Genomic DNA, 56177 nt, shown 5'->3' with positions numbered 1-56177 from the left:
GCGGCGGATCCCCGGAAAGGGGGAGGGGAGGCCGGTCGTACCCGCCGCCTCGGCGGTGGGTACGACCGGCCTCCCCTGGAACCCCTAGAAGCCCGCGGGCTCGGTGTAGACGCCCCACTCGTCGCGCAGGACGTTGCAGATCTCGCCGAGCGTGGCCTCGGCGCGCACCGCGTCCAGCATGGCGGGGATCATGTTCGACCCGTCCCGGGCGGCGTCCAGCATCGCCTTCAGCGCGGCCGTCACCTTGGCGTCGTCGCGGCGCTCCTTGCGGGCGGCGAGGACGCGGACCTGCTCGCGCTCCACCTCGTGGCTGACCCGGAGGATCTCCAGGTCGCCGGTGACGGAGCCGTGGTGGACGTTGACGCCGACGACCCGCTTGTCGCCCTTCTCCAGCGAGCGCTGGTACTGGAAGGCCGACTCGGCGATCTCGCCGGTGAACCAGCCGTCCTCGATGCCGCGCAGGATGCCGGAGGTGATGGGGCCGATGGGGTGCCGGCCGTCGGGGTGGGCGCGCAGGCCGCGCTCCCTGATCTGCTCGAAGATCTTCTCGGCGTCGGCCTCGATGCGGTCGGTGAGCTGCTCGACGTACCAGGAACCGCCCAGCGGGTCGGCCACGTTGGCGACGCCGGTCTCCTCCATCAGCACCTGCTGCGTGCGCAGCGCGATCTCGGCGGCCTGCTCGCTGGGGAGGGCGAGGGTCTCGTCGAGGGCGTTGGTGTGCAGGGAGTTGGTGCCGCCGAGGACGGCGGCGAGGGCCTCGACGGCGGTGCGTACGACGTTGTTGTACGGCTGCTGCGCGGTGAGGGAGACACCGGCCGTCTGGGTGTGGAAGCGCAGCCACATGGCCTTGTCCGACTTCGCCCCGTAGACCTCCTTCATCCAGCGGGCCCAGATGCGGCGGGCGGCGCGGAACTTGGCGATCTCCTCGAAGAAGTCGAGGTGCGCGTCGAAGAAGAAGGAGAGGCCGGAGGCGAAGTGGTCCACGTCGAGGCCGCGGGAGAGGCCGAGTTCCACGTAGCCGAAGCCGTCTGCGAGCGTGTAGGCGAGCTCCTGCGCGGCCGTCGCCCCGGCCTCGCGGATGTGGTAGCCGGAGACGGAGAGCGGCTTGTAGGCGGGGATGCCGTTGGCGCAGTACTCCATGAGGTCGCCGATGAGGCGCAGGTGCGGCTCGGGTTCGAAGAGCCACTCCTTCTGGGCGATGTACTCCTTGAAGATGTCCGTCTGGAGCGTGCCGTTGAGCACGGCCGGGTCGACCCCCTGGCGCTCGGCGGCGACCAGGTACATGCAGAAGGCGGGCACGGCGGGGCCGCTGATGGTCATCGAGGTGGTGACGTCGCCGAGCGGGATGTCCTTGAAGAGGACCTCCATGTCGGCGGCGGAGTCTATGGCGACGCCGCAGTGGCCCACTTCTCCGAGCGAGCGCGGGTCGTCGGAGTCGCGCCCCATCAGGGTCGGCATGTCGAAGGCGACGGAGAGCCCGCCGCCGCCGGCGGCCAGGATCATCTTGTAGCGCTCGTTGGTCTGCTCGGCGTTGCCGAAGCCGGCGAACTGGCGGATGGTCCAGGTCCGGCCGCGGTAGCCCGTGGCGTGCAGACCCCGGGTGAAGGGGTACTCCCCGGGCCAGCCGATGCGCTCGAACCCCTCGTACGAGTCGCCGGGGCGGGGCCCGTAGACGGGGTCGACGTCATCTCCGGAGAGCGTCGTGAAATCGGCCTCGCGCTTGCGGGCCTTGTCGTACCGGGCCTGCCAGCGACGGCGGCCCTCCTCGATGGCGTCAGCGTCCATACCCCTGAATTTACTAGGACGTCCTAGTAAATGTCGATGGGAAACCCCGGGGAGTATCCCCGGGGGTGTCCTGCTCCATCGGCGCCCCAGGCGGGCTCAGGCCGGGCCGAGGCCCGCCCCGAGGTCCGGCCGAGGCCCCGCGGCCCAGGTCCCGGCTCAGGCCTTCGCGGTCGCCAGACCGTCGCCGACCAGCGGCTCGACCTCGGCGCGGATGCCGCGCTCGACGAAGAAGGCGGCCAGCGGGATGGTCCCCGACACCAGCACCCACAGCAGCTTGCCGAAGGGCCACTTCGCCTTGGAGCCCAGGTCGAAGGCGAAGACGAGGTAGATCATGAAGAGCACGCCGTGGACCTGCGAGACCGCGAAGGTCAGGCCGGCCCCGGTGTCGAAGCCGTACTTCGCCACCATGCAGGCACAGAGGATCAGGAGCATGACCGCGGTCACGTAGGCCATGACGCGGTAGCGGGTCAGCACGCTTCGTTTCATGCCGTCGAGCGTAACCGTCCGTTTTGCGCGATCTTGACGCGGGCCCGGCTCCGGGTGCCTCAGCTCTCCTCGAAGTCCGCGGCGGCCACCCGCAGCGGGCGCAGCAGCGCGAAGATCTCCGCGCACTCCTCCGCGTCGTACACGCCGAGGCCGAAGTCGATCGCCATCAGGTCCTTGGTCGCCGCCTCGACGACCTCCCGGCCCTTGGCCGTGATCGACGCGAGCGTGCCGCGGCCGTCTTGCGGATTCGGGCGCTTGTCCACCAGGCCGGACCTCACCAGCCGGTCCACGGTGTTCGTCACCGAGGTCGGGTGGACCATCAGGCGCTCGCCGATCTTCGACATCGGCAGCTCGCCCGCCTGGGAGAAGGTCAGCAGCACGAGCGCCTCGTACCGGGCGAAGGTCAGCCCGTAGGGCTTCACCACCGCGTCCACCTCGGCGAGCAGGATCTGGTGCGCGCGCATGATGGAGGTGATCGCCGCCATGGACGGCACGGGCCCCCAGCGCTGCCGCCAGAGTTCGTCGGCGCGGGCGATGGGGTCGAAGGGAAGGCTGAGCGGCTTGGGCACCCACCAGACCCTACCGGGCGGTCATTTGACCGCGAGTCCCGTCTCATCCCTCGGCCGCCGGAGCCCGGCGAGGAGGGCCACGACGACCGCCGTGCCGAGCAGCCCGGCGCCGGCGACCACCACGGGCGCCGGGAAGAACTCGGCGGCGGCCCCGGCGAGGGCCATGCCGACGCCCTGGAAGGTCATCAGCCCGGTGCTGAGCAGGGTCATCGCCCGTCCGCGCAGCTCGTCGGGTACGGCGTCCGCGTACATCCGGTCGAGCCCGAGGGTGTAGGCGTGCGCCAGCCCTGCCACCAGCAGCACCACGAGGACCACCACCGGGCCGGGGCGGAGGGCGAACAGCAGCAGCGGGAGCAGGGCGGCCGCGGCCAGCGGCGCCGTGATCCGCGAACGCGTTCGGGCGGTGAGCGCCGACCCGGCCCAGAGTTCACCCGCGACGGCGCCGACGGGCAGCGCGCACATCAGCACCCCGAGGGTGACGGTCCCGGCCCCGATGTCCTCGGCGTACGGGGCGAGCAGCGCCTCCGGTACGACGGCGAAGGCGGGCGGCAGCCAGCACAGCAGGGTGAGCGTGCGCAGCCGGCGCTCCCCGAGGACGGCGCGCAGCCCGCCGAGCGGGGATTCCCGTACCCCGGCGGAACCGCCGGCGGCGCGGGCGGGCCGGGCCCGGGTGCCCAGGCGCAGCAGCAGCGCGGAGGCCAGGAACCCGGTGGCGGTCAGCGCGAGCGCGGTGCGCGGGGACGCGGCGGCCAGCAGCAGGCCGCCGAGGCCGAAGCCCACGAGCTGCGCGCTCTGCGCGACCATGCGCAGCAGCGAGCGGCCGAGTACGAAGGCCTCGCCGGTCCCGACGATGTCCGCCAGGGAGGCGCTGCGGGCACCCTGGAAGAGGGGCGCGACGAAGGCCATGGCGCAGCGGAGTACGAGGATCCCCGCGACGGGCGTCCCCGGCCAGACCATGGCCGCCGCGCAGCCGGCGCAGAGCAGGTCGCAGCCGACGAGCACCCGGCGGGCGGGGTACCGGTCGGCGAGCGGGGCGAGGAGGGTGCCGCCGAGGGCGTGGGGGAGGAAGCCGAGGGCGAAGGTGAGCGCACTCATGAGGGGCGAGCCGGTGGCGCGGTAGACGAGGACGGTGAGGGAGATCTCGGCGATGACGACGCCGAGGAGCGAGAGCAGGTGCGCGGCGAACACGGCACGGAACTCGCGGACGCGGAACACGGGCCGGTAGCCGGTGGCGGCCCCAACGGTGGCGGCCGGCGCGGTGACGGCCCCGGCGGCCGGTGCCGTGGCCGCCGGTGCCGTGGCCGCCGGGCGGGGCGGCGGGGCGGTTTCCCCGGCGGCGGGCGCCGGGACGGCCGGGGGTGCGCCCCGGCCGGCGGCGGGGACCGGGGCTTCGTTGTCGGTCGGCATGCTCCGCAGCCTCCCGGGACTACGCTGGCGGGCCGAGAGATTCGGTCCGGCCCGAATCCGAGGCCGGCCGGGAGGCAGCACCGCATGGCGTTCCACTTCCGCTTCGGACCGGCCGACCTGCTCCGGTGCCGATTCGCGATCTCCCCGCGCTGGGAGACGCAGGAGGCCGTGCGGGTCCTGCTGCGGCCGCAGCGGCAGGCGTACCACCTGCCCTGGCTGAGCGGGATCCGGTCCGCCGCGGCCGGTCTGGACCTGCGGCCGCTGTGGCTGCTGATGCCGCGCGCGGGGCACAACCCGGACCTGCTCAGCCCTCCCCCGGCCGGGCCGTCCGTCACCTTCGAGGAGGAGCTGGACCGGGTGCGGGCGGCGGCCGGTGACCCGGACGCCGCGCGCGAGGACCTGCGCAGGGCCCTGGTGTGCACCCCGGGGGCGGCGGAGAGCGACATCGGGCGCCGGATGCTGGCGGACCCGGCGCGGGCGGTGCGGGAGCTGGCCGATCTGTACGAGCGGGCCTGGGAGGTGCTGATCGCCCCGCACTGGCCCCGGCTGCGGGCCCTGCTGGAGGCCGATGTCCTGTTCCACTCGCGCCGGCTGGCGGCGGGCGGGCTCCAGGCCCTGTTCGACGGGCTCCACTCGGACCTGCGGTGGTCCGGGCAGGACCAGACCCTGGTCCTCGAGCGGCCGTCCCGCCACGACCGGGAGCTGGGCGGGCAGGGACTGCTGCTCATGCCCAGCGCCTTCGTCTGGCCGGAGGCGGTCGGCGGCTACGACCCCCCGTGGCAGCCGACGCTGGTGTATCCGGCCCGTGGCATCGGCGCGCTGTGGGCGGCGGCGGCCGGTCCGGCTCCGCGCGCCCTGGCGGGGCTGCTGGGGCGGACCCGGGCGGAGGTGCTCTGCGCCCTGCGGGAGCCCGCCTCGACCACGGCCCTCGCGCACCGGCTGGGCCTGGCCCCCTCGACGGTGTCGGCGCACCTGAAGGCCCTGCGGGCGGCGGGGCTGCTGCTGCCGTGCCGTCAGGGCCATCAGGTCCTGTACGAGCGCACCCCGCTGGGGATCGCCCTGATCTCGGGCGGCGCCCCCGCGGTCTGACCCCGGCCGGCCGGAGCGCGCGGAGCGCCCCTCGCCGGGCGGCGGGGCGCTGTTCGCGCAGGGTGTCGCGGCGGCGGTTCAGCCCCCGGCGAGGTGACGTTCCACCGTCTCGACCTTCGAGGTGATGCCGTCGGTGACGCCGGGCCGGATGTCGGCCTTGAGGATGAAGGAGACCCGGGGTGCCCGCGCCTCCACGGCGGCCACGGCGCGGCGCACCACGTTCATGACCTCGTCACAGTCGCCGCAAGGCGTTCACCCGCGAGTACACGGCCGTGGCCCAGGGCGGCCGGCCCAGGGGTGAGCCGGGCTTGGCAGGGCGTAATACGCGTCATACACTGCCTTGTGGCCAAGACCAGGATCAGCATCAGCCTTGAGCAGGAGCAGGCCGAACGCATCCGGTGGCATGCCGAGCGTGCCGGTCTGGACGTCTCGGCGTACCTCGTACACGCCGCGACGCGGCAGATGGCGGAGACCGAGACCATAGAGGCGCAGTTCGCGGACGTGGATGCCTTGATCGCGGCGGCTGAGGCCGAGGCCGCGGGCGCACCGCCGGAGGACGCGGGCAGCGGGGCACTGACGGAGCAGGAGCGGCGGGAGGTCGAAGCAGCCCTGGATCTCGTCTACGGGGCGGATCGATCCGGTGCGCGTACCGGAAAGGCCGCGTGAGCGTGGGAAGAGTCCCCGTCTACGACACCGGGATGCTCATCGCTCTTGCCGACCGCAAGGCCAAGGCCGTCCACCTGCACGAAGCCCTGAAGGAGACCCCGCATCGGGCCCTTGTCCTTGGGCCGGTGCTGGCTCAGGTGTGGCGTCCCCACCCGGCGCTGGTCCATGCGCTGGCCGCGGCACTCAGAGACTGTTCCGTGCCACAGGCGCGGACTTCGGCCCCGCCGATGCGTGAGACCAAGGCGGGCCGTCCGGAGTGCATCGCCTGCGCCACGGGCTTCGACCTCAAGGACTGGCGCCGAATCGGTACCGCCCTCGGGGAGGCCGGACTCCCCCCGAAGAAGCGGCCGGACGCGGTGGACGCCAGCGTGGCCCTGGCCGCCGCGAAGCACGGCAGCGCGGTGATCTTCACCAGCGACCCGGAGGACATCGCGGCGTATCTGTCGGTACTCAATCCGCCCGATGTCCACGTCCAGGTCGTGTGAGCGCCTCAGCCCCCGGCGAGGTGACGTTCCACCGTCTCGACCTTCGAGGTGATGCCGTCGGTGACGCCGGGCCGGACGTCGGCCTTGAGGATGAAGGAGACCCGGGGTGCCCGCGCCTCCACGGCGGCCACGGCGCGGCGCACCACGTCCATGACCTCGTCCCACTCGCCCTCGACGGTGGTGAACATGGCGTCGGTGCGGTTGGGCAGCCCCGATTCGCGCACGACGCGGACCGCTTCGGCCACGTACGAGCCGACCTCTTCACCGACCCCCAGCGGGGTCACCGAGAACGCGACGATCACGCGTCCGCCGCCTGGCGCGCGCGGGCCGCGATGACGCCGTCGGCCTCGTCGCGCTTGAGCAGCTTGTCGCCGTACAGGCCGCCGAAGGGCAGCAGGGCGAGCACGAAGAACAGGGCGACCTTCTTGACCGGCCACTTCGCCTTGTGCCAGACGTCCAGCAGGAAGATCGCGTAGATCACGAAGAGGATGCCGTGCAGGATGCCCAGCGGCATCATCAGGTAGTCGATGTCCGATACCCGGCTCAGCAGCGAGCCGAAGATCAGCAGAGCCGGGAACGACAGCGCCTCCGGGACGGAGATGAGGCGCAGCCGGTGCAGGGCGGAAGCGGTCTTGATGTCCACGTGGAACCTTCGGGGCCGGGTACCTGGGGTCGGTCCAGTGTCTCAGCCGCTCCGCGCGATCTTTCGGCGGGGCCCGGGATCGGCCGAAGCCCGGCGATTGTGGCGGATATCGTCCTCGGGGCCCTGTTCGCCCCCGCCCGGTGCCGATACCTTCGTCCCCGTGGCTCAGTTCAGACTCCAAGGCAGCAAGGTGCTCGCCGTCGACCTGACCGGTGACGCCGTGAAAGCGAAGAACGGCGCCATGGTCGCGTACGACGGTCAGATGGCCTTCAAGAAGATGACCGGCGGCGGCGAAGGCCTCCGCGGAATGGTGACCCGCCGGCTGACCGGCGAACAGATGACCGTGATGGAGGTGCAGGGGCACGGCACCTGCTACTTCGCCGACCGCGCGAGCGAGATCAACCTCGTCAGCCTGCGCGGCGAGAAGCTCTACGTCGAGTCCAGCAACCTGCTGTGCACCGACGCGGGGCTGCGCACCGGCACGACCTTCACCGGTCTGCGCGGCGCCAGCACGGGCAACGGCCTCTTCACGACGACCGTCGAGGGCTCCGGCCAGGCGGCGATCATGTCCGACGGACCGGCGGTGGTGCTGCGCGTCAGCGCCCAGTACCCGCTCTCGGTCGACCCGGGGGCGTACATCGCGCACACCGGCAACCTCCAGCAGTCCTTCCAGTCCGGGGTGAACTTCCGCACCCTGATCGGCGAGGGCTCCGGCGAGGCGTTCCAGATCCGCTTCGAGGGCGAGGGCCTGGTGTACGTCCAGCCCAGCGAGCGCAACACCGTCGGGGGTGACATCTGATGCCGTTCCGCGAGATCAACTCGAAGATGGTCGAGGCACAGGTGGTTCCCGGCCAGAAGATGTACAGCCAGCGCGGCGCGATGCTCGCCTACCGGGGCGAGGTCTCCTTCACGCCGAGCATCACCGGCGGCCAGGGCGGCGTCATGGGCATGATCGGGCGCCGGGTGGCGAACGAGCAGACCCCGCTGATGACGGTCGAGGGCAGCGGCACCGTGATGTTCGGCCACGGCGGCCACCACATCCAGGTGATCAACCTCTCCGGCGAGACCCTCTACGTCGAGGCCGACCGGCTGCTCGCCTTCGACGGCACGCTCCAGCAGGGCACCATGTTCATGGGCTCGCAGGGCGGCGTCATGGGGATGGTGCGCGGCCAGGTGACCGGCCAGGGCCTGTTCACCACCACCCTGAAGGGCCACGGCGCGGTCGCCGTGATGGCCCACGGCGGAGTCATCGAGCTCCCCATCACCCCGAACCGGCCGGTCCACGTCGACCCCCAGGCGTACGTGGCCCACCATGGGGACGTCAGGAACAAGCTCTCCACCGCGCTCGGCTGGCGGGACATGGTGGGGCGCGGCTCGGGCGAGGCGTTCCAGCTGGAGCTGTCCGGCCAGGGAGCCGTGTTCGTACAGGCCTCGGAGGAGAAGCTGTGAACTTTGGCCCCGTGAACCCGGGCCCCGGCGGCCCGACGGTGTTCGATCCGCACAGCCTGCCGTCCGACGACAACGTGAACGCGTACACCTTCTGCGTGGAGCTCAAGGGGAGCCAGTGGTTCCTGCAGAAGGGCAAGATGATCGCCTACTACGGGCGCATCGAGTTCAACGGCATCGGCAGCGGCCGCTTCGACCGGCTGCTGCGCACCAGCTTCCATTCGCCGCTGCACGCCAGTGACTGGGTGGTGGCCGAGGGCCAGGGCAAGATGCTGCTGGCCGACCGCGCCTTCGACGTGAACTCGTACGACCTGGACAACGGCAACCTGACCATCCGGTCGGGAAACCTGCTGGCGTACGAGCCCTCGCTGGCCCTCAAGCAGTCGATCGTCCCGGGTTTCCTGACGCTGATCGGAACCGGGAAGTTCGTGGCGGCGTCCAACGGTCCGGTGGTGTTCATGGAGCCGCCGCTGCGCGTGGACCCGCAGGCGCTGGTGGGCTGGGCCGACTGTCCCTCGCCCTGCCACCACTACGACCACGGCTACATGTCGGGCGTGATGGGCGGACTCCGCTCGCTGACCGGGATCGGCGGCACCTCGGGCGAGGAGCACCAGTTCGAGTTCGTCGGGGCGGGCACGGTGCTGCTGCAGTCGACGGAGCTGCTGATGGCGGAGCAGTCGGTCGGCGCGGTGGGTGCCGGGGCGGCCACGGGCAACGCCCAGGGCGTTCCTGGGGCCGGCCAGAGCCCGCTGGGGGTGCCGCGGATGCCGGGCCAGCTGGGTGATCTCCAGCGGCGGTTCGGGCTGTGATGCCCCTGGGGCCGCGCCACCCGAGCCGATCTTCCTATTTTTGTACGTAATTCAACTTCTTAGGTAGAGTTCTTTCATGGAGACGATGGAGACCGAGACTGCCACCCGCTGGCTCACCGACGCCGAACAGTGCGCCTGGCGCACCCACCTGGACGTCAGCAAACTGCTGATGCACCAGCTGGAAAAGGATCTCCAGCCCTTCGGACTCACCATCAACGACTACGAGATCCTCGTGAACCTCTCGGAGTCGGAAGGCCTGCGGATGCGCATGAGCGACCTGGCCACCGCCACGCTCCAGTCCAAGAGCCGGCTCTCCCACCAGATCACCCGCATGGAGACCGCGGGCCTGGTCCGCCGGGTGAACTGCGAGTCCGACCGCCGCGGCCTGTACGCGGTCCTCACGGACGAGGGCATGGAGACCATGCGCAAGGTCGCCCCGCACCACGTGGCGTCCGTACGGGAGCACTTCATCGACCTGCTGCCGCCGGAGGCCCTGCAGGCGCTGCGGGATTCGCTGCGCCCCGTCGCGGAGCACCTGCGCGGCAACCGCGGCAAGATCTGAGCGCCGCCCGCCCGGCGTGCCGCGCCGGGCGGGCGACCGCACAATGGACGGGAACGCTCACTGCCGGCCCGCCCGCCCGCAGGGCAACCGCAGGCGCCACGGCCGGCCTGAGGAGGTCACATGAAGCGCACCCTGTACGTTTCCGCGGCCGCGTCCGTCGTCCTGATGGTGGCGGGCCCGGCGAGCGCCGCGACGGCCGCCGTAGCCGCCGAGACGTCGCAAGCCGTCCCGGCGTCCGCCCTGGCCCGGGTGGACGCGACCGCCGAGAAGGCCGCCGAGGCTGCGCTGAAGGCGCATCCGGGCGTCGTCGAGTCGATCGACCGCGACGACGACGTCTGGCAGATCGACGTGATCGGCAAGGACGGCAGCCACACCGACGTCGAGGTGAACGTCGCCAGCGGCGCCGTCACCGACGAGGAGAGCACCGCCGCGAAGGACCGCGACGAGGAGGACCGGGCCAAGGACGGCGTTCTGCTCGCCGCGAAGGTCACCGCCCAGGAGGCCATGAAGACGGCCCTCGCGGCACATCCGGGCCAGGCCTGGTCCGTGAACTGGGACGACGACGATGACGACGGGCGCGCCCCCTACTGGGACGTCGAGGTCAAGACGTCCGGGGACATGACCCAGAACGTCCACGTCGACAGCATGACCGGGAAGGTCATCTCCGCCAAGCAGAACGGCGAGGACCACTGACCCGGCGGAACGGACGCACCGGACGGGGGCGCCGCGGCCCGCGGCGCCCCCGTCCCCGTCCCCGCCGTCGCGGGCCGGTCAGCCCTCGGTCAGGCTCTCCAGCAGCGCGTCCGCGGCCGCGTACGGGTCCAGCTCGCCGGCCGCCACCCGGGCCGCCAGCGCGTCCAGGTGCGCGTCACCGCGCAGGTCGGCCAGGCGCCCGCGCAGTGCGGTGATCGCGATGGTCTCCACCTCCCGCGCCGCCCGCGCCGCCCGGCGCTCGGCCAGCACCCCGCGCTCGTCCATCCACGCCCGGTGCTTCTCCAGCGCCTCGACCAGCTCGTCGATGCCCTGACCGCGCGCCGCGACCGTCTTGACGATCGGCGGCCGCCAGTCGCCGGGACCCCGGGTCTCCCCCAGGCCCAGCATGTGGTTCAGCTCCCGGGCGGTGGCGTCCGCGCCGTCCCGGTCGGCCTTGTTCACCACGTACACGTCGCCGATCTCCAGGATCCCCGCCTTCGCGGCCTGGATCCCGTCGCCCATGCCCGGAGCCAGCAGCACCACCGAGGTGTCGGCCTGCGAGGCGATCTCCACCTCGGACTGACCGACGCCGACCGTCTCGACCAGGATCACGTCGCAGCCGGCCGCGTCCAGCACCCGGATCGCCTGCGGCGCCGCCCAGGCGAGACCGCCCAGGTGGCCCCGCGTGGCCATGGAGCGGATGTAGACCCCCGGGTCGGAGGCGTGGTCCGACATCCGGACCCGGTCGCCGAGCAGCGCCCCGCCCGAGAAGGGCGAGGACGGGTCGACCGCGAGCACGCCGACCCGCTTGCCGGCGCCGCGGTAGGCCGAGACCAGGGCCGAGGTCGAGGTCGACTTGCCGACACCCGGGGAACCGGTCAGCCCGACCACGTACGCGCCGCCCGTCAGCGGTGCCAGGGCGGCCATCACCTCGCGCAGTTGCGGGGACGCCCCCTCGACCAGTGAGATCAGCCGGGCCACGGCCCGCGGCCGGCCCTCGCGGGCCTGTGCCACCAGCGTGGGGACGTCCACCGTCGCCATACGGGCACCTACGCCTTCGGAACGCGGATCACGAGGGCGTCGCCCTGGCCGCCGCCGCCGCAGAGGGCGGCCGCGCCGGTCCCGCCGCCGCGGCGCTTGAGCTCCAGCGCCAGGTGGAGCACCACGCGGGCACCGGACATGCCGATCGGGTGGCCCAGGGCAATGGCGCCGCCGTTGACGTTCACCTTTTCCGGGGTCACGCCGAGGTCCTTCATTGACTGCACGGCGACCGCCGCGAAGGCCTCGTTGATCTCGATGAGGTCCAGGTCGGAAACCTCCAGGCCGTCCTTCTTCAGGGCGTGCAGGATGGCGTTCGAGGGCTGCGACTGGAGGGAGTTGTCGGGGCCGGCCACGTTGCCGTGGGCGCCGATCTCGGCGAGCCACTCCAGGCCCAGCTCCTCGGCCTTCGCCTTGCTCATGACCACGACGGCGGCGGCGCCGTCGGAGATCTGCGAGGAGGTGCCGGCGGTGATGGTGCCGTCCTTGGCGAACGCCGGGCGCAGCTTGCCCAGGGACTCCGCCGTGGTCTCGGGGCGGATGCCCTCGTCGGCGGCGAAGACGACCGGCTCGCCCTTGCGCTGCGGGATCTCGACCGGGGTGATCTCGGCCTCGAAGACGCCGTTCTTCTGCGCGGCGGCGGCCCGCTGGTGGGACGCGGCGGCGAACTCGTCCTGCGGGGCGCGCTCGATGCCCAGGCGGGTGTTGTGCTTCTCGGTGGACTCGCCCATCGCGATGTTCTCGAAGGCGTCGGTGAGGCCGTCGTAGGCCATCGCGTCGAGCATCTCGATCGCACCGTACTTGTAGCCCTCACGGGACTTCGGCAGCAGGTGCGGGGCGTTGGTCATCGACTCCTGGCCGCCCGCGACCACGATGTCGAACTCCCCGGCGCGGATGAGCTGGTCGGCCAGCGCGATGGCGTCGAGGCCCGACAGGCACACCTTGTTGATGGTGAGCGCGGGCACGTTCATGGGGATGCCGGCCTTGACGGCGGCCTGGCGGGCGGGGATCTGGCCCGCGCCGGCCTGGAGCACCTGGCCCATGATCACGTACTGGACCTGGTCGCCGGAGATCCCGGCCCGCTCGATGGCGGACTTGATGGCGAAGCCGCCGAGGTCGGCGCCGGAGAAGGACTTCAGCGAGCCGAGCAGCCGCCCCATGGGCGTGCGGGCCCCGGCGACGATCACTGAGGTGGTGTTGTTCGTTCCGGACATGAGGCACAGCCCCTTGAGATGAGGAGTGAACGAGGGTTTACCCGAATGTACTGAGCGGTACCCGCCCCGTCACCGGGCAGTCGGTGTGATCGCTGGCACGTTGCGTGACACCCCGCCGGGGCGGTGCACTGGTCCCATGCTGACAAGAATCGACCACATCGGGATCGCCTGCTTCGACCTGGACAAGACCGTCGAGTTCTACCGTGCCACGTACGGGTTCGAGGTGTTCCACACCGAGGTCAACGAGGAGCAGGGCGTCCGCGAGGCCATGCTCAAGATCAACGAGACCTCCGACGGCGGGGCCTCCTACCTCCAGCTCCTGGAGCCCACCCGCGAGGACTCCACGGTGGCGAAGTGGCTGGCCAAGAACGGCGAGGGCGTGCACCACATCGCCTTCGGCACCGAGGACGTCGACGGCGACGCCCAGGCCATCCGCGGCAAGGGCGTCCGGGTCCTCTACGACGAGCCCCGCACCGGTTCCATGGGCTCCCGGATCACCTTCCTGCACCCCAAGGACTGCCACGGAGTCCTCACCGAACTGGTCACCTCCAACCCTGAGCACTGATGTCCCCATTCCCCGGCCGGTAGAGTGGCCATGGCTCGGCCGGGGTTCGGTGCGGAACGGGGTCGGGGCCTGCTAGCCCTGCCCCGACATCTGACACCATTTCCCCGGGGGCGTCGTTCAGCGGGCGAGCGATGCTCAATTGGGAGTGAGCTTGCGACCAGGGGACGGATGGGACCGCGCTGTGCGGGGCTACGAAAGCCAGGAGAGCCATCAGGCCGAAGCCGACCATCTCTCGCGCTTCGAAGCCGAGATGGAGCGGCTGAAGAAGGAGCGCGGGAAGGCCGTCCAGCACGCCGAGGACCTCGGCTACCAGGTCGAGGTGCTGCGCGCCAAGCTGCATGAGGTGCGCCGCGCGCTCGCTTCCCGCCCCGCCTACGACGGCGCGGACATGGGTTACCAGGCGGAGCAGCTGCTGCGCAATGCCCAGGTGCAGGCCGACCAGATGCGGTCCGACGCCGAGCGCGAACTGCGCGACGCCCGGGCGCAGACCCAGCGGATCCTCCAGGAGCACGCCGAGCACCAGGCACGCCTCCAGGCCGAGCTGCACGCCGAGGCCGTCAACCGGCGCCAGCGCCTGGACCAGGAGCTCAACGAGCGCCGCCAGACGGTGGAGGCGCACGTCAACGAGAACGTCGCCTGGGCCGAGCAGCTGCGCGCCCGCACGGAGGCCCAGGCCCGCCGGCTCCTGGAGGAGTCCCGCGCCGAGGCCGAGCAGGCGCTGAACGCCGCCCGCGCCGAGGCCGCCCGCACCGCCGAGGAGGCCCGCCGTCGGCTCGCCGCCGACGCGGAGGCCGCGCGCGCCGAGGCCGAGTCGGCGCTGCTGCGCGCCCGCAAGGAGGCCGAGCGGCTGCTGGCCGCCGCCTCCGCTCAGGCGCAGGAGGCCACCGAGCACGCGGAGCGGCTGCGCACCACCACCACCGCCGAGGCCGAGCAGACCCGGCAGCAGACCATGGACCTCGGCCGGGTGGCCGAGGCGCGGGTCCAGGAGGCCGACGGGGCGCTGCGCGCGGCCCGGGCCGAGGCGGAGAAGCTCCTCGCGGAGGCCAAGGAGAGCGCCGCCCGGCAGCTCGCCTCTGCGGAGTCGGTCAACGACCAGCGCACCCGTACCGCGAAGGAGCAGGTCGCCCGGCTGGTCGGCGAGGCCACGAAGCAGGCCGAGGCGCTCAAGGCCGAGGCCGAGCAGGCGCTGGCCGATGCCCGCGCCGAGGCGGAGCGGCTGCGCGCCGAGGCCGCCGAGCAGGCACGCACGGCCGCCGCCGAGGACACCGCGGCGCAGCTGGCGAAGGCGGCCCGCACCGCCGAGGACGTACTGAACAAGGCCTCGGAGGACGCCCGGGCGACGACCCGCGCCGCGTCCGAGGAGGCCGAGCGGATCCGCCGCGAGGCCGAGGCGGAGGCCGAGCGGCTGCGCGCCCAGGCCGCGGCCACGGCCGACGAGCTCAAGGGCGCCGCGAAGGACGACACCGAGGAGTACCGGGCCCGCACCGTCGAACTCCAGGAGGAGGCGCGGCGGCTGCGCGGCGAGGCCGAGCAGCTGCGCGCGGAGGCCGTCGCCGAGGGCGAGCGGATCCGCGGCGAGGCCCGCCGCGAGGCGGTGCAGCAGATCGAGGAGGCGGCCCGGACCGCCGAGGAGCTGCTGGGCAAGGCCAAGTCGGACGCCGACGAACTGCGCGGCGGGGCCACCGCCGAGAGCGAGCGGGTCCGCGCCGAGGCCGTGGAGCGGGCCACCACCCTGCGCCGGCAGGCGGAGGAGACCCTGGAGCGCACCCGTGCCGAGGCCGAACGGCTGCGCGCGGAGGCCGAGGAGCGGGCCGAGGCCCTGGCCGCCGAGACGGACGCCGCCCTGCGGGCGCGCCGCGAGGAGACCGAGCAGGCCCTGACGGCGAAGCGGGCCGAGGCCGAGGCCGAGCTGGCCCGGCTGCAGGCGGACGCCGAGGCCCGGCTGACGTCGGCGGAGCAGACGCTGCGCGAGTCCCGCCTGGCGGCGGAGAACATCCGCAAGGAGACCACCGAGGAGAACGACCGGCTGCGCGCCGAGGCGGCGGAGCGGATCCGCACCCTCCAGGCCCAGTCGGAGGCGGAGTCCGAGCAGCTGCGCGCCGAGGCCGCGCAGGACGCCGGCCGGGTCCGCGCGGAGGCCGAACTGGTCTCCGTACGGCTGCGCGCCGAGGCGGAGGCCGAGTCCGAGCGGGTCCGCACCGAGGCGCAGGAGACCGCGGACCGGCTGCGCGCCGAGGCGAAGGCGGCGGCCGAGCGGGTCGCCGCGGAGGCCGCCGAGGCCCTCGCCGCCGCCCAGGAGGAGGCCGCGCGGCGTCGCCGGGAGGCCGAGGAGACCCTGTCGGCGGCCCGGACGGACGCCGGCAACGAGCGGGCGCAGGCCCGCGAGCAGAACGAGGAGCTGCTGGCGCAGGCCCGCAAGCGCTCGGAGGAGGCGCAGGCCGAGGCGGCCCGCCTGACCGAGGAGGCGGAGCGCCGCGCGGCGGAGCTGGTCGCGGCGGCCGAGGCCACCGCCCAGCAGGTACGGGACTCCGTGGCCGGGATGCACGAGCAGGCCGAGGAGGAGATCGCCGGCCTGCGCAGCGCGGCCGAGCACGCGGCTGAGCGTACGCGCACCGAGGCGGAGCAGGAGGCGGACCGGGTCCGCGCCGACGCCCACGCGGAGCGCGAGCGCGCGGCCGAGGACGCCGCGCGGGTGCGCAGCGAGGCCCGCGTCGAGACGGACGCGGCGAAGGAGCTGGCGGCGCGGACCGTCGGCGACGCGATCGCGGAGGCCGAGCAGCTGCGGGCCGACACGGCCGAGTACGCGCAGCGGGTGCGCACCGAGGCGACGGACGCGCTGGCGGCGTCCGAGCGGGACGCGGCGCGGACCCGCGCGGACGCCCGCGACGACGCGAACCGGATCCGCGGCGAGGCGGCGGAGTCCCTGGAGGCCTCGCGCGCCGAGGGCTCCCGGATCGTGGCCGAGGCCGAGGCGGAGGCGGAGCGCCTCACCGAGGAGACCCTCGCGGCGAACGCGGCGACCGTCGCCGACGCCCGGGCGGAGGCGGAGCGGCTCACCGCCGAGGCCACCGAGGCGGCGGACGCCACCCGTGCCGAGGCGGCGGGCACCCTGGACGAGGCGCGCGCCGAGGCGAACCGGCTGCGCACCGAGGCCGCCGAGCAGGCGGACCGGCTCATCACCGAGGCGGCGTCCGAGGCGGACAAGCTCACCGAGCGGACCCGCGAGGACAACGAGCGCACGGTCGGCGAGGCGGCCGCGGAGGCGGAGCGCCTGACGGCCGAGGCGGCACGGGTCCTGGAGGAGGCCCGGGCGCGGGCGGAGGCCCTGAAGGCGCAGGCGGCCGACACCCTGGCGGCGGCGGAGCGGGACTCGGCGCGGATCCTGGTGGACTCCCGCGCGGAGGGCGACCGGCTCATCGAGGAGACCCGCGCGGCCAACGAGCGCACGGTCGGCGAGGCCGCGGCCGAGGCGGAGCGGCTCGTCGCGGAGGCCGCGCGGACCCTGGACGAGGCCCGCACCGAGGGCGGCCGGATCATCGGCGAGGCCACCGCGGAGGCGGAGCGCGTCACGGCCGCGGCGGCCGAGACCCTGGCGGCCGCCGAACGGGACGCCGAGCAGACCCTGGACGAGGCGCGCGCCGAGGGCAACCGGCTGCGCACCGAGGCAGCCGAGCAGGCGGACCGGCTCATCACCGAGGCGGCATCCGAGGCGGACAAGCTCACCGAGCGGACCCGCAAGGACAACGAGCGCACCGTCGGCGAGGCGGCCGCCGAGGCGGAGCGGCTGCGCGCGGAGGCGGCCGAGGCGCTGGCCTCGGCGCAGGAGCACGCGACGCGCACCCGGTCCGAGGCGGAGCGGGTCAAGGCCGAGGCGGCCACCGAGGCCGAGCGCACCCGCACGGAGGCCCGTACGGAGTCCGAGCGGCTGCTGGACGAGGCCCGCGAGGAGGCCAACAAGCGGCGCAGCGAGGCGGCGGAGCAGGTGGACCGGCTCATCACGGAGGCGGCGGCCGAGGCCGACCGGCTCACCGCGGACGCGGGCCGTCAGGCGCTGGCCGCCACGACGGCGGCCGAGGAGCAGGCCGACGCGATGGTCGACGCTGCCCGCAAGGAGGCCGAGCGCATCACGTCGGAGGCGACCGTCGAGGGCAACTCCGTGGTGGAGAAGGCCCGGACGGACGCCGACGAACTGCTGGTCGGGGCGCGTACGGACGCGGCTGCCATAAGGGAGCGGGCGGAGGAGCTGCGTGCCCGCGTCGAGTCCGAGGTGGAGGAGCTGCACGAGCGCGCCCGCCGGGAGTCGGCCGAGCAGATGAAGTCGGCCGGCGAGCGAGTGGACAAGCTGGTCCGGGCGGCGACCGAGCAGAGCGCCGCCGCCGAGGCCAAGGCCAAGGAACTGGTGTCGGACGCGAGCAGCGAGGCGAGCAAGGTCCGCATCGCGGCCGTGCGCAAGGCCGAGGCGCTGCTCAAGGAGGCCGAGACGAAGAAGGCGGAGGTGGCGCGGCAGGCGGAGAGCGCCCTCGCGGAGGCGAAGGCGGAGGCGGAGCGGCTGGTCGACGAGGGCCGTCGTGAGCTGGAGGTGCTGGTGCGCAGGCGCGAGGACATTCAGGCGGAGATCTCCCGTGTCCAGGACGTTCTTGAGGCGTTGGAATCTTTCGAGGCACCTTCGGGTGGCGGAAAGCCCGCTGTGGGTGGTCAGGGCGCGGGGGGCGTGAGGGCCGGCGCAACAGCGGGTTCCACTCGTTCGAGTGGTAAGGCGTCAGAGGGGTAGTCAGAAGACAGGATGTGTGCTTCTGAGGGAGGTTCAGGCGGACGAGTGACAAGCATTCCGCCGCCTTGCCACTCAAAAGGGGTGTCATTGTCCAGGGCAAACCCGGATTGACTCGATGACACGCCGCCCTGGCGCCTAGGATTCCCCTTAACACCTCACGTAGCACCTCATCGGTCTCATTCGACAGGAACCCCATGAGCGACACTTCCTCCCCCTTCGGCTTCGAGCTCGTGCGGCGTGGTTACGACCGCGGTCAGGTGGACGACCGCATCAGCAAGCTGGTCTCCGACCGCGACAGCGCCCTAGGACGTATCAACTCTCTGGAAAAGCGGATCGAGGAACTGCATCTCGAGACGCAGAACGCCCAGGCCCAGGTGAGCGACGCGGAGCCGTCGTACGCCGGCCTCGGCGCCCGGGTCGAGAAGATCCTGCGGCTGGCCGAGGAGGAGGCGAAGGACCTGCGCGAGGAGGCCCGTCGCGCGGCCGAGCAGCACCGTGAGCTGGCCGAGTCGGCGGCCCAGCAGGTGCGCAACGACGCCGAGTCGTTCGCTGCGGACCGCAAGTCGAAGGCGGAGGACGAGGGCGTCCGCATCGTCGAGAAGGCGAAGGGGGACGCCGCCACCCTGCGCGCCGAGGCCCAGAAGGACGCCGCCTCCAAGCGCGAGGAGGCCGACGCCCTCTTCGAGGAGACCCGCGCCAAGGCCGCCCAGGCCGCCGCGGACTTCGAGACCAACCTGGCCAAGCGTCGCGAGCAGTCGGAGCGCGACCTGGCCTCGCGTCAGCAGAAGGCCGAGAAGCGCCTGGCCGAGATCGAGCACCGCGCCGAGCAGCTGCGCCTGGAGGCCGAGAAGCTGCGTACGGACGCCGAGCGCCGGGCCCGCCAGACGGTGGAGACCGCGCAGCGCCAGGCCGAGGACATCGTGGCCGACGCCAACGCCAAGGCCGACCGCATCCGCAGCGAGTCCGAGCGCGAGCTGGCGGCGCTCACCAACCGCCGCGACTCCATCAACGCCCAGCTGACCAACGTCCGCGAGATGCTGGCGACGCTGACGGGCGCCGCCGTGGCGGCCGCCGGCTCCCCGATCGACGACGAGCCGGTGACCCGCGGCGTCCCGGCGCAGCAGAGCCGCTAGTACGCCCGCGCGTACGCCGCCGCCCGCCCGCAGGGAGCGGACCGGCACATCAGGGGCCGTACGTCACCTTTTCGAGGTGGCGTACGGCCCCTCGCCGTTCTAGCGTGGCGGCATGATCGAGCTAGAGGGCCTTACGAAACGATTCGGCGCGAAGACCGCCGTGGACAACCTCAGCTTCCAGGTCAGACCGGGGGTGGTGACCGGCTTCCTCGGCCCCAACGGGGCGGGGAAGTCCACGACCATGCGCATGATGCTCGACCTCGACCGCCCGACCGGCGGTTCGGTCCGGATCGACGGGAAGCACTACCGGGACCTGAAGGAGCCGCTGAAGCACATCGGAGCGCTGCTCGACGCGAAGGCCATGCACGGCGGCCGCAGCGCGTACAACAACCTCCTGTGCCTGGCCCAGTCGAACCGGATCCCGGAGCGACGGGTGGCCGAGGTGCTGGACCTGGTCGGTCTGACGGCCGTGGCCAGGAAGAAGTCGAAAGGATTTTCGCTGGGCATGGGCCAGCGGCTGGGAATCGCCGCGGCCCTGCTCGGTGATCCGGAGATCCTGATGTTCGACGAACCCGTCAACGGTCTTGATCCCGAGGGAATTCTCTGGATCCGCAATCTGATGAAGGGGCTGGCCTCGGAAGGAAGGACGATCTTCGTCTCCTCCCACTTGATGAGCGAAATGGCCCTGACGGCAGATCATTTGATCGTCATCGGCCAGGGAAAGCTCCTCGCCGACTTGTCGATGTCCGATTTCATCCAGCAGAACTCGCGCAGTTACGTCCGGCTGCGCTCTCCGCAGCAGGAACGGCTCAAGGACGTCCTGCACGAGGCGGGGATCAGCGCGGTCAGCGTCCCCGCCACCGGCACCCTGGAGATCGACGGCGTCCCGTCCGAGCGGCTCGGCGAACTGGCCGCCCAGCACCAGATCGTGCTGCACGAACTCAGCCCGCAACGGGCTTCACTCGAGGAAGCGTTCATGCGCATGACGGCGGACTCCGTCGAATACCACGCCCACGCGCCCGGCGCGCCCGTCCCCGGACCGGCGGGCCCCGCGTGGGCCGCCGGCTTCGAGGCCACCCGCAAGGGCGGTGAGTGACCGTGGCCTACTCCGCCGTCCTCCGGTCCGAGTGGACCAAGATCCGCACCGTCGCCTCCACGAGCTGGACCCTGGCCACCACGCTGCTGGTCACCGTCGCCGTCGGCGCCGGACTGTGCGCCGTGGTCAACGCGACCTTCGACGACATGCCCAAGTCCTCGCAGGTGACCTTCGACGCCACGCAGATGAGCTTCTCCGGCATGCTCCTGGGCCAGCTGGCGGTGCTGGTCTTCGGCGCGATGGTGGTCGGCAGCGAGTACGGGACCGGGATGATCCGCACCTCCCTCGCGGCCGTGCCCCGGCGCGGCACCCTGCTGCTGGGCAAGGTCACCGTGGCCACCGGGCTGGCCCTGGCCGTCGGCCTGGCCACCGGGTTCCTGTCCTTCTTCCTCGGGCAGGCCCTCCTCGGCGACCACAGCACCGCCCTGGGCGAGGAGAACGTCCTGCGCGCCGTGATCGGCGTCGGCCTGTACCTGGCGCTGCTCGCCGCGTTCGCGATCGGCGTGTCCATGATCCTGCGGAACTCGGCCGCCTCGATCTCGGTCCTGATCATGTTCGTCCTGATCCTGCCCATCGTCCTCAGCCTGGTCGACGCCACCCGCAAGGTCGCCGACTACCTGCCCAACCAGGCCGGTTCCGCGATCATGGAGACCGTGCCGTCCGCGGTGAGCGGCTCGGACGCCCCCTACGGTCCCTGGGGCGGGCTCGGGATCATGGCGCTGTGGGCGCTGGCCGCCGTGATCGGCGGCTACTTCACCCTCGCGAAGCGTGACGCCTGACGGACAAGGCGTGAGGGCCCGGTGACGGGAGGTGTCCGTCCCACGACGGACACCTCCCGTACTACGGGAGATCCCGGGCCGGATCTCAGGGACAGCTCAGGGACAGCTCAGGGATCCGGCCCGGCGGGAACCGCAGCAGCCCCGATATCCTCTTAAGGCGTACGCGGGCGAAAGCCGTCCCGGCTGGCAAGGGGCACAGGGATGATCGAGGCCGTCGGCCTGACCAAGCGCTTCGGCGCCAAGACCGCCGTCGACCAGTTGTCCTTCCAGGTCAAGCCGGGTCACGTCACCGGCTTCCTGGGACCCAACGGCTCCGGCAAGTCCACCACCATGCGCATGATCCTCGGGCTGGACCGGCCCACCTCGGGCCGCGTCACGATCAACGGCCTTCCCTTCCGGGAACTGCCGAACGCCCAGCGGCACGTCGGCGCCCTGCTCGACGCCAAGGCCGTGCACGGAGGCCGCAAGGCCCGCACGCACCTGCTGGCCATCGCCCAGCTCTCCGGCATCCCGGAGAAGCGGGTGGACGAGGTCCTGGGCGTCGTCGGGCTCAAGGACGCGGCCGGCCAGCGCACCAAGGGCTTCTCCCTCGGCATGGGCCAGCGCCTCGGCATCGCGGCCGCCCTGCTCGGCGACCCCCAGGTGCTGCTCTTCGACGAGCCGGTCAACGGCCTCGACCCCGAGGGCATCCGCTGGGTCCGCAACCTCATGCGGCAGCTGGCCGCCGAGGGCCGGACGGTCTTCGTCTCCTCGCACCTGATGAGCGAGATGGCGCTGACCGCCGACCACCTCATCGTGATCGGCCGGGGCCGGCTGCTGTCCGACATGAGCACGCAGGACTTCATCACGCACAACTCGGCCGGATTCGCCCGGGTCCGCGCCGCCGACGGCCCCGGGGCGAGCGGCACCGACGGCCGCACGGCCCTGGGCGCCGCGCTGACGCAGGCCGGCGGCCGGGTCCTCCAGGAGCCCGACGGGGCACTGCGGGTGACCGGGCTGGACCTTCCCCGCATCAGCGACCTCGCGCACGCGGCCGGCGTACGGCTGTGGGAGCTGTCCCCGCACCGGGCCTCGCTGGAGGAGGCCTACATGCGGATGACGCAGTCCTCCGTCGAGTACACCTCCACCGAGGACCCCCGCGCCGAGCTGTGGGAGCCCGAGCCGCTGACCGTCCCGGAGTGGGAGGAGGCGGAGGCCCCCGTCCCGGCCGAGACCGCGGCGGGCTTCTTCGCTCCCCCGCCGCCCGGATCCGGGCGCCCCTTCCTGATGCCGGACAGCGCGGCCGGTCTCGCCCGCGCCACTCCCCCGCCCCCCGCCGACGGCTCCCCCGCCGAGGCCCCGTCCCCCGGCCCCGCCTCCCCCGGCCTCGCGGGCGCGGGCAAGAACACCCCCGAGGACCCCCGATGACCACCACCCCCGCCGGCCCACCCGCGGCGAGCGCGGAGCAGCCGGGGACGTACAGCTCGCCCCTGCCCACGCCGCGGCCGCACCTGGGGCACGCCGTGTCCTCGGAGTGGACCAAGCTGACCTCGGTGCGCTCCACCCTGTGGACGCTCGGGTCCCTCGTGGCGCTGGTCGTCGGCGTCGGCATGGTCGCCGTGTTCCAGACCACGGCCGCCGACTACCAGTACCTCCCCTTCACCGGTCCCGCCCTCTTCGGGCTGATGGCCGGCCAGGTGTCCGTGATCGTGCTGGGGGTGCTGACGATCTCCTCCGAGTACGGCACGGGCCTGATTCGCACCACCCTCACCGCTGCCCCGGACCGGCTGCGGGTGCTCACCGCGAAGTACCTGGTCTTCGGCACGGTCGCGTTCGTCGTCACGCTGTGCTCGGTGCTGTTCGTCGGCCTGTGGGCCGCGATCCTGCACAACGGCCCCGGCGCCGGCTCCCACGGGCTGGCCGACTGGACGGGCGCGGTGGCCGGCTCCTTCTACGTGACCGTGCTGGGCGTCCTCGCGCTCGCGGTCGGGGCGCTCGTACGGCACTCCGCGGGCGGGATCGCGGTCATGCTCGGCGTGGTCACCATGCCCCCGGTGCTCGGGGCGATACTGACCGCCTGGCCGGTCACCACCGGCCTCGGGACGCTGGTGCTCCGCTACAACGCCCCGGTGGGCCTGGTGCAGCTCTTCGGGCTGCAGGGCGTCGACATGGAGGGCCGGTCCGCCCCCAGCGACCTCGTCCAGCTGGCGCTGCTGCTCGTGGTGACGGCGAGCGCCGTCGCCGGCTCGTACGCGGTGGTCGGCCGCCGCGACGTCTGACGGCGGAGTTCAGTACCTGGGCGCGTTGCGGGACCGCTGCACCCTGGAGGTGCGGCGGTCCTTCGCGTTCCAGCAGGCCTTGTGCCAGTGCCGCCGGTCGTCGACGCCGCCGTACTCGGGCCAGGCCACCACGTGCGGGGTGCCCGAGGGGATCTCCTGGTCGCAGCCCGGGCAGCGGTAGCGCTTGCCGGCCGCGCTCGCCCCCGAGACCTGCCGGACCTTCCACTCCTCACCGAGGTACTCCTCGGTGCGCTCCAGCCCGAACCGGTCGAGGCCGGCGCCCGGGCGTTCGTCCGGACTCTCGCCGCCCCGGGGGCGGTTGTGGCGCGGTGACACGTATACCTCACGAAGGAGCGGGGGACAGTGACTTTCTCCCAGACTACGCGCAGCGAGCCGGGGTACCCGCAGGGTGGCTGGTGGGCACCGGCCTTCCGCAGGGAGCTGGCCCGACAATCTCAATAACTTTCCTGTCAGGCCGTGCCTTTGGCACGTGTCAGACGTTGTTGCCAGCAGACGTTGATGCCATCAACGAGTCGGTCCACCTGGGGAGGCCGCGTCAGCCGCGAGGAGGCTAAGGCGATGCGCGTAGGAGCGTTTGTACTGGCGGCCCAGTTCCCGGGTCAGGGGCAGGGGGAGGCACTGCACCGGGCGGTGCGGACCGCCGAGGTGGCCGAGGAGACCGGGCTGGACTCGGTCTGGCTCGCCGAGCACCACTTCGTGCCGTACGGGGTGTGCCCGTCAGCGGTGACCCTGGCGGCCCTGCTGCTGGGGCGGACCCGGCGGCTGCGGGTGGGCACGGCGGTCAGCGTGCTGCCGAACACGCACCCGGTGGCCCTCGGGGAGCAGGCGGCCCTGCTGCACGTGACCTCGGGCGGCCGGTTCAGCCTGGGAGTGGGGCGCGGCGGGCCGTGGGTGGACCTGGAGGTGTTCGGGGCCGGTCCGCAGGCGTACGAGACCGGTTTCCCGGAGGACCTGGACCTGCTGCGGCGGTGGCTGGCGGAGCCGCGGGTGGGGGCCGCCGGCGCGCGGCACTCCTTCCGCGAGGTGGCCGTCGTACCGCGCCCGGCCGACGCGCTGGACGGCGACGGGACGGGGCCGGAAGTGATCGTCGCCTGCACGTCCCCGGCGTCGGTACGGCTGGCCGCGGAGCGGGGTCTGCCGATGCTGCTGGGCATGCACTGCGGGGACGAGGAGAAGGCCGAGCAGGTCGCGCTGTGGCGGCGGACCGCGCTGGCGCACGGGCACGCGCCGGAGGCCGTACGGGCCGCCGCGCACGTGTCGGCGGGCGTCTGCCAGCTGGCCGACACCACGGCCGACGCCCAGGAGACCCTGCTGAAGGCGATGCCGGGCTGGTTCCGCCAGGGCCTGGACGCCCATGTGACGGTGGACGGCCGTCAGCGTGCGATGCGCGACCCGCACGCGTACACGGAACTGCTGTGCTCACTGCACCCGGTGGGCAGCCCCGTCCTGGCCGCGGACCGGCTGGCGCAGACCTCGGAGCGGACGGGCATCACCCGCTTCGCCCTGCTGACGGAGGGGTCGGGCGACCTCGCCGCCACGGAGGACAACGTCCGGCGCCTCGCCGCGGAGGTCCTCCCCCTGCTGGTGTGACCCCGTACGGGGCCTGGGCTGCCGCTCCTGTGTCAGTCGCACCTCCCGCGACACGGAGCGGCAGCGCGGTACCTGTCAGCAGTCCCGGAGCTCCGGGGACTGGTTGAGCAGCTGGCCGCGGATCGAGGTGAACTTGGCCAGCCGGTCGTCCACCGAGGAATCCAGCGGGAACACCGCCACACGGTGACAGTTCTGGAATGCCAGGCGCACCCCGAAGTGCCGCTGCAGCGCTCCGCGTATCGCGTCACTCGCGAGCGCGCGCAGCAGCTGCCCGCGCGCCTGCTCGTCCGGCGGCGGCGTCTGGTTGTCGGCGAACTCTCCGCCCTCAACCTCCAGCTGGGCCACCAACGAGCTGATCATCTCCCATGCGTAAGGCAGGGAGGTCCGGACGCAGTCGACGAAGGCGGCTTCGTCGACCTCGCCTCGCTCGGCCTGTTCGAGTAGGGCCGGTGAGACGTCGAGCGACATGGGTTCTCCTCTCGTGACCCAGGCAGTTTGGGCTGCCGGAGTCCTACGGGCAGGGAGGGAGGCCGCGACGCAGCGTGCACGCTCGGCAACCTCCCGCTCACCACGGTAGGCGCCCACCGGGTACCGCACCAGGAGAATGCGCATACAACGCGCCATCGGCGAACGGGGCTTTCAGGGGCGAATCGCGTGGAGGCCCGTCGGTCGAGTAGCGTTGCCGACCATGCGTCTCGTCATTGCCCGCTGCTCCGTCGACTACGCGGGCCGGCTCACCGCCCATCTGCCCTCGGCACCCCGTCTGATCCTCGTGAAGGCCGACGGCAGTGTCTCGATCCACGCGGACGACCGGGCGTACAAACCGCTCAACTGGATGTCGCCTCCGTGCACCCTCAAGGAGGGGACCGGTGACGACGCGAACGTCTGGACCGTCGTCAACAAGGCGGGCGAGAAGCTCATCATCACCATGGAGGAAGTCCTCCACGACTCCTCCCACGAACTGGGCACCGACCCCGGCCTCATCAAGGACGGCGTCGAGGCGCACCTCCAGGAGCTGCTCGCCGACCGGATCGACACGCTGGGCGAGGGCTACACCCTGATCCGGCGCGAGTACATGACGGCGATCGGCCCGGTCGACATCCTGTGCCGGGACGCCTCCGGCGCGACGGTGGCGGTGGAGATCAAGCGGCGCGGGGAGATCGACGGCGTCGAGCAGCTGACCCGGTACCTGGAGCTGCTGAACCGTGATCCGCACCTGGCGCCGGTGCGGGGCGTTTTCGCGGCGCAGGAGATCAAGCCGCAGGCGCGGGTTCTCGCCCATGACCGGGGGATGGACTGCGTGGTCCTCGACTACAACGCCCTGCGCGGCATCGAGGACGACAAGCTCCGCCTGTTCTAGCCTTCCGGCGGGCGGGCCCCGGCGCTGTGCGCCGCCGTCCGCGGCCCGTCGTTCCCACGGCCCTCCGAGCCCCGCTCGGAGGGCCGTTGGCGTACGGGCGCCCGTGCGGGCCCTCCCGCGCCCCGCGGGGTCAGATCGTCGTCGGGGACTGCGCCGCCGTCGGGGACTGGGCTTCCGACGAGGTCGTCGGGGTGGTCGGCGCCGAGCTGGTCGGGGCCGGGCTCGTCGGGGGCGGCGGTGACGTCACCGGGGGCTCCGGGTCCGGGTCCGGGTCGGGCTTGGGGGTCTCCGGCGTCGGCTTCGGGGCCGGCGGGGTCGGCTGGGGCTGCTGCGGGCCCGGCGTGTGGCCCGCCGGCGGGGGCGTCGGCCGGTGGCCCCCGCCCGGGTTCGGGTCGGCGGCGGGCGGCGGCGCGGCCGGTTCCGGCGCCGAACCGTTCCCGCTGTTCCCCGGCACCTGCGGCGGGACCACCGCGGGCGTGTCCGGGGTCGAGGACACGGCCGGCGCGGCCGGCTGCTCCGGGTCGTCGCCCCCGGCCGTCAGCGACAGGCCGACGACCGTGCCGAGCGCCACCACCGTGAGCGCCCCGGCGGCGGCCAGCAGCACCGTCTTGCGCCGTCCGCCCGCGGCGGGCCGCGGGCGGCGGTAAAGGGGAGCCGCTGCCGGTGCCGGCGTGAACGTGTCGGCGTAGACCTGGGACAGGGACGTGGGCGAGCCGGCCGGCTTCCCGATCCCCGGGGTCACCCGGGTGACGGCCTCGGACGGGGCCGGCTGGGGCGTCGGCCGCGGAGCCGGCTGCGACGGCGGCTGGGCAGCCGGCCCGGCGGGCGGGAGGGCCGGCGGCGCCTCCAGGCGCAGCGGGGGCGATGCCTTCGCTGCGGTGGCCGCCCGGTCCCGGTCGGTGACCAGCGCCAGCGCCCGCCGGCCGGAGACCGTCCCGCGCTTGTCCGCGAGCGCCCCGCGCAGCCCGATCGAGGCCTCCAGCTCCGCCCGTGCCCGCTCCAGACGCCCCTCGCACAGCGCGAGCACGCCCAGCTCGTGGTGGAAGTACGCCTGCTCGGCGACCTCGCCCGCCTTCCGGGCGGCTTCCGCTCCCGAGCGCAGCACCCGCTGCCACGCCTCCCAGTACGGCGCCGCCGCCAGGGCCGGCGCCGCCGTGCGGGCCAGGAGTACGGCGGCCACCACATCGGCCCCGGCCAGCGCTGCCAGTACGGCGTCGGCCTCCGCCGCGACCCGCTCCGGGGTCACCGAGGCGTGCCCGGTCCACCAGGCGTAGTGCCGGGCGGCGGTACGCGCCTCCTCGGCGGCGGTCTCCCCGTACCCGGCCTCCTCCAGCTGCCGCGCGACCCCCTCCGCGAGCCGGTAGCGCGGCCCAACGGGGGTGATCAGCCCGCAGCCGAGGAGTTCGGCGACGGCGGCGTCGGCGTGCGTGTCCCCGACCAGCGCGGGGAGGTGGGCGTGGTGCGGGAGTTCCCCGGCCAGCGCGCAGGCGGTCCGCAGGGCCGCCCGGGCCGACTCGCTCACCCGGGAGGCCAGCAGTCCGGCGGGGGCGGCGGCCTGCGCCAGGGTGGGCAGCGGCACGTGGGAGGGATCGCGGGGGCGCTCCTCGAAGACGCCGGGCTCCTCGTCCTCGTCGGCGGCGGCGGTGTCGTTGAGTTCGTCGCGCTGCCGCAACAGCGCGGCGGCCTGCACGAAGCGCAGCGGCAGGCCCTCGGAGGCGAACCGCAAGTCCTCCGCCCAGGCCGTCTCCTCGTCGGTGAGCGCCCTGCCGGTCGCGGCCTCCAGCAGCCGCAGGCAGTCGGCCCGGCCGAGGCCGCCGAGGAAGACCTCCTCCAGGTGCGCGTCGTCGGAGGGAGCCTTGGTGTCGGGCGTGGCGGCGAGCAGGTAGGCGCATTCGGGGGTGGCGCGGAACAGCTCGTCGAGGGCGGGGCCGCCCAGTTCGAGGTCGTCGAGGAGCACGATCGCGCCGATCCCGGCGACGCCCGCGAGGAGCCGCGTACGGTCGGGGCGCTCGTCCCGGGTGTCGTACACGGTGGTGTACAGGGTGTGGAGCAGTTCGGCGGGCTGCTGGCGGCCGTGGCCGCTGAGCCGGACGACCCCGTCGGGCGCGAGGTCCGCGCAGTCGGCGGCGACGGCGTCGAGGAGGGTGGACCGGCCGGATCCGGCCGGTCCGGTCAGCCGTACGGAGCGGCCGCGCCCGAGGAGGCGTACGAGCCGCTCCCGCTCGTCCGCGCGGCCCAGGAGCGGCAGGGCGGGGACGGGCGGTCCGGGCAGCGCGGGCGGACGCGCGGCGGCGTCACGGGCGGCGCGGGCGGCGGCGTCGCGCCTGGCGGGGCGGCGAGCCGCCGCCTCGCGGGCGTCGGGGCGCAGGGGTTCGATCTCGCTGCCGTCGACGGGGTTGACGGTGAGGGTGAACTCGCCGGTGGTCAGGGTCACGACACGGGCGGGTGCCAGAGGCTGCGCCACCGCTGCCGGGGGCCGCGTCTCCAGTGCCCCGGCCGGCCGGCCCACGGGCTGTTCGTCCTGGCCGGGCTGCCCCTGTGTACGGTCCATGACCAAGTCCCCCGATCGCGCCGCGCGCCGCCGCCGTCTTCACCGTCTTCGTTGTGCCGGCGCCCGCTCACGTCGTCGTCGTTACCGGTCCGGTTTCCGCCCGAACCCTAGACCGTGGCCGGCCCCGGCGTCACCGCAGGGGTGCCTTCACCACCGGACCGTTACGATTCCCGCCGATCTTGGGCCTAGGCCGTCTCTTCCGGATCTCGCTCCCCCAGCTACCGCTGGGAGGTGCCCCCAGACCCGCGCCGCCTGGCAAGACCCGAAAGAGACGACCTAGTCCTTTCGGCCGGTCACGGCCACGGTGACGCCGAGGCCGATCATGGCGAGCCCGCCGGCCCCGCCGACCGCGGAGAGCCTGCGCGGTGATCCGGCGAACCAGTCGCGGGCGGTGGCGGCGGCGATCCCCCAGACGCTGTCGGAGACGATCGCGATGAGGCTGAAGACCAGGCCGAGCAGGAGCATCTGGAGCACGACGTGTCCCTGCTCCCGGTCGACGAACTGGGGCAGCACGGCGGCGAAGAACACGACGGTCTTGGGGTTGGCCACGCCGACCGCGAAGCCCTCCCCCAGGGTCCGCAGGCCGCCGGCGGCCGTGGGGGCCGCCTCCGCGACGGCGGCGTGCAGCGATCCGCGGCCCCGGAAGGCCTTGACGCCCAGGTGGACGAGGTAGGCGGCGCCGGCCAGCTTCAGGGCGGTGAAGACGAGGACGGACCGCTCGACGACGGCTCCGACGCCGAGCGCCACGGCCACGACGAGCACGTACGCTCCCAGCGTGTTCCCGGCCACCGTGATCAGCGCGGCCCGGCGGCCCTGCGCCAGCGCCCGTCCGACGACGAAGAGGACGCTGGGGCCGGGGATGAGGATCAGCAGGAGGGACATGGCCGCGAAGGCCGCGAGCCGGTCGGTGGACACCATGGCCCCATGTAAGCGGAGGGCGTCCCGGGGGCGCAGCCCCTTTTTCGCGCCCGACGCCCCCGCCCCGGATCACACCCGGGGCAGGGTCTCCGCTTCCAGGCCGCCCTCGATCGCGAGGATGCGGTGCAGCCGGGTGGCGACGAGCAGCCGCTGCATCCGGTCGGGCACCCCGCGCAGGACCAGGCGCCGCCCGGTCCGCCCGGCCCGCCGGTGCGCTCCCATGATCACGCCGAGTCCGGTCGCGTCCCAGGAGTCGAGTCCGGTCAGGTCGAGCACGAGGTCGCCGTGGCCGTCGTCGAGGGCGGTGTGCAGGACCGTACGGGCGTCAGCCGCGCTGCGCACGTCGAGGCGACCCCCGACAGCGAGTTCGGCGTGGTCGCCCCTGATGTGCATGTGTGCTCCCCGGCTTTACTGCGTACGTGTGGTCCGACGGTCCGTGATCGGCAACTCTCACTGCAACTGACTGCCGTGCGGGCGGTGAAGTTGCCGACCGTGAGCGAACCGATACCTAATTCACCCCGTAGGGTGCGAGGATTCGAACGTCCGTGCTCAGTGCTTGTAGAAGCCCTGGCCGCTCTTGCGGCCGATGTCGCCCGCGTCGACCATGCGGCGCATCAGCTCCGGCGGCGCGAACTTCTCGTCCTGGCACTCGGTGTAGATGTTGCTGGTGGCGTGGAGCAGGATGTCGACGCCGGTGAGGTCGGCGGTGGCCAGCGGGCCCATGGCGTGCCCGAAGCCCAGCTTGCAGGCGATGTCGATGTCCTCGGCGGTGGCGACGCCCGATTCGTAGAGCTTCGCGGCCTCGACGACCAGCGCGGAGATCAGACGGGTGGTCACGAAGCCGGCGACGTCGCGGTTGACGACGATGCAGGTCTTGCCGACCGACTCGGCGAACGCGCGGGTGGCGGCGAGGGTTTCGTCGCTCGTCTTGTAGCCGCGGACCAGCTCGCAGAGCTGCATCATCGGGACGGGCGAGAAGAAGTGCGCGCCGACGACCCGCTCCGGGCGCTCCGTCACGGCCGCGATCTTGGTGATCGGGATGGCGGAGGTGTTGGAGGCCAGGATGGTGTCCTCGCGCACGATCTTGTCGAGGGTGCGGAAGATCTCGTGCTTGACCTCGAGCTTCTCGAAGACGGCCTCGACGACGATGTCCACGTCGGCGACCGCGTCGAGTTCGGTGGTCGTGGTGATCCGGGCGAGGGCCGCCTCGGCGTCCTCGGCGGTCATCCGGCCCTTGGAGACGAACTTGTCGTACGAGGCCTTGATGCCGTCCGTGCCCCGGGTCAGCGCGGCGTCGGTGACGTCCCGCAGGACGACGTCCCAACCCGCCTGAGCGGAGACCTGAGCGATCCCGGAACCCATCAGTCCCGCGCCGATGACGGCGAGCTTCCCAGCCACTGCACACCCCTTGCTGTTCTCAGTACGACCCGGCCTCGTAGCCTCTCCGGCGGAGACTAGCGCCCGTGAGGGGCCGAGTGACCGCGAAGTAACACGCGTCACGTCTCAGATGACGGACATCACACTGGTACGGCCCACCAGGCGTGCGCCGCCTCACAGTTCAGCCTCCGGCCCCGCCCCCGCGGCGCGCCCGGCGCCTTCCGCGAACCGTCCCGGCGCGGCCCTCGCGGCGCGCCCGGACGGTTCGCGGAAGGCGGGCGGCGGGCGGCGCCCGGTGTTCCACCGGCGGGCCGGTCTACGCTGGCGGCATGGTGAACCTGACGCGCATCTACACCCGTACCGGCGACCAGGGCACGACCGCCCTGGGGGACATGAGCCGGACGCGGAAGACGGACCTGCGGATCTCCGCGTACGCCGACGCCAACGAGGCCAACGCCGCCATCGGGACGGCCATCGCGCTGGGGGCGCTGCCGGAGGAGGTCGTGAAGGTCCTGGTCCGCGTGCAGAACGACCTGTTCGACGTCGGTGCGGACCTGTGCACCCCGGTCGTGGAGGACCCGGAGTACCCGCCGCTGCGCGTGGAGCAGTTCTACGTGGACCGGCTGGAGGCGGACTGCGACGTCTTCAACGAGCGGCTGGAGAAGCTGCGGAGCTTCATCCTCCCCGGCGGCACCCCGGGCGCGGCCCTGCTGCACCAGGCCTGCACGGTGGTCCGGCGGGCCGAGCGCTCCACGTGGGCGGCGCTGGAGGCGCACGGCGAGGTGATGAACCCGCTGACGGCCACCTACCTGAACCGCCTCTCCGACCTCCTCTTCATCCTGGCCAGGACGGCCAACAAGGAGGTCGGGGACGTGCTCTGGGTTCCCGGCGGCGAGCGCTGACCCGGACCTCGCCCGTTCCCGGGAGACGACAGGGGCTAGCGCTTGGGTCCGGCCGGTTCGGCGGCCCCGTCCCGGTCCGCGTCCGTGCCCGCCGGGGCCTTGCGGGGCCAGATCGAGTAGCTCGCGGCGATCAGGGCCTGGATGCCGAGCACCCGCAGGGCGCCGGCCTGCCAGGCCTGGAGCCCGCCGGTGGCGGCGTCGTCGCCGACGTACCAGATACCCGCCTGGAGCAGCCCGATGGCGACGAGGGCGGCGGCCAGGGTCCGCGTCCAGAGCTTCCACTCGTGAACCGCGCGCTCCTTGCCGTACTTGGTACCGGGCGGCTTGGGGCCCCCAGCGAAGCGGTGGGCGGCGTGCCCGTCGAGCCACTTGACGGTGTAGTGCCCGTACCCAACGGTGTAGCCGATGTAGAAGGCCGCGAGACCGTGCCTCCAGCTCGGCTCGCCGCCGTTCTTCAGATCGATGAAGGACACCACCAGCAGCACCAGCTCCAGCAGCGGCTCCATCAGCAGCACCGCGGCTCCCAGCCTCGGCATTCCGGCCAGGTAGCGCAGCGCCAGTCCGCCCGCCAGCAGCACCCAGAAGCCGACCTCACAGGCGATGATCAGCCCGACCAGCATGACGGCCCTCCCTTCCTTCCCCGGATTCCCTTCCAGGTTTCCGGCCGCCGGGCCCCGCCGCGTCGTCGCCAGTGAGGAAAGCCCACTGCATCCTTCGATGTAGCGGACTCTCCGCCCCGGTACCGAGGCCGCGCCGCGGCGGACCGTGTTGGATGGGAACGTGCTCCCGAAGATCCCCCGCCCGCACCGCGACGACGTCCTGCTCGCTGCGGCCAGCGTGTGCGCCGGCCTGCTGCTCTGGGCGCTCGGCGTGTACAGCACGCCCAGCCGGCACTTCCTGCCCGACTGGGCGGTGCTTGTCCCCCTGGGGGTGCTCGGCGCCCTGGAGCTGCTGCGCCGTTCCGCGCCCGCCGTCACCCTGTCCGCCGGCACGGTCGCCCTGGTCGCGGACCAGTTCACGGTCGGCAGCATCGCCAGCGTCATCATCTTCACCGACCTGATGTACGCGGCGGTGGTCTACGGAAGACCGGCCACGGCCCGGCGGCTCCCGGTCAGCACCGGTCTGATCACCGTGGCCGTCACCATCGGCTCCCTGGTGTGGCTGCGCAGCCCGCAGGCCCTGCTCATCGGCGTGGTCACCGGCATCGTGAGCTTCGCCCCGGCCCTGACGGGCGCCACCCTGCGCAACCACCGCGAGGCCGCCGAGGCCGCCCGGCTGCGCGCCGAGCAGACGGCGCTGCTGGCCGAGATGGACCGGACGCAGGCGGTGGCCGCCGAGCGCGCCCGGATGGCGCGGGAGCTGCACGACATGGTGGCCAACCACCTCTCGGCGATCGCCATCCACTCCACCGCCGCGCTGTCCATCGACTCTCCCGCCACCAGCCGCGAGGCCCTCGGGGTGATCCGGGAGAACAGCGTGCAGGGGCTGGCCGAGATGCGCCGGCTGATCGGGCTGCTGCGGGACGCCGGGGCGGGGCAGGAAGCCGTCGCGGTGCCCTCCCTGGACGGCCTGGACGCCCTGCTGGGGCAGGCCCGTACGAACGGGTCGGCGAGCGGGCTGGAATTCGTCCTGGCGGACGAGCGGGCCGCGGGGCCGCCGCTGCCGGCCCCGGTGGAGCTGGCGGCGTACCGGATCGTGCAGGAGTCGCTGACCAACGCCCTCAAGCACGCGGCCCCCGGCACGGTCCGGGTCCGGGTGGCTCGGGGGGCCGGGCTGCTGACGGTGGCGGTGGACTCCCCGTACGGGGAGCGGCCGGGCCCGCGCGCCCCGGGGTCGGGGGCGGGGCTGATCGGCATGCGGGAACGTACGGAGCTGCTGGGCGGGACCTTCGCGGCGGGTGCTTCGGGCAGGGTGTGGCAGGTGCGGGCGGCGCTGCCCGCCGGGGAGAGGGCGGTGCAGTCATGACCATCAGGGTCGTCGTGGCCGAGGACCAGCAGGCGGTACGGGCCGGCCTGGTGCTGATCCTGCGCAGTGCGGGCGGCATCGAGGTGGTGGGAGAGGCGGCGGACGGTGAGGAGGCGGTGCGGCTGGCGGAGGAGCTGCGGCCGGACCTGGTCCTCATGGACGTGCAGATGCCGAGGCTGGACGGGGTGTCGGCCACCCGCCGGGTGGTGGAGCGGGGGCTGGCGGACGTGCTGGTGCTGACCACCTTCGACCTCGACGAGTACGTCTTCGGGGCGCTGCGGGCGGGGGCGGCGGGCTTCCTGCTGAAGGACGCGGACGCCGCGGAGCTGATCGCGGCGGTGCGGACGGTGGCGCGCGGCGAAGGACTGATCGCCCCGGCGGTGACCCGGCGGCTGATCGCCGAGTTCGCGGCTCCGAAGGCGGTGCGCGCGCCGGTGCGGCCGGAGGCGGCCGCGGCGGTGGAGACGCTGACGCGGCGCGAGCGGGAGGTGCTGGGGGCGCTGGGCGGCGGGCTGTCGAACGCGGAGATCGCCGTACGGCTGGACATGGCGGAGGCCACGGTGAAGACCCACGTCAGCCGGCTGCTGGGGAAGCTGGAGCTGCGCAGCCGGGTCCAAGCGGCGGTATTGGCGCAGGAGTTGGGGATCGAGCCGACCCCTTGAGGTGAGGTCTGGACCTCTTGACGCTTGGTCCAGACCTTTCTAGTCTCACCGCATCACTGTGGTGAGCGTGCCATGACAAAGATCGCAGCGAGGCGTGCTCACGGGCGGCGCAGGTCCCACCCCCATGTACCGGTCGGCCCCACGACCGGTACGGACCTCCGGAGGAGCACCCTTGAGCACAGCACCCCCACGACGCAACCGTCTGTTCAGGAGGCTGGCCGCCACCGTGGCCGCCCTCGCCCTGCCCGTCGCCGGCCTGGTCGGCCTGGCGGGCCCGGCGCAGGCCGCCGCCTCCGCGACCGCGACCTACACGAAGGTCTCCGACTGGGGCTCCGGCTTCGAGGGCAAGTGGACGGTGAAGAACACCGGCACCACCACCCTCAGCAGCTGGACCGTGGAGTGGGACTACCCGGCCGGCACCCGGGTGACCTCCGCATGGGACGCCACCGTCACCGGCTCCGGCGACCACTGGACGGCCAAGAACGTCGGCTGGAACGGCACCCTCGCCCCCGGGGCCACCGTCAGCTTCGGCTTCAACGGCACCGGGCCCGGCGCCCCCGCCGGCTGCAAGATCAACGGCGGCTCCTGCGACGGCGGGTCCAACCCCACCGACGCCCCGCCCTCGGCCCCCGGCACCCCCACCGCGACCGGCGTCACCGAGACCGCCCTGACCCTGTCCTGGCCGGCTGCCACCGACGACAAGGGCGTCAAGAACTACGATGTGTACCGCGACGGCACCCGGCTCACCACCGTCACCGGCACCACCTTCGGCGACAGCGGCCTGACCAAGGGCACCACGTACACCTACGCGGTCACCGCCCGGGACACCGCCGGCCAGACCGGCCCCTCCTCCGGCACCCTCTCGGTGACCACGACCGGCGGCACCCAGCCCCCGGACCCGGGCACCAAGGTCAAGCTCGGCTACTTCACCAACTGGGGCGTCTACCAGCGCAACTACCACGTGAAGAACCTGATCACCTCCGGCAGCGCGGCGAAGATCACCCACATCAACTACGCCTTCGGCAACGTCCAGAACGGAAAGTGCACCATCGGCGACGCCTACGCCGACTACGACAAGGCCTACACCGCCGACCAGAGCGTCGACGGCGTCGCCGACACCTGGGACCAGCCCCTGCGCGGCAACTTCAACCAGCTGCGCGAGCTCAAGGCCAAGTACCCGCACATCAAGATCCTCTACTCCTTCGGCGGCTGGACCTGGTCCGGCGGCTTCGGCCAGGCCGCCCAGAACCCGGCCGCCTTCGCCGACTCCTGCCACGCCCTGGTCGAGGACCCGCGCTGGGCGGACGTCTTCGACGGCATCGACATCGACTGGGAGTACCCGAACGCCTGCGGACTGTCCTGCGACACCAGCGGCGCCGCGTCCTTCAAGAACCTGATGTCGGCCCTGCGCGCCAAGTTCGGCGGCTCCAGCCTGGTCACCGCCGCGATCTCCGCCGACGGCTCCAACGGCGGCAAGCTCGACCTCGCCGACTACGCGGGCGCCGCCCAGTACGTCGACTTCTACAACGTCATGACGTACGACTTCTTCGGCGCGTGGGAGGCCAAGGGACCCACCGCCCCGCACTCCCCGCTGACCTCCTACGCCGGCATCCCCATCGCCGGTTTCAACTCCGAGGCCGCCATCACCAAGCTCAAGGGCAAGGGGATCCCCGGCTCCAAGCTCAACCTCGGCATCGGCTTCTACGGCCGCGGCTGGACCGGAGTAACCCAGAACGCCCCCGGCGGCACCGCGACCGGACCCGCCCCGGGCACCTACGAGCAGGGCATCGAGGACTACAAGGTCCTCAAGAGCAGCTGCCCCACGACCGGCACCGTCGCCGGCACGGCCTACGCCAAGTGCGGCGGCAACTGGTGGAGCTACGACACCCCCGCGACCATCGCCGGAAAGATGACCTGGCTGAAGAACCAGGGCCTCAAGGGCGCCTTCTTCTGGGAATTCAGCGGCGACACCGCGAACGGCGAACTGGCCGACGCCATCCACACCGGGCTGCGGTGACCCCCACGCACCGCCCCGGTCCGCGATCCCTCGTATGAGGGTACGAAGCCGGGGAGGCGGGACCGTCCCCCGCCTCCCCGGCTTCCTCACGTCCTGCGGGCGGCGCCCCGCACGCCTCAGGCGACGTTCACCCGCTGCCCGGGCGGCGCCGCCTCCAGCCACGCCAGGAAACCGGTCAGCGCGTCCTCGCTCATCGCCAGCTCAAGGCGGGTCCCCCGGTGGGAACAGCCGAGCACGACGGCGTCGGACAGCAGGGCCAGCTCCTCCTCGCCCTCGGGCGCGCGGCGCGCGAGGACCTCGATGGAGGAACGCTCCAGCAGCCGGCGCGGGCGCGGGGAGTACGAAAAGACGCGGAACCACTCGATCCGGTCACCGCTGTAGCGGGCGACCCCGTAGACCCACCCCTTGCCGGAGACGTCCGGCTCGTCGGTCACGCCCCAGCGCAGGCTGCAGTCGAAGGTCCCGCCGGACCGCTGGATGAGTCTGCGGCGCAACCCGAACACGAACAGCCCGACCACCACCAGGGCTACGACCAGGCCGCTCACAAGCAGAGCGAGGAGCATCTTCACCGACCTCCTCGCTCATCGAAAACCGCACAAACAAAAGTACGTACATCGCCTCAGCCGCGACCCGGTCCGGAAAATTCCGGACCTGACCGCGGCTGAGGTATCAAACTGTTCGGTACGGGGCTCAGTGCCCCGCGACCGCGCGCAGCCGGACATCGGCGCGACGTTCGGCGGCCGCGTCGGCCTCCGACTTCGCGCGCTCCAGTGCCCGCTCCGCCCGCTGGACGTCGATCTCGTCCGCGAGCTCGGCGATCTCGGCCAGCAGGGACAGCTTGTTGTCCGCGAACGAGATGAATCCGCCGTGCACCGCGGCGACGACAGTGGCGCCCTCGCTGGTACGGATGGTCACCGGGCCCGATTCCAGCACACCGAGAAGCGGCTGGTGACCGGGCATGACGCCGATGTCGCCGGACGTGGTGCGGGCGACGACCAGGGTGGCCTCGCCGGACCATACATTGCGGTCCGCCGCGACCAGCTCGACGTGCAGCTCAGCAGCCAAGGTGGCTCCTCGGGTCACCACCCGGCGGGTCAGCCGGGTGTTGGGTCAAATTCTAATGGGCGTGGGGAGAGGGACGGGACACCCGCCCCTCTCCCTGGGGACTGCGAACCGGTAGCGCTCCTCGCGGAGCGCGCCGGATCAGGAGACGCCCAGCTCCTTGGCGTTGGCCTTCAGGTCCTCGATGCCACCGCACATGAAGAACGCCTGCTCGGGGAAGTGGTCGTACTCACCGTCGCAGATCGCGTTGAACGCGGTGATCGACTCGTCGAGCGGAACGTCCGAACCGTCCACGCCGGTGAACTGCTTGGCGACGTGGGTGTTCTGCGACAGGAAGCGCTCGACGCGACGGGCACGGTGGACGACGAGCTTGTCCTCCTCGCCCAGCTCGTCGATACCGAGGATCGCGATGATGTCCTGGAGGTCCTTGTACTTCTGCAGGATCCCCTTGACGCGCATGGCGGCCGCGTAGTGGTCCGCCGCGATGTAGCGGGGGTCCAGGATGCGGGACGTGGAGTCCAGCGGGTCGACGGCCGGGTAGATGCCCTTCTCGGAGATCGGACGGGAGAGAACCGTCGTCGCGTCGAGGTGGGCGAAGGTGGTCGCCGGCGCCGGGTCGGTCAGGTCGTCCGCGGGGACGTAGATCGCCTGCATCGAGGTGATCGAGTGACCGCGGGTCGAGGTGATGCGCTCCTGGAGGAGACCCATCTCGTCGGCCAGGTTCGGCTGGTAACCCACCGCGGAGGGCATACGGCCGAGCAGGGTCGACACCTCGGAACCGGCCTGGGTGTACCGGAAGATGTTGTCGATGAAGAAGAGCACGTCCTGCTTCTGCACATCGCGGAAGTACTCCGCCATGGTCAGACCGGCCAGGGCGACGCGCAGACGGGTGCCCGGGGGCTCGTCCATCTGGCCGAAGACGAGCGCCGTCTTGTCGATGACGCCGGAGTCGCCCATTTCCTCGATGAGGTCGTTGCCCTCACGGGTACGCTCACCGACACCCGCGAAGACCGACACACCGTCGTGGTTGTTGGCGACGCGGTAGATCATTTCCTGGATCAGAACGGTCTTGCCGACACCGGCACCACCGAACAGACCGATCTTTCCACCCTTGACGTACGGGGTGAGGAGGTCGATGACCTTGACGCCGGTCTCGAACATCTCGGTCTTCGACTCGAGCTCGTCGAAGCTCGGCGCCTTGCGGTGGATGGGCCAGCGCTCGGTGACCTCGGCGTTCGCCTCCGGGTAGTTGAGCACCTCACCCAGGGTGTTGAAGACCTTGCCCTTGGTGAAGTCACCGACGGGGACGGTGATGCCCTCGCCCGTGTCGGTCACCGGGGCCTGGCGGACCAGGCCGTCGGTCGGCTGCATCGAGATGGTGCGGACGAGGCCGTCACCCAGGTGCTGCGCGACCTCGAGGGTCAGGGTCTTGAGCTTGCCGTCCTCGGCCGGGTCGGCGACCTGGACCTTGAGGGCGTTGTAGATCTCGGGCATCGCGTCGACGGGGAACTCCACGTCGACGACCGGGCCGATGACCCGGGCGACGCGGCCCGTGGCGGCGGCCGTCTCAACAGTGGTCGTCATTACTTGTCACTCCCCGCGGTCGCGTCGGCCATGGCGCTCGCGCCACCGACGATCTCGCTGATTTCCTGGGTGATTTCGGCCTGGCGGGCCGCGTTGGCAAGCCGGGAGAGGCTCTTGATGAGGTCTCCGGCGTTGTCGGTCGCCGACTTCATCGCGCGGCGGCGGGCGGCGTGCTCGGAAGCGGCCGACTGCAGCAGTGCGTTGTAGATGCGGCTCTCGACGTAGCGCGGCAGAAGGGCGTCGAGGACGTCCTCCGCCGACGGCTCGAAGTCGAACAGCGGAAGGATCTCGCCCTTCGTACCGCTCTCCTCCGCAGCCTGGTCGAGGCTGAGCGGCAGCATCCGGCCGTCCACCGCGTTCTGCGTCATCATCGACACGAATTCCGTGTAGACGATGTGCAGCTCGTCGACGCCGCCCTCGGCCGTTTCCGTCTGGATGGCCTCGATCAGCGGCGCCGCGACGCGCTTGGCGTCGGCGTAGGCCGGGCTGTCGGTGAAGCCGGTCCACGAGTCCGTGACCTTGCGCTCACGGAAGCCGTAGTAGGCGACACCCTTGCGGCCGACGATGTAGCTGTCGACCTCCTTGCCCTCCGCCCGCAGCCGCTCGGTGAGCCGGTCTGCCTGCTTGATGGCGTTCGAGGAGTAGCCGCCGGCCAGACCGCGGTCGCTCGTGATGAGCAGGACCGCGGCGCGGGTCGGCGTCTCGACCTCGGTGGTCAGGGCGTGCTTGGTGTTCGAACCGGTCGCCACCGCGGTCACCGCGCGGGTGAGCTCGGTCGCGTACGGCATCGATGCCGCCACCTTGCGCTGCGCCTTGACGATGCGCGAGGCGGCGATCATCTCCATCGCCTTGGTGATCTTCTTGGTCGCCGTGACGGCACGGATGCGACGCTTGTAGACCCGGAGCTGCGCTCCCATGAGTCAGGTCCCTTCCGTCGTCACTTGGAGACGTTGACGGCCGGCGCGTCCTCGCCCAGGAGCTTGCCGTCCGAGGTCTCGAACTGGCGCTTGAAGGCGGCGATGGCGTCGGCGATCGACGTCAGGGTGTCGTCCGACATCTTGCCGCCCTCGGCGATGGAGGTGAGGAGGTCCTTGCGCTCGCGGCGCAGGTGCTCCAGCAGCTCCGACTCGAAGCGACGGATGTCGTTGACCGGGACGTCGTCCATCTTGCCGGTGGTGCCGGCCCAGACGGAGACGACCTGCTCCTCGACGGGCATCGGCTGGTACTGGCCCTGCTTCAGCAGCTCGACCATGCGCTTGCCGCGCTCCAGCGAGGCCTTCGACGCGGCGTCCAGGTCGGAACCGAAGGCGGCGAACGCCTCCAGCTCGCGGTACTGGGCCAGGTCGACGCGCAGACGGCCGGAAACCTGCTTCATGGCCTTGTGCTGAGCGGAACCACCGACGCGGGAGACCGAGATACCGACGTTCAGCGCCGGGCGCTGGCCCGCGTTGAACAGGTCGGACTCCAGGAAGCACTGGCCGTCGGTGATGGAGATGACGTTGGTCGGGATGAACGCCGAGACGTCGTTGGCCTTGGTCTCGACGATCGGCAGACCGGTCATCGAGCCGGCACCCATGTCGTCGGAGAGCTTCGCGCAACGCTCCAGCAGACGGGAGTGCAGGTAGAAGACGTCACCCGGGTAGGCCTCGCGGCCCGGCGGGCGGCGCAGCAGCAGCGACACGGCGCGGTAGGCGTCGGCCTGCTTCGACAGGTCGTCGAAGATGATCAGGACGTGCTTGCCGGCGTACATCCAGTGCTGACCGATGGCGGAACCGGTGTACGGCGCCAGGTACTTGAAGCCGGCCGGGTCGGACGCCGGGGCGGCGACGATCGTCGTGTACTCGAGCGCGCCGGCCTCTTCCAGGGCGCCGCGAACGGACGCGATGGTCGAGCCCTTCTGGCCGATGGCGACGTAGATGCAGCGGACCTGCTTGTTCACGTCGCCGGAGCGCCAGTTGTCACGCTGGTTGATGATCGTGTCGACGGCCAGGGCGGTCTTGCCGGTCTGACGGTCGCCGATGATCAGCTGACGCTGGCCACGGCCAATCGGCACCATCGCGTCGACGGCCTTGTAGCCGGTCTGCATGGGCTCGTGCACCGACTTACGGACCATGACGCCCGGGGCCTGCAGCTCGAGGGCGCGGCGGCCTTCGGTCGCGATCTCGCCGAGACCGTCGATCGGGTTGCCGAGCGGGTCGACAACGCGGCCGAGGTAGCCCTCGCCGACGCCTACGGAGAGAACCTCACCGGTGCGCTGCACCGGCTGGCCCTCCTCGATACCGCTGAATTCGCCGAGGACGATCGCACCGATCTCGCGCTCCTCGAGGTTGAGGGCGAGACCGAGGGTGCCGTCCTCGAACTTCAGCAGCTCGTTCGCCATGGCGGAGGGCAGGCCCTCCACCTTCGCGATGCCGTCGCCGGCAACGCTGACCGTTCCGACCTCCTCGCGCGAGGCCGCGTCCGGCTGGTACGACTGGACAAAGGTCTCCAGTGCGTCCCGGATCTCCTCCGGCCGGATCGTGAGCTCCGCCATCTGGGTTCCCTGCTCTCCTTGTTGGGCCTGAAGCTTCTTAGGGGTCTGGGGGTGACCCCCAGGAATCTTCTGCAAGTTCTGCACGGCCCAACCGGGCCGCTAGGAATGCTTTGTATCTGTGTGGTGGCGGCTGGTCAGCCGGCCATGCGGCGCGACGCCTCGGCGAGGCGGTCCGCGATGGTGCCGTCGATGACCTCGTCGCCGACCCGCACCGAGATCCCGCCGAGGACCGCGGGGTCCACGTCGAGGTTCAGGTGCATCTGGCGGCCGTACAGCTTGGCCAGCACCGCGCCGAGACGCTGCTTCTGCACGTCGCTGAGCGGAACCGCGCTGGTCACGGTGGCGACCATGCGGTCACGGCGCTCGGCGGCGAGCTTGGAAAGGGACTCGAGTCCCGCTTCCAGGCTACGTCCACGCGGGTGCGTGACGAGACGGATGACCAGACGCTCGGTGACGGCGTTCACCTTGCCGCCGAGCAGGCTGCGCAGCAGCTCGCTCTTGGCGGTGCCGGTGGCGGCGCGGTCGGTCAGCGCGGAGCGCAGCTCGGTGCTCGAGGAGACGATCCGGCCGAAGCGGAAGATGTCGTCCTCGACGTTGTCGAGCCCGTTGCCCTGCTGGGCCGCCGTGAGGTCGGCGGTGGCCGCCAGCTCCTCCAGCGCGTCCACCAGGTCGCGGGACTGCGACCAGCGGGAGCGCGCCATGCCGGACACCAGGTCGAGGGTTTCCCCGCCCACCTGGCCGGACAGCAGCCGGCCGACGAGCTCGGCCTTGGCCTCGCCGGACTGCGCCGGGTCCGTGATGACCCGACGCAGCGAGACCTCACGGTCGAGCAGCGCGGTGACGGCTGCCAGCTCACCGGCGAGCTTCGCCGCGTCGACGGACGTGTTGTCCGTCAGCGCGTCGAGACGCTCGCGCGCGGAGGCCAGCGCCTCGCGGCTCGCTCCGTTCATCGGGCCGCCTCGGCCTTCTCCTCAAGCTCGCTGAGGAAGCGGTCGATGGTGCGGCTCTGGCGGGCGGCGTCCTCGAGGGACTCGCCGACGAGCTTGCCGGCCAGGTCGGTGGCGAGCTTGCCCACGTCCTGACGCAGCGCCTGAGCGGCGGCCTTGCGGTCTGCCGCGATCTGGGCGTGACCGGCAGCGATGATCTCCTCACGCTGCCGCTGGCCCTCTGCGCGCAGTTCTTCCTTGAGCGCAGTGCCCTGCTCCAGCGCGTCCTGGCGCAGGCGCGCGGCCTCGTGCCGGGCTTCGGCGAGCTGGGCCTTGTACTGCTCCAGCACGCTCTGGGCCTCGGTCTGAGCGGCTTCGGCCTTCTCGATACCGCCCTCGATCTGCTCGCGGCGCTCGTCCAGAACCTTGTTGATGTTCGGGAGGAGCTTCTTCGCGAGGAAGCCGAAGACGATGACGAAGGCGATCAGACCGATGACGAGCTCGGGGATCGGCGGGATGAGAGGGTTTTCCATCTCAGCCGCGAGAACCATGAGGTTCACATCAGTGCCTTTCGTCTAGTGGGCTGTTCGTCGAGACCGAGGATCAGGAGCTCGGGTAGACGAACGGCATGACCAGACCGATCAGGGCGAGCGCCTCACAGAAGGCGAAGCCGAGGATCTGGTTGGCGCGGATCAGGCCGGCAGCCTCGGGCTGACGGGCAAGGGCCTGGGTGCCGTTACCGAAGATGATGCCGACGCCGACGCCGGGGCCGATGGCCGCGAGACCGTAACCAACGGAGCTGAGGGAGCCGGTGACGGCGGCAAGGGTCTGGGACATGCCAGTTCTTCCTTCTCTTTCACGGACCGGTGGGGGTTGGCCACCGGACGAATACGGGGGGCTGAGCGGGGGCGGGCCTGGCTCAGTGGTGCTCGGCGAGCGCGCCCTGGATGAAGCTGCACGCCAGGAGGACGAAGACGTACGCCTGGACGGCCTGGATGAAGAGCTCGAAGGCGGTCATCACGATCACCATCACGAACGACACACCGGCGTAGGCGATGCCGATGCCGTTCAGCAGGTACCAGCTGGCGATCGTGAAGAGCAGCAGCAGGGTGTGACCGGCGAACATGTTCGCGAAGAGTCGGACCGCGTGGGTGAACGGGCGCACCAGGACGTTCGAGAAGAACTCGATGACCATGATGAGCGGCAGGACGCCGCCCAGGCTCTTGTCGTAGCCGGTGAGGTTCTTCAGGCCGCCGACGAAGCCGTGGCGCTTGAAGGTGACCGACATCCAGATCACGTAGACGATCAGCGCGAGGACGGCCGGGTACGCGATGATCGAGGTCACGGGGAACTGTGCCACCGGGACGATCGACCAGACGTTCAGGATCCAGACGAAGAAGAACAGGGAGACCATGAAGGGGACGTACTTCTCGCCCTCCTTCTTGCCCAGCGTCTCGTAGACGATGCCGCGGCGCACGAAGTCGTAGCCGGCCTCGCCGACCATCTGGAGCTTGCCGGGGATGATCTTCGCCTTGCCGAAGGCGGCCCAGAAGAAGGCCACGATGATGACGGAGCCCAGGAGGGCCAGCAGCATCGGCTTGTTGAAGTAGGCATTGCTGCCGGCTTCGCCCCACAGCGGCTCGAAGAGGAACGAGTGCAGGCCCGGGCCGGGGAATCCACATCCGTCGAAGATGTGACAGTCGGTCTCGAAGGCGAGGACCTGCGTCGGGTCAGCACTCACCGCGGGCTCCTTCAGCGTGGCGCATAGGTACGGCAACCTCGTTGTGTCGGCGCGGCGCGCAGCCGCGGTTCGGCACTGGACTGGTGTAACGGATGTGGGGGCGGCAGTCAGGCATCGAGCCTCGCGATGGAACAGGCGTCAGCTCAGATGCCCGCGCCCGCAGTGCCGCAGTTGGAACCGGACGATAGCAGCATCTCGAACGCACACTTATCCCGGCCCTACCCCTCACGACTTCGACCCCGGGTTCTCGGGCTTTTCACCCTTCGTCGAGTCCGGCTCGACGTACAGGATCTTCGCCTTCATATGAGCACGCGTCTGTGCGCCGATCCACACCAGGGTGGCGGCGACGAGCGTGATGGCGAACGCACGGGGGTGGAACAGCGTCGTGTTCTTGAACACGGCGAGAAAGACGAAGAGCAGCAGGATCTGTGCGGCGTAGAGCATGAGGCCCATGGCCTGGAACAGGTGCGGCAGGGATTTCGCCGTGCGCTGCAGGACGACGAATCCGAGTCCCATGAAGACGATCACGACCGCGGTCGCGACGACGGACCCGACGGCACCCTTGCCCCCGACGACCAGACCGCTGATCACGGCCGCGATGGCGCCGGCGAGAGCGGTGGGTACAGCGGTTTGCAGGAGGGATCGGACGTCATCTGACCGCATGGCGGTTTGCTCCGCGTGGTGGTGGGGGCACGGACTCGTACGGGAACTCGTACGGGGACGAGCGTAAGCCCGGTCCGAGCGAGAGCCTCGGGCCAATGGACCGTCGCACTACGGTCCTTCGGCTCTGTCACCGGGTTTAGTGAACGGTATCACAAACTATTTGATGAGAGCTTTACCTGCCCGGTGTGCTGACTGTCACACATGAGAGGTAACCCGCCCGTGTGTGCAGGACAAGGCGCCCTATTGTCTGGTAAAGGGCGCTCATGTCGGACATGCGCACACGCCGTCAGCGAGCCGATCCGGCCTTACGCCGGTCGGGGAGGCGCGAACGGGGGCCTACCGCGGTCGCGCCGTTGACGCCCGAAACCCCCGCCACGACGGGCCGTGCGGGCACCGGCTCCTGGCCCTCGTCGTCCCGTACGGCCGCCTCCGCGGCCCGCTCGCCGTGCCGGTAGCGCGGCGGTACCAGGCCCTCGGCCCAGCGCGGCGCCCGCGGGGTGAAGCGCGGCATCAGGAGCAGTACGAGGCCCAGCGCGCTCAGCGCGGCGAGGGAGAGGACGATCCACATCGAGGCCGAATGCACCGAATAGGCCACCGTGCCGAATGCGATCAGGCCCGACCAGAAATACATGATGAGTACGGCGCGGCTGTGGGAATGCCCCAGTTCCAGCAGCCGGTGGTGCAGGTGGCCGCGGTCCGCGGCGAAGGGGGACTGGCCGTTCCAGGTGCGCCGGACGATGGCCAGGACCAGGTCGGCCATCGGAATGGCGATGATCGTCAGCGGCAGCAGCAGCGGAATGAAGACCGGCAGCATCGCGTGGGTCGCGTTGCGCTCACCACCGACGAAGAGGGCCATCGTGTCGGGGTCCACCTGCCCCGTGATCGAGATGGCCGAGGCCGCCAGCACCAGGCCGATCAGCATCGAGCCGGAATCCCCCATGAAGATCCGGGCCGGATGCATGTTGTGCGGCAGGAAGCCCAGGCACATGCCCATCAGGATCGCCGCGAACAGGGTCGCCGGAGCGGCGGATTCGATGCCGTAGCCGAACCAGATCCGATAGGCGTAGAGGAAGAACGCGCACGTGGCGATGCAGACCATGCCCGCCGCCAGACCGTCGAGGCCGTCGACGAAATTCACCGCGTTGATCGTGATCACCACCAGCGCCACGGTGAGCAGGGTGCCCTGCCACTGGGTGAGCGCCACGGTGCCGATACCCGGAACCGGAATCCACAGGATGGTCAGGCCCTGCATGACCATCACGCCCGCGGCGATCATCTGGGCGCCCAGCTTGATCAGCGCGTCGAGCTCGAACTTGTCGTCCAGGACGCCGATCAGCCAGATCAGCGCCGCACCCGAGAGCAGGGCCCTGGGCTCGTTGGACCGCTCGAAGACCCCGTTGAGGTTCTGCAGGTGGTCGGCGATCAGCAGCCCCGCGCACATGCCGCCGAACATGGCGATCCCGCCGAGCCGCGGGGTCGGCTCCCGGTGCACGTCGCGCGCGCGGATCTCCGGCATCGCGCCGGCCGCGATCGCGAACTTCCGCACGGGCCCGGTCAGCAGGTAGGTCACCGCGACCGTGACGCAAAGCGTCAGCAGATATTCACGCACTGGCTGCCCCAGATGTATCGCCGGCCATCTCAGCCCCACACATTAGCCGCGATGTCACCAGGGACGAGGACGCACCTGGGCCCCGTTCCGGTTGCACTACGCCATACTCGTCCCGGTTACGCCCCGTACGGGGGAAATCCACTGGTCAGGTCGGCCACCTTCGCCCGCGTTCCCGCCGCTTCCCCGCGCAGCGCGGCCGCGAACAGCTCCGCGATCACGGCCATCTCCGGCTCCCCCATCCCCTGCGTGGTGACCGCCGCGGTACCCAGGCGGATGCCGCGCTGGTCCCCGTACGGCAGCGCGCAGGTGTCCAGGACGATCCCCGCCGCGGCCAGGCGGCCGCGCGCCGTCGGCCCGTCGACGCCGAGCCCGGCCGGGTCGGCGCTGACGAGGTGGGTGTCCGTGCCGCCGGTCGTCACGGCGAACCCGCGCCGCTCCAGGGCGGCGGCCAGGGCCCGGGCGTTGGCGACGACCCGGTGGGCGTACCGGCCGAAGGCCGGGGCGGCCGCCTCGCCGAAGGCCACCGCCTTGGCGGCGATGGTGTGCATCTGGGCGCCGCCCTGGGTGAAGGGGAACACCGCCCGGTCGACGCGCTCCGCGAACTCCGCGCCGCACAGGACCATCCCGCCGCGCGGGCCGCGCAGCACCTTGTGGGTGGTCGCGCAGACCAGGTCCGCGTACGGGACGGGGCTGGGCGCCGCGCCGCCGGCGACGAGCCCGATGGGATGGGCGACGTCGGCGATCAGGTGGGCCCCGACCTCGTCGGCGATCTCGCGGAACGCCGAGTACTCGAGGTGGCGGGGGTAGCAGATCGACCCGCACACGATGGCCTTGGGGCGGTGCGTACGGGCCAGCCGCTGCACCTGCTCGTAGTCGACGAGCCCGGTCTCCGCGTCGACCCCGTACCCGACGAAGTCGAACCAGCGGCCGGAGAAATTGGCGGGCGACCCGTGCGTGAGGTGCCCGCCGTGCGCCAGCCCCATCGCCAGGACGGTGTCCCCGGGCCGCAGCAGCGCCGCGTAGGCGGCCAGCACGGCCGCGGAACCGGAGTGGGGCTGCACATTGACGTGCTCGGCCCCGAAGAGCGCCCTGGCCCGCTCCACGGCGGTCCGCTCGGCGAGGTCCGCGTACTCGCAGCCCCCGTGGTAGCGGGCGCCGGGATACCCCTCGGCGTACTTGTTGGCGAGCGCGGAGCCCAGCGCCGCGAGCACGGCGGGCGAGGTGAAGTTCTCGGCGGCGCTCATCTGCAAGGTGGCCGCCTGCCGTTGCCGCTCCCCTTCGAGGATGTCGGCCATCTGCGGATCCTGCTGCCGCAGGAGGTCCGCCGCCTGCTGGGTGGTGACAGTCATGGCACGACTCCCGCGCGTGGGTGTACCCGGTACCAGCCACTGTAGGCCGGAGCCGCCCGGCGCGCCCGCCGCCCGGCGCGGCGGGGTTCAGCGGGGGGAGGTGACGCCCGTCAGGGCCGTGACGACCGGGTCCAGCGCCTGGTTGATCTCGTCGCCGATCGAGCGGAAGAAGGTGATCGGCGAGCCGTACGGGTCGTACACCTCGTCGGCGTCGGCGGACGGCGCCAGCAGCCAGCCGCGCAGCGCCGCGGCCGCCCGTACCAGCGCCCGTGCCCGCTCCGCCATGCCGTCGTCCAGCGGCGGCAGCGTGGCCGGGTCTATCGCCCGTACGAGCCGGGTGAACTCCTTCAGCGTGAAGGTGCGCAGCCCCGCCGAGTGGCCCATGGAGATGACCTGCGCCCGGTGGTCCCGGGTGGCGGTGAGCACCAGGTCGGCGCGTATGACGTGCTCGTCCAGCAGCTCCCGCCCGGTGAACCCGGACGCGTCGGCGCCGAAGTCGGCGAGGACGGCGGCCGCGTTGGCCTCCATCGGGGCGCCCTCGTGGCCCCAGGTGCCGGCGCTCTCCACGATGAGGTCCCCGGCCGGCAGGCCGAGGGCACCGAGCCGGTGGGCCAGCGCGTGCCGCGTCAGCCGCTCGGTGATGGGCGAGCGGCACACATTGCCGGTGCTGACGTGGAGTATGCGGAAGGACCGACTCGCTATGCCACGCCCCTCAGGGCTCACGGAGCCACCTCGAGGTCGGGTACGACCTCCCGCAGCTGTTCCGCGGTCAGCGCGCCCTCGCGCAGCAGTACGGGAACCTTCCCGGTGACGTCGACGATCGACGACGGCTCGGTGCTCGGCGTCGGACCGCCGTCCAGGTACACGGAGACGGAGTCGCCGAGCATCTCGCGGGCCGCGTCGCAGTCCGCGGGCGCGGGGTGCCCGGAGAGGTTCGCCGAGGACACGGCCATCGGGCCGACCTCGGTCAGCAGCTCGATCGCGACGGGGTGCAGGGGCATCCGCACGGCCACGGTCCCGCGGGTCTCCCCCAGGTCCCACGCCAGCGACGGCTGGTGCCTGGCGACCAGGGTGAGCCCGCCCGGCCAGAAGGCGTCGACGAGCTCCCACGCCTGCTCGGAGAAGTCCGTGACGAGGCCGTGCAGGGTGTTCGGGGAGCCGATGAGGACGGGGGTGGGCATGTTGCGGCCGCGTCCCTTGGCGGCGAGCAGGTCGCCGACGGCCTCCGGGCTGAAGGCGTCCGCGCCGATCCCGTACAGGGTGTCGGTGGGCAGCACGACGAGCTCTCCGCGGCGCACTGCGGAGGCCGCTTCACGCAGACCCGTCTTGCGGTCCGTCGCGTCGTTGCAGTCGTATCGCCGGGCCATCAGCGGATCTCCTCGTGCGGCGGGGTGGTGGCGGGGGAAGCGGTCGCGCGGGTCACGGCATGGCCTTGCGGGCGGTCGCGAAGCGCGGACGGTTGTTCAGGTCGGGGTGGTCGGCGGCGTCGGCCCAGCCCCGTTCGTCGGCGAAGATCCACGGCACCTGGCCGCCCTGGGTGTCGGCGTGCTCGATCACGACGATGCCGCCGGGCCGCAGCAGCCGGTGGGCGGTGCGCTCGATGCCGCGGATGGTGTCGAGGCCGTCCTCGCCGGAGAAGAGCGCCATCTCGGGGTCGTGGTCGCGGGCCTCGGGGGCCACGTACTCCCACTCGGTGAGCGGGATGTACGGCGGGTTGGAGATGACCAGGTCGACCTGTCCGTCCAGCTCGGGCAGCGCGGTGAGCGCGTCGCCCTGGTGGACGGTGACCCGGGAGCCCTCGGCGTTCTTGCGGGTCCAGCGCAGGGCGTCCTCGGACAGCTCCACGGCGTGCACGCGCGAGCGCGGCACCTCCTGGGCCATGGCGAGCGCGATGGCCCCGGAGCCGGTGCACAGGTCCACGATCAGCGGCTCGACCACGTCCATGGCGCGGACGGCGTGTATGGCCCAGTCCACGACCGACTCCGTCTCGGGCCGGGGCACGAACACCCCGGGGCCGACCTGGAGCTCCAGGTACCGGAAGAAGGCCCGGCCGGTGATGTGCTGGAGCGGCTCGCGGGCCTCGCGGCGGGCGACGGCCTCCCAGTAGCGGGCGTCGAAGTCCGCGTCCTTGACGTGGTGCAGTTCCCCCCGCTTGACGCCGTGCACGAAGGCCGCGAGCTCCTCCGCGTCGAAACGCGGTGAGGGCACGCCGGCGGCGGCCAGCCGCTGGGTGGCCTGGGCCACCTCGGCAAGCAGCAAGTTCACGCTGGTCCTCCGGGCTGCTGTCGTACGGGGGGTGGGGCGAAGGTCAGTGCGCGGCCGCGAGCTTCGCCGCGGAGTCGGTGTCGACGCAGGCCTGGATGACCGAGTCGAGGTCACCGTCGAGCACCTGGTCCAAGTTGTACGCCTTGAAGCCGGTCCGGTGGTCCGAGATCCGGTTTTCCGGGAAGTTGTACGTACGGATCTTCTCGGAGCGGTCGACGCTGCGCACCTGGCTGCGGCGCTGGTCGGAGGCCTCCTGCTCGGCGGCTTCCTGGGCGGCGGCCAGCAGGCGCGAACGCAGGATGCGCATGGCCTGCTCCTTGTTCTGGAGCTGGCTCTTCTCGTTCTGGCAGGAGGCGACCACACCGGTCGGGATGTGCGTGATGCGCACGGCCGAGTCGGTGGTGTTGACGGACTGGCCGCCGGGGCCCGAGGAGCGGTACACGTCGATGCGGAGGTCGTTCATGTTGATCTCGACCTCGACCTCCTCGGCCTCCGGGGTGACGAGCACGCCCGCGGCGGAGGTGTGGATGCGGCCCTGGGACTCGGTGGCCGGCACGCGCTGGACGCGGTGCACGCCGCCCTCGTACTTCATCCGGGCCCACACGCCCTGGCCGGGCTCGGTGGCCCCGTTGCCGCCCTTGGTGCGGACGGAGACCTGGACGTCCTTGTAGCCGCCGAGCTCGGACTCGGTGGAGTCGATGATCTCGGTCTTCCAGCCCACGCGCTCGGCGTAGCGCAGGTACATGCGCAGCAGGTCACCGGCGAACAGGGCGGACTCGTCGCCGCCGGCGCCCGCCTTGATCTCCAGGAGCACGTCCTTGTCGTCGCTGGGGTCGCGCGGGACGAGCAGCAGGCGGAGCTTCTCGGTGAGCTCTTCGCGCTGGGCGCTCATCTCCTTGACCTCGGCGATGAAGTCGGGGTCGTCGGCCGCCAGCTCCTTGGCCGTCTCGATGTCCTCGCCCGCCTGCTTCCACGCACGGAAGGTGGCGACGATCGGGGTCAGCTCCGCGTATCGCTTGTTCAGCTTGCGCGCGTTCGCCTGATCGGAGTGGACCGAAGGGTCGGCGAGCCTCTTCTCGAGGTCGGCGTGCTCGCCGACCAGTTCCTCGACCGCTTCGAACATCGGATGCTCCTGTGGTGAAAAGTCAAAAATGGGCTGGGCTGGCTGAACGACGACAAAGGCGCCGGTCCGGCCGCCCCCGCGTGGTCAGGGGGCGGCCGATGACCGGCGCCTGGGTCGCGCTACTTCTTGGCCGCACCCTTGCCGAAGCGGGCCTCGAAGCGGGCCACGCGGCCACCGGTGTCGAGGATCTTCTGCTTGCCCGTGTAGAACGGGTGGCACTCGGAGCAGACCTCGGCACGGATGGTGCCCTCGGTCAGGGTGCTGCGGGTGGTGAACGACGCGCCACAGGTGCAGCTGACCTGGGTCTCGACGTACTCGGGGTGAACATCGCGCTTCAAGGTGTCTCCTAGATTCGGGAGGGCGCCGGGTCGCAGGAGCCGAATTGCGCACTGCGTGAACCGGGGCCGACAGACCAGTCTGCCAGGACCGGGCCGCCTGTCAAAATTCCGGGAACGCTCCCCTCAACGGGGAGGGGACGCCGACTATTCCCCGCGGGTCCTGCCGGATCCCGGCAGCCCCTCCTACTGGACGATCGAGCCCGCGGTGCTCTTGTCCCCGGCGGACTTCTCGGTGGCCTGGGGCGGGATCGGCTGATCGGCGAGCAGGGAGTCCCAGACCATCTTGGACTCCTTGGTGAGGGGGACCACCCGGTCGCGGTCGGCGGGGTCCGGCCCCACCGGCAGGGTGATCATGTGCATGTTCTCGGCGCCGATCCCCTGGAGGCCCTGGGCGAAGCCCATGAGGGACTTCACGTCGCCGAGGGCCTTGTCGGTGGTGATCGCCTTGGTGGCGGAGTCGGCGAGGCCGAACAGCTTCTTGGGGTTGTCGAACACCCCGAGCCCCTTGACCTGCTTGATCAGCGCCTTGATGAAGGCCTGCTGGAGCTGTATTCGGCCCAGGTCGCTGCCGTCGCCGACGCTCTTGCGGGTGCGTACGAGGCCCAGGGACTGCTCCCCGTTGAGCTTGTGCGGGCCGGGCGGCAGGTCGAGGTGGCTGGCGTCGTCCTTGATCGGCTTCGTGGTCGTGAGCTGGACCCCGCCGAGGTTGTCGATGATCTTCTTGAAGCCGGTGAAGTCGACCTCGATGTAGTGGTCCATGCGGATCCCCGACAGCTGCTCCACGGTCTTGACCGCGCAGGCCGGCCCGCCGACCGTGAAGGCCTCGTTGAACTGCGCCTTCTTCCGGCCGGGGTCGGTCTTGCCCTTGCCGGTGGCGCAGGCGGGGCGCGGGACCATCGCGTCGCGCGGGATCGAGACGACGCTGGCCTTGTGGTGGCCCTCGTAGAGGTGGACGATCATCGCGGTGTCCGAGCGGGCGGAGCCGCCGTCGTCCTGGCCGTACTCGCCGTTGGCGCCGCTGCGGGAGTCGGAACCGAGGACGAGGATGTCCATGGAGCCGTTGTCGACGTCCGCCGGGCGGTCCTTGCCCAGGGCCTGGTCGATGTCGACGCTGTGCAGGTTGCCGTTGAGCTTGAAGTAGAACCAGCCCAGCCCGCCCCCGCCCAGCAGGACCACTCCGGCTGCGGTCCAGGCGGTGACGGTGAGGCCCTTGCGGCGCCGCGGCTGGCCCCTGCGCCGGCCTCCGCGTGCGGCTCGGCGGCCGCGGCCTCTGCTGTCCTCGCTCATGCTCTCCTCAGTCCTGACTCCGTTGCCCGTCGTCACTCACTCAGACGGGTGAGCGCGGTCAAGGGTTCCACGGCTCCCGGTGCCGTTCGCACGCCGGGGGCGGACCAGCCGGGGTGCCCCGGGGCCGTGTGGCGCCGGTCTGCCTGGGGTTTCGATACGGCCGCGGGAGTGCGCCGGCGGTGGGGGTGTGGTGAAGATCGCAAAAACGGAACCGCCCCCGCCATAGAAGTGGCGGGGGCGGTTCCGTACTACGGGCGACCCGGTCAGTCGTCGTTCTTGCCGGCCGGGGTCGTCTTGGCGATCTGCATCAGGAACTCGGCGTTCGACTTCGTCTGCTTCATCTTGTCGAGCAGCAGCTCGATCGCCTGCTGCGAGTCGAGCGCGTGGAGCACCCGGCGCAGCTTCCAGACGATGGCGAGCTCCTCGCTGTTGAGGAGGATCTCCTCCTTGCGGGTGCCCGACGGGTCGACGTCGACGGCCGGGAAGATGCGCTTGTCGGCGAGCTTGCGGTCGAGCTTGAGCTCCATGTTGCCGGTGCCCTTGAACTCCTCGAAGATCACCTCGTCCATGCGCGAGCCGGTGTCGACGAGCGCGGTGGCCAGGATGGTCAGCGAGCCGCCGTCCTCGATGTTGCGCGCGGCACCGAAGAAGCGCTTCGGCGGGTACAGCGCGGTCGAGTCGACACCACCGGACAGGATGCGGCCGGAGGCGGGCGCCGCGAGGTTGTACGCGCGGCCCAGACGGGTGATGGAGTCCAGCAGGACGACCACGTCGTGACCCAGCTCGACGAGGCGCTTGGCGCGCTCGATGGCCAGCTCGGCGACGGTGGTGTGGTCCTCGGCCGGGCGGTCGAAGGTCGAGGAGATGACCTCGCCCTTGACCGACCGCTGCATGTCGGTGACCTCTTCCGGACGCTCGTCGACCAGGACGACCATCAGGTGGCACTCGGGGTTGTTGGTGGTGATCGCGTTGGCGATCGCCTGCATGATCATGGTCTTGCCGGTCTTCGGCGGGGCCACGATCAGACCGCGCTGGCCCTTGCCGATCGGCGACACGAGGTCGATGATGCGGGTGGTCAGCACGCCCGGGTCGGTCTCCAGGCGGAGCCGGTCCTGCGGGTAGAGCGGGGTCAGCTTCTGGAACTCCGGCCGGCCGCGGCCGGATTCGGGCGCCATGCCGTTGACGGAGTCCAGGCGCACGAGCGCGTTGAACTTCTCGCGGCGCTCGCCGTCCTTGGGCTGGCGGACCGCACCGGTGGTGTGGTCGCCCTTGCGGAGGCCGGCCTTGCGGACCTGGGCGAGGGAGACGTACACGTCGTTCGGACCGGGCAGGTAGCCGGAGGTCCGGATGAACGCGTAGTTGTCGAGGATGTCGAGGATGCCCGCGACGGGGATCAGCACGTCGTCATCGGCGACCTGCGGCTCGTTCGGCGCGAACTCGTCACGGCCGCGACGGCCCCGGCGGTCGCGGTAGCGGCCGCGGCGGCCGCGGCGGCCGTCCTCACCGTCGAAGTCGTCCTGCGGGCCGTTGTCCTGACGGTCCTGCCGGCCCTGGCCCCGGCCGCCCTGCTGCTGGCGGTCCGCGCGGTCCGTACGGTCCTGGCGGCCGCCGCCCTGCTGCTGGCCCTGGCCGCCCTGCGGCTGACCCTGCTCGTCGGCCTTGGCGCCGCGCTCACGGCGGCCCTGCTGACGGTCACCGCGGTCACCGCGCTCGCCACGGTCACCGCGCTCGCCTCGGTCACGCCGGTCGCGGCGGGTGCGGCCCTCGCCGGCCTCCTGCGCCTGGCCCTGGGGCTGGGCGGACACCGCGACGGCGGCCTCGGCCTTGGCCTCGGGCTGCGCGGCCGGGGCGGTCTCGGTCTTCTGCTCGACCTGCACGGCGGCGGGGGCCGAGGACTCGGGGCTGCCGGAGGGGGCGGTGGCCCGGCGGCGGCGGCGCTCGCCGATGGGCGCGTCCTCGCTGGCCGGCTGGCCCGGGATCTCGATCTGCGGCTGGACTGCGGCCTTCTCCGCGGGAGCCGCGGCGGCGGCCTCGCCCGTGCGGGCCTTGCTGGTGGCGCGGCGCTTCGGCTTGGCCTCGGCGGCGTCGGCGGCGGGGGCCGCGGCGGCCTTGGCGGCGCTGCCGCCCTGCGCCTCCTTGATGACCTCGATCAGCTGGCTCTTGCGCATCCGCGCGGTGCCCCTGATACCGAGGCCCGACGCGACCTGCTGCAGCTCGGCCAGGACCATGCCCTCGAGGCCGGTACCGGAGCGGCGGCGCTTGGGGGCGGCGCCCGCGGCGGGAGCACTGGTGTCGACGTTGGTGTCGGCAGCGCCCATCAGATCGGTGGTGTCGCTCACGAAGGGTCCTTCCCTGGAGCGGACGTCGGCCTGTCTGGCTCGGCGACCGGTTGTGCTGTCCGACAACAGTCCTAGGTGTGGACCGTGCCGGGGCGGTGGTCCGCCGGTAGAGATACGGCGGAGAGAAACGTGCGTGGTGGTTCCGGCGAGAAGCCCCCGAGCTGGAAGCGTGGGAATGTCACGCCGATTCCGGAGCGTGCCCGAAGCTGCTGGCAGTGATCAAAGCAGTCGGGGAGGCTCCCGGAAGAAATGTGGTCCCGGATGGGGACACTGAGCACCGAGCCATGGCGGCTTCGGATGCGCACTTGAGGTTAACACTACCGGATCCAACAGACATTCCCCCTCTCAATCACCGGCAATCGCCCTGTCGGGGGGGGGGGGGCGGCCCCGGCGGGCCCCCCCCCCCGGGCGGGGGGGGGGGGCCCCCGGGGGGCCCCCCCGGGGGGCCCCCGCGCGGCCGGCGCCCCCCCCGCGGGGGGGGGGGGCCGCGGGGGGCGCCCC

At 71.8% G+C, this 56177-nt stretch carries 55 protein-coding genes and 1 pseudogene; 21 read left to right on the top strand and 35 right to left on the bottom strand.

Features of this window, described 5'->3' with window-relative positions:
• Nucleotides 1-84: 84 nt before the first annotated feature.
• The 4 genes from ACFY7H_RS20310 to ACFY7H_RS20295 form a co-directional block, all read right to left on the bottom strand.
• Nucleotides 85-1785: a methylmalonyl-CoA mutase gene (locus ACFY7H_RS20310; RefSeq protein ID WP_388939799.1), complete on the bottom strand. Its 1701-nt coding sequence runs from the start codon at nt 1783-1785 to the stop codon at nt 85-87.
• 156 nt (nt 1786-1941) lie between these two features.
• Nucleotides 1942-2271, bottom strand: coding sequence for a DUF3817 domain-containing protein (locus tag ACFY7H_RS20305; protein ID WP_388939797.1), 330 nt, complete (start codon nt 2269-2271; stop codon nt 1942-1944).
• A gap of 59 nt (nt 2272-2330) precedes the next feature.
• On the bottom strand, nt 2331-2840 hold the full coding sequence (locus tag ACFY7H_RS20300; protein WP_388939795.1) for a MarR family winged helix-turn-helix transcriptional regulator: 510 nt from the start codon (nt 2838-2840) through the stop codon (nt 2331-2333).
• 21 nt (nt 2841-2861) lie between these two features.
• The gene (locus ACFY7H_RS20295; protein WP_388939793.1) at nt 2862-4247 is read right to left on the bottom strand and encodes an MFS transporter; all 1386 of its coding nucleotides are present in this window, start codon (nt 4245-4247) and stop codon (nt 2862-2864) included.
• An 84-nt stretch (nt 4248-4331) separates the two neighbouring features.
• On the opposite strand from ACFY7H_RS20295, the gene ACFY7H_RS20290 reads away from it, so the two are divergent.
• Nucleotides 4332-5336, top strand: a complete 1005-nt coding sequence (locus ACFY7H_RS20290; protein WP_388939791.1) for a DUF5937 family protein — start codon at nt 4332-4334, stop codon at nt 5334-5336.
• Between the two features lie 78 nt (nt 5337-5414).
• On the opposite strand, the pseudogene ACFY7H_RS20285 reads toward ACFY7H_RS20290, so the two are convergent.
• Nucleotides 5415-5579 (bottom strand): annotated as a pseudogene (locus tag ACFY7H_RS20285) (thiamine-binding protein); the annotation flags it as partial.
• A 99-nt stretch (nt 5580-5678) separates the two neighbouring features.
• Here ACFY7H_RS20285 and ACFY7H_RS20280 point away from each other — a divergent pair.
• Nucleotides 5679-6002, top strand: a complete 324-nt coding sequence (locus ACFY7H_RS20280; protein WP_388939789.1) for a hypothetical protein — start codon at nt 5679-5681, stop codon at nt 6000-6002.
• Nucleotides 5999-6487: a hypothetical protein gene (locus ACFY7H_RS20275; protein ID WP_388939787.1), complete on the top strand. Its 489-nt coding sequence runs from the start codon at nt 5999-6001 to the stop codon at nt 6485-6487. Before ACFY7H_RS20280 ends, ACFY7H_RS20275 begins: the two co-directional genes overlap by 4 nt.
• A 5-nt stretch (nt 6488-6492) precedes the next feature.
• On the opposite strand, the gene ACFY7H_RS20270 is transcribed toward ACFY7H_RS20275, so the two are convergent.
• Together ACFY7H_RS20270 and ACFY7H_RS20265 are read right to left on the bottom strand one after the other, a co-directional pair.
• Nucleotides 6493-6789, bottom strand: a complete 297-nt coding sequence (locus tag ACFY7H_RS20270) for an MTH1187 family thiamine-binding protein (RefSeq protein ID WP_388939786.1) — start codon at nt 6787-6789, stop codon at nt 6493-6495.
• Complete coding sequence (locus tag ACFY7H_RS20265) at nt 6786-7130, bottom strand: DUF3817 domain-containing protein (RefSeq protein WP_388939785.1); 345 nt, start codon at nt 7128-7130, stop codon at nt 6786-6788. The genes ACFY7H_RS20270 and ACFY7H_RS20265 overlap by 4 nt, the downstream gene beginning before the upstream one ends.
• 160 nt (nt 7131-7290) lie before the next feature.
• Between ACFY7H_RS20265 and ACFY7H_RS20260 the strand changes: the two genes are divergently transcribed.
• The 5 genes from ACFY7H_RS20260 (at nt 7291) to ACFY7H_RS20240 (ending at nt 10640) form a co-directional block, all read left to right on the top strand.
• Entirely contained in the window at nt 7291-7929 is a 639-nt protein-coding gene (locus ACFY7H_RS20260; protein ID WP_388939783.1) for an AIM24 family protein, read from the top strand.
• Nucleotides 7929-8579 carry an AIM24 family protein gene (locus tag ACFY7H_RS20255; RefSeq protein WP_388939781.1) on the top strand — a complete coding sequence of 217 codons (651 nt, stop codon included), beginning with the start codon at nt 7929-7931 and terminating at the stop codon, nt 8577-8579. The genes ACFY7H_RS20260 and ACFY7H_RS20255 overlap by 1 nt, the downstream gene beginning before the upstream one ends.
• The gene (locus tag ACFY7H_RS20250) at nt 8576-9385 is read left to right on the top strand and encodes an AIM24 family protein (RefSeq protein WP_388939780.1); all 810 of its coding nucleotides are present in this window, start codon (nt 8576-8578) and stop codon (nt 9383-9385) included. The genes ACFY7H_RS20255 and ACFY7H_RS20250 overlap by 4 nt, the downstream gene beginning before the upstream one ends.
• Before the next feature lie 85 nt (nt 9386-9470).
• Entirely contained in the window at nt 9471-9947 is a 477-nt protein-coding gene (locus ACFY7H_RS20245; RefSeq protein WP_388940005.1) for a MarR family winged helix-turn-helix transcriptional regulator, read from the top strand.
• A 120-nt stretch (nt 9948-10067) separates the two neighbouring features.
• Nucleotides 10068-10640, top strand: a complete 573-nt coding sequence (locus ACFY7H_RS20240) for a PepSY domain-containing protein (RefSeq protein WP_388939779.1) — start codon at nt 10068-10070, stop codon at nt 10638-10640.
• A gap of 78 nt (nt 10641-10718) precedes the next feature.
• Here the strand turns inward: ACFY7H_RS20240 and meaB are convergent, their stop codons facing one another.
• Both meaB and ACFY7H_RS20230 read right to left on the bottom strand, forming a co-directional pair.
• Entirely contained in the window at nt 10719-11681 is a 963-nt protein-coding gene (gene meaB, locus ACFY7H_RS20235) for a methylmalonyl Co-A mutase-associated GTPase MeaB (protein ID WP_388939777.1), read from the bottom strand.
• 8 nt (nt 11682-11689) lie between these two features.
• Entirely contained in the window at nt 11690-12892 is a 1203-nt protein-coding gene (locus ACFY7H_RS20230; RefSeq protein ID WP_388939775.1) for an acetyl-CoA C-acetyltransferase, read from the bottom strand.
• A gap of 136 nt (nt 12893-13028) precedes the next feature.
• On the opposite strand from ACFY7H_RS20230, the gene mce reads away from it, so the two are divergent.
• From mce to ACFY7H_RS20195, 7 genes are all read left to right on the top strand, one after another.
• Nucleotides 13029-13457, top strand: coding sequence for a methylmalonyl-CoA epimerase (gene mce, locus ACFY7H_RS20225; RefSeq protein ID WP_388939773.1), 429 nt, complete (start codon nt 13029-13031; stop codon nt 13455-13457).
• 181 nt (nt 13458-13638) lie between these two features.
• Nucleotides 13639-18228 carry a polarized growth protein Scy gene (gene scy, locus ACFY7H_RS20220; protein WP_388939771.1) on the top strand — a complete coding sequence of 1530 codons (4590 nt, stop codon included), beginning with the start codon at nt 13639-13641 and terminating at the stop codon, nt 18226-18228.
• Nucleotides 18229-18422: 194 nt separating this feature from the next.
• Nucleotides 18423-19361, top strand: a complete 939-nt coding sequence (locus ACFY7H_RS20215) for a cellulose-binding protein (RefSeq protein WP_388939769.1) — start codon at nt 18423-18425, stop codon at nt 19359-19361.
• 112 nt (nt 19362-19473) lie between these two features.
• Nucleotides 19474-20457, top strand: coding sequence for an ABC transporter ATP-binding protein (locus tag ACFY7H_RS20210; RefSeq protein ID WP_388939767.1), 984 nt, complete (start codon nt 19474-19476; stop codon nt 20455-20457).
• Nucleotides 20454-21236: an ABC transporter permease subunit gene (locus ACFY7H_RS20205; protein WP_388939765.1), complete on the top strand. Its 783-nt coding sequence runs from the start codon at nt 20454-20456 to the stop codon at nt 21234-21236. The genes ACFY7H_RS20210 and ACFY7H_RS20205 overlap by 4 nt, the downstream gene beginning before the upstream one ends.
• Before the next feature lie 201 nt (nt 21237-21437).
• Nucleotides 21438-22643 (top strand): ATP-binding cassette domain-containing protein, encoded by a 1206-nt coding sequence (locus ACFY7H_RS20200; RefSeq protein ID WP_388939764.1) that lies wholly within the window; start codon nt 21438-21440, stop codon nt 22641-22643.
• Complete coding sequence (locus ACFY7H_RS20195; RefSeq protein ID WP_388939763.1) at nt 22640-23494, top strand: ABC transporter permease; 855 nt, start codon at nt 22640-22642, stop codon at nt 23492-23494. The genes ACFY7H_RS20200 and ACFY7H_RS20195 overlap by 4 nt, the downstream gene beginning before the upstream one ends.
• Before the next feature lie 9 nt (nt 23495-23503).
• Here the strand turns inward: ACFY7H_RS20195 and ACFY7H_RS20190 are convergent, their stop codons facing one another.
• The gene (locus ACFY7H_RS20190) at nt 23504-23830 is read right to left on the bottom strand and encodes an ATP/GTP-binding protein (RefSeq protein ID WP_388939762.1); all 327 of its coding nucleotides are present in this window, start codon (nt 23828-23830) and stop codon (nt 23504-23506) included.
• A gap of 243 nt (nt 23831-24073) precedes the next feature.
• Between ACFY7H_RS20190 and ACFY7H_RS20185 the strand changes: the two genes are divergently transcribed.
• A complete protein-coding gene (locus ACFY7H_RS20185; protein ID WP_388939760.1) occupies nt 24074-25105 on the top strand; it encodes an LLM class flavin-dependent oxidoreductase in 1032 nt (343 codons plus the stop codon).
• A gap of 75 nt (nt 25106-25180) precedes the next feature.
• Here the strand turns inward: ACFY7H_RS20185 and ACFY7H_RS20180 are convergent, their stop codons facing one another.
• Nucleotides 25181-25573: an SCO5389 family protein gene (locus ACFY7H_RS20180; protein WP_007266607.1), complete on the bottom strand. Its 393-nt coding sequence runs from the start codon at nt 25571-25573 to the stop codon at nt 25181-25183.
• A gap of 220 nt (nt 25574-25793) precedes the next feature.
• On the opposite strand from ACFY7H_RS20180, the gene nucS reads away from it, so the two are divergent.
• A complete protein-coding gene (gene nucS, locus ACFY7H_RS20175; protein WP_388939759.1) occupies nt 25794-26465 on the top strand; it encodes an endonuclease NucS in 672 nt (223 codons plus the stop codon).
• Nucleotides 26466-26595: 130 nt separating this feature from the next.
• Here the strand turns inward: nucS and ACFY7H_RS20170 are convergent, their stop codons facing one another.
• The 4 genes from ACFY7H_RS20170 to ACFY7H_RS20155 form a co-directional block, all read right to left on the bottom strand.
• Nucleotides 26596-29016 (bottom strand): ATP-binding protein, encoded by a 2421-nt coding sequence (locus ACFY7H_RS20170; protein WP_388939757.1) that lies wholly within the window; start codon nt 29014-29016, stop codon nt 26596-26598.
• 276 nt (nt 29017-29292) lie between these two features.
• The gene (locus ACFY7H_RS20165; RefSeq protein WP_388939755.1) at nt 29293-29934 is read right to left on the bottom strand and encodes a LysE family translocator; all 642 of its coding nucleotides are present in this window, start codon (nt 29932-29934) and stop codon (nt 29293-29295) included.
• Nucleotides 29935-30003: 69 nt separating this feature from the next.
• Nucleotides 30004-30327, bottom strand: coding sequence for an STAS domain-containing protein (locus ACFY7H_RS20160; protein WP_267032613.1), 324 nt, complete (start codon nt 30325-30327; stop codon nt 30004-30006).
• Between the two features lie 156 nt (nt 30328-30483).
• Entirely contained in the window at nt 30484-31332 is an 849-nt protein-coding gene (locus tag ACFY7H_RS20155; RefSeq protein WP_388939752.1) for a 3-hydroxyacyl-CoA dehydrogenase family protein, read from the bottom strand.
• 308 nt (nt 31333-31640) lie between these two features.
• On the opposite strand from ACFY7H_RS20155, the gene ACFY7H_RS20150 reads away from it, so the two are divergent.
• Complete coding sequence (locus ACFY7H_RS20150) at nt 31641-32213, top strand: cob(I)yrinic acid a,c-diamide adenosyltransferase (RefSeq protein ID WP_388939750.1); 573 nt, start codon at nt 31641-31643, stop codon at nt 32211-32213.
• 35 nt (nt 32214-32248) lie between these two features.
• Here the strand turns inward: ACFY7H_RS20150 and ACFY7H_RS20145 are convergent, their stop codons facing one another.
• Complete coding sequence (locus ACFY7H_RS20145; RefSeq protein WP_388939749.1) at nt 32249-32833, bottom strand: hypothetical protein; 585 nt, start codon at nt 32831-32833, stop codon at nt 32249-32251.
• A gap of 148 nt (nt 32834-32981) precedes the next feature.
• On the opposite strand from ACFY7H_RS20145, the gene ACFY7H_RS20140 reads away from it, so the two are divergent.
• The 3 genes from ACFY7H_RS20140 (at nt 32982) to ACFY7H_RS20130 (ending at nt 36857) form a co-directional block, all read left to right on the top strand.
• Nucleotides 32982-34178 (top strand): sensor histidine kinase, encoded by a 1197-nt coding sequence (locus tag ACFY7H_RS20140; protein WP_388939747.1) that lies wholly within the window; start codon nt 32982-32984, stop codon nt 34176-34178.
• Nucleotides 34175-34840, top strand: coding sequence for a response regulator (locus tag ACFY7H_RS20135; RefSeq protein ID WP_388939744.1), 666 nt, complete (start codon nt 34175-34177; stop codon nt 34838-34840). Before ACFY7H_RS20140 ends, ACFY7H_RS20135 begins: the two co-directional genes overlap by 4 nt.
• A gap of 124 nt (nt 34841-34964) precedes the next feature.
• Nucleotides 34965-36857: a glycosyl hydrolase family 18 protein gene (locus ACFY7H_RS20130; RefSeq protein ID WP_388939742.1), complete on the top strand. Its 1893-nt coding sequence runs from the start codon at nt 34965-34967 to the stop codon at nt 36855-36857.
• Between the two features lie 116 nt (nt 36858-36973).
• Here the strand turns inward: ACFY7H_RS20130 and ACFY7H_RS20125 are convergent, their stop codons facing one another.
• The 19 genes from ACFY7H_RS20125 to rho form a co-directional block, all read right to left on the bottom strand.
• Entirely contained in the window at nt 36974-37420 is a 447-nt protein-coding gene (locus ACFY7H_RS20125; RefSeq protein WP_388939740.1) for a DUF2550 domain-containing protein, read from the bottom strand.
• Between the two features lie 127 nt (nt 37421-37547).
• On the bottom strand, nt 37548-37922 hold the full coding sequence (locus ACFY7H_RS20120; protein WP_388939738.1) for a F0F1 ATP synthase subunit epsilon: 375 nt from the start codon (nt 37920-37922) through the stop codon (nt 37548-37550).
• A gap of 138 nt (nt 37923-38060) precedes the next feature.
• Nucleotides 38061-39503, bottom strand: coding sequence for a F0F1 ATP synthase subunit beta (gene atpD, locus ACFY7H_RS20115; protein ID WP_101390156.1), 1443 nt, complete (start codon nt 39501-39503; stop codon nt 38061-38063).
• The gene (locus ACFY7H_RS20110; protein ID WP_388939736.1) at nt 39503-40420 is read right to left on the bottom strand and encodes a F0F1 ATP synthase subunit gamma; all 918 of its coding nucleotides are present in this window, start codon (nt 40418-40420) and stop codon (nt 39503-39505) included. Before ACFY7H_RS20110 ends, atpD begins: the two co-directional genes overlap by 1 nt.
• Before the next feature lie 20 nt (nt 40421-40440).
• Complete coding sequence (atpA, locus tag ACFY7H_RS20105) at nt 40441-42036, bottom strand: F0F1 ATP synthase subunit alpha (RefSeq protein WP_388939734.1); 1596 nt, start codon at nt 42034-42036, stop codon at nt 40441-40443.
• A 134-nt stretch (nt 42037-42170) separates the two neighbouring features.
• A complete protein-coding gene (locus ACFY7H_RS20100; protein ID WP_388939732.1) occupies nt 42171-42986 on the bottom strand; it encodes a F0F1 ATP synthase subunit delta in 816 nt (271 codons plus the stop codon).
• A complete protein-coding gene (locus ACFY7H_RS20095) occupies nt 42983-43513 on the bottom strand; it encodes a F0F1 ATP synthase subunit B (RefSeq protein ID WP_362471677.1) in 531 nt (176 codons plus the stop codon). Before ACFY7H_RS20095 ends, ACFY7H_RS20100 begins: the two co-directional genes overlap by 4 nt.
• A gap of 52 nt (nt 43514-43565) precedes the next feature.
• The gene (gene atpE / locus ACFY7H_RS20090) at nt 43566-43799 is read right to left on the bottom strand and encodes an ATP synthase F0 subunit C (protein WP_007266589.1); all 234 of its coding nucleotides are present in this window, start codon (nt 43797-43799) and stop codon (nt 43566-43568) included.
• A gap of 82 nt (nt 43800-43881) precedes the next feature.
• Complete coding sequence (gene atpB, locus ACFY7H_RS20085; protein WP_388940003.1) at nt 43882-44718, bottom strand: F0F1 ATP synthase subunit A; 837 nt, start codon at nt 44716-44718, stop codon at nt 43882-43884.
• A gap of 210 nt (nt 44719-44928) precedes the next feature.
• The gene (locus ACFY7H_RS20080) at nt 44929-45366 is read right to left on the bottom strand and encodes a hypothetical protein (RefSeq protein ID WP_388939730.1); all 438 of its coding nucleotides are present in this window, start codon (nt 45364-45366) and stop codon (nt 44929-44931) included.
• Nucleotides 45367-45652: 286 nt separating this feature from the next.
• A complete protein-coding gene (locus tag ACFY7H_RS20075) occupies nt 45653-46975 on the bottom strand; it encodes an MraY family glycosyltransferase (RefSeq protein ID WP_388939728.1) in 1323 nt (440 codons plus the stop codon).
• Nucleotides 46976-47091: 116 nt separating this feature from the next.
• The gene (gene glyA, locus ACFY7H_RS20070; RefSeq protein WP_388939727.1) at nt 47092-48324 is read right to left on the bottom strand and encodes a serine hydroxymethyltransferase; all 1233 of its coding nucleotides are present in this window, start codon (nt 48322-48324) and stop codon (nt 47092-47094) included.
• Between the two features lie 87 nt (nt 48325-48411).
• Nucleotides 48412-49047, bottom strand: a complete 636-nt coding sequence (locus ACFY7H_RS20065) for a protein-tyrosine-phosphatase (RefSeq protein ID WP_388939725.1) — start codon at nt 49045-49047, stop codon at nt 48412-48414.
• Complete coding sequence (locus ACFY7H_RS20060) at nt 49044-49691, bottom strand: L-threonylcarbamoyladenylate synthase (protein WP_388939723.1); 648 nt, start codon at nt 49689-49691, stop codon at nt 49044-49046. Before ACFY7H_RS20060 ends, ACFY7H_RS20065 begins: the two co-directional genes overlap by 4 nt.
• 52 nt (nt 49692-49743) lie before the next feature.
• Entirely contained in the window at nt 49744-50589 is an 846-nt protein-coding gene (prmC, locus tag ACFY7H_RS20055; protein WP_007266582.1) for a peptide chain release factor N(5)-glutamine methyltransferase, read from the bottom strand.
• Between the two features lie 43 nt (nt 50590-50632).
• Nucleotides 50633-51712, bottom strand: coding sequence for a peptide chain release factor 1 (gene prfA / locus ACFY7H_RS20050; RefSeq protein WP_388939721.1), 1080 nt, complete (start codon nt 51710-51712; stop codon nt 50633-50635).
• A gap of 119 nt (nt 51713-51831) precedes the next feature.
• Nucleotides 51832-52050 carry a 50S ribosomal protein L31 gene (gene rpmE / locus ACFY7H_RS20045; protein WP_007266580.1) on the bottom strand — a complete coding sequence of 73 codons (219 nt, stop codon included), beginning with the start codon at nt 52048-52050 and terminating at the stop codon, nt 51832-51834.
• Nucleotides 52051-52233: 183 nt separating this feature from the next.
• Nucleotides 52234-53337: an LCP family protein gene (locus ACFY7H_RS20040; protein ID WP_388939719.1), complete on the bottom strand. Its 1104-nt coding sequence runs from the start codon at nt 53335-53337 to the stop codon at nt 52234-52236.
• 263 nt (nt 53338-53600) lie between these two features.
• The gene (rho, locus tag ACFY7H_RS20035) at nt 53601-55676 is read right to left on the bottom strand and encodes a transcription termination factor Rho (protein WP_388939717.1); all 2076 of its coding nucleotides are present in this window, start codon (nt 55674-55676) and stop codon (nt 53601-53603) included.
• Nucleotides 55677-56177: the final 501 nt, after the last annotated feature.

The sequence above is a fragment of the Streptomyces sp. NPDC012794 genome, from assembly GCF_042901085.1.
GTDB lineage: Bacteria > Actinomycetota > Actinomycetes > Streptomycetales > Streptomycetaceae > Streptomyces.
Note: the sequence above shows the minus strand (reverse complement) of the source record. Positions and strands in the feature narration are given on the sequence as shown.

Coding starts and splice junctions, on each gene's coding strand:
- ACFY7H_RS20310 (WP_388939799.1), bottom strand. CDS start 1,785: ATGGACGCTGACGCCATCGAGGAGGGCCGCCGTCGCTGGCAGGCCCGG.
- ACFY7H_RS20305 (WP_388939797.1), bottom strand. CDS start 2,271: ATGAAACGAAGCGTGCTGACCCGCTACCGCGTCATGGCCTACGTGACC.
- ACFY7H_RS20295 (WP_388939793.1), bottom strand. CDS start 4,247: ATGCCGACCGACAACGAAGCCCCGGTCCCCGCCGCCGGCCGGGGCGCA.
- ACFY7H_RS20290 (WP_388939791.1), top strand. CDS start 4,332: ATGGCGTTCCACTTCCGCTTCGGACCGGCCGACCTGCTCCGGTGCCGA.
- ACFY7H_RS20255 (WP_388939781.1), top strand. CDS start 7,929: ATGCCGTTCCGCGAGATCAACTCGAAGATGGTCGAGGCACAGGTGGTT.
- ACFY7H_RS20245 (WP_388940005.1), top strand. CDS start 9,471: ATGGAGACCGAGACTGCCACCCGCTGGCTCACCGACGCCGAACAGTGC.
- ACFY7H_RS20240 (WP_388939779.1), top strand. CDS start 10,068: ATGAAGCGCACCCTGTACGTTTCCGCGGCCGCGTCCGTCGTCCTGATG.
- meaB (WP_388939777.1), bottom strand. CDS start 11,681: ATGGCGACGGTGGACGTCCCCACGCTGGTGGCACAGGCCCGCGAGGGC.
- ACFY7H_RS20230 (WP_388939775.1), bottom strand. CDS start 12,892: ATGTCCGGAACGAACAACACCACCTCAGTGATCGTCGCCGGGGCCCGC.
- mce (WP_388939773.1), top strand. CDS start 13,029: ATGCTGACAAGAATCGACCACATCGGGATCGCCTGCTTCGACCTGGAC.
- ACFY7H_RS20215 (WP_388939769.1), top strand. CDS start 18,423: ATGAGCGACACTTCCTCCCCCTTCGGCTTCGAGCTCGTGCGGCGTGGT.
- ACFY7H_RS20210 (WP_388939767.1), top strand. CDS start 19,474: ATGATCGAGCTAGAGGGCCTTACGAAACGATTCGGCGCGAAGACCGCC.
- ACFY7H_RS20200 (WP_388939764.1), top strand. CDS start 21,438: ATGATCGAGGCCGTCGGCCTGACCAAGCGCTTCGGCGCCAAGACCGCC.
- ACFY7H_RS20195 (WP_388939763.1), top strand. CDS start 22,640: ATGACCACCACCCCCGCCGGCCCACCCGCGGCGAGCGCGGAGCAGCCG.
- ACFY7H_RS20185 (WP_388939760.1), top strand. CDS start 24,074: ATGCGCGTAGGAGCGTTTGTACTGGCGGCCCAGTTCCCGGGTCAGGGG.
- ACFY7H_RS20180 (WP_007266607.1), bottom strand. CDS start 25,573: ATGTCGCTCGACGTCTCACCGGCCCTACTCGAACAGGCCGAGCGAGGC.
- nucS (WP_388939759.1), top strand. CDS start 25,794: ATGCGTCTCGTCATTGCCCGCTGCTCCGTCGACTACGCGGGCCGGCTC.
- ACFY7H_RS20170 (WP_388939757.1), bottom strand. CDS start 29,016: ATGGACCGTACACAGGGGCAGCCCGGCCAGGACGAACAGCCCGTGGGC.
- ACFY7H_RS20165 (WP_388939755.1), bottom strand. CDS start 29,934: ATGGTGTCCACCGACCGGCTCGCGGCCTTCGCGGCCATGTCCCTCCTG.
- ACFY7H_RS20160 (WP_267032613.1), bottom strand. CDS start 30,327: ATGCACATCAGGGGCGACCACGCCGAACTCGCTGTCGGGGGTCGCCTC.
- ACFY7H_RS20150 (WP_388939750.1), top strand. CDS start 31,641: ATGGTGAACCTGACGCGCATCTACACCCGTACCGGCGACCAGGGCACG.
- ACFY7H_RS20145 (WP_388939749.1), bottom strand. CDS start 32,833: ATGCTGGTCGGGCTGATCATCGCCTGTGAGGTCGGCTTCTGGGTGCTG.
- ACFY7H_RS20135 (WP_388939744.1), top strand. CDS start 34,175: ATGACCATCAGGGTCGTCGTGGCCGAGGACCAGCAGGCGGTACGGGCC.
- ACFY7H_RS20130 (WP_388939742.1), top strand. CDS start 34,965: ATGTACCGGTCGGCCCCACGACCGGTACGGACCTCCGGAGGAGCACCC.
- ACFY7H_RS20125 (WP_388939740.1), bottom strand. CDS start 37,420: ATGCTCCTCGCTCTGCTTGTGAGCGGCCTGGTCGTAGCCCTGGTGGTG.
- atpD (WP_101390156.1), bottom strand. CDS start 39,503: ATGACGACCACTGTTGAGACGGCCGCCGCCACGGGCCGCGTCGCCCGG.
- ACFY7H_RS20110 (WP_388939736.1), bottom strand. CDS start 40,420: ATGGGAGCGCAGCTCCGGGTCTACAAGCGTCGCATCCGTGCCGTCACG.
- atpA (WP_388939734.1), bottom strand. CDS start 42,036: ATGGCGGAGCTCACGATCCGGCCGGAGGAGATCCGGGACGCACTGGAG.
- ACFY7H_RS20100 (WP_388939732.1), bottom strand. CDS start 42,986: ATGAACGGAGCGAGCCGCGAGGCGCTGGCCTCCGCGCGCGAGCGTCTC.
- ACFY7H_RS20095 (WP_362471677.1), bottom strand. CDS start 43,513: ATGGTTCTCGCGGCTGAGATGGAAAACCCTCTCATCCCGCCGATCCCC.
- atpE (WP_007266589.1), bottom strand. CDS start 43,799: ATGTCCCAGACCCTTGCCGCCGTCACCGGCTCCCTCAGCTCCGTTGGT.
- ACFY7H_RS20080 (WP_388939730.1), bottom strand. CDS start 45,366: ATGCGGTCAGATGACGTCCGATCCCTCCTGCAAACCGCTGTACCCACC.
- glyA (WP_388939727.1), bottom strand. CDS start 48,324: ATGACTGTCACCACCCAGCAGGCGGCGGACCTCCTGCGGCAGCAGGAT.
- ACFY7H_RS20060 (WP_388939723.1), bottom strand. CDS start 49,691: ATGGCCCGGCGATACGACTGCAACGACGCGACGGACCGCAAGACGGGT.
- prfA (WP_388939721.1), bottom strand. CDS start 51,712: ATGTTCGAAGCGGTCGAGGAACTGGTCGGCGAGCACGCCGACCTCGAG.
- ACFY7H_RS20040 (WP_388939719.1), bottom strand. CDS start 53,337: ATGAGCGAGGACAGCAGAGGCCGCGGCCGCCGAGCCGCACGCGGAGGC.